Source organism: Paracoccus sp. FO-3, assembly GCF_006386455.1.
GTDB lineage: Bacteria > Pseudomonadota > Alphaproteobacteria > Rhodobacterales > Rhodobacteraceae > Paracoccus > Paracoccus versutus.
On the sequence record NZ_VCBQ01000040.1, the window covers coordinates 1 to 42670 of the forward strand.

43 protein-coding genes and 1 pseudogene are annotated in these 42670 nt (G+C 70.8%); 31 read left to right on the forward strand and 13 right to left on the reverse strand.

Annotation, left to right across the window (positions count from 1 at the left end; genetic code table 11):
* Positions 1 to 162 precede the first annotated feature (162 nt).
* From FE811_RS27460 to FE811_RS12760, 3 genes are all read left to right on the forward strand, one after another.
* Entirely contained in the window at positions 163 to 339 is a 177-nt protein-coding gene (locus FE811_RS27460) for a hypothetical protein (protein WP_166435372.1), read from the forward strand.
* A gap of 402 nt (positions 340 to 741) precedes the next feature.
* Positions 742 to 2580 carry a dihydroxy-acid dehydratase gene (gene ilvD, locus FE811_RS12755; RefSeq protein WP_140847832.1) on the forward strand — a complete coding sequence of 613 codons (1839 nt, stop codon included), beginning with the start codon at positions 742 to 744 and terminating at the stop codon, positions 2578 to 2580.
* 153 nt (positions 2581 to 2733) lie between these two features.
* The gene (locus tag FE811_RS12760) at positions 2734 to 4170 is read left to right on the forward strand and encodes a deoxyribodipyrimidine photo-lyase (protein WP_116220505.1); all 1437 of its coding nucleotides are present in this window, start codon (positions 2734 to 2736) and stop codon (positions 4168 to 4170) included.
* Positions 4171 to 4355: 185 nt separating this feature from the next.
* Here the strand turns inward: FE811_RS12760 and FE811_RS12765 are convergent, their stop codons facing one another.
* From FE811_RS12765 to FE811_RS12780, 4 genes are all read right to left on the reverse strand, one after another.
* The gene (locus tag FE811_RS12765; RefSeq protein ID WP_243700169.1) at positions 4356 to 4871 is read right to left on the reverse strand and encodes a gluconokinase; all 516 of its coding nucleotides are present in this window, start codon (positions 4869 to 4871) and stop codon (positions 4356 to 4358) included.
* Complete coding sequence (locus FE811_RS12770; protein WP_036759901.1) at positions 4868 to 6244, reverse strand: GntP family permease; 1377 nt, start codon at positions 6242 to 6244, stop codon at positions 4868 to 4870. The genes FE811_RS12765 and FE811_RS12770 overlap by 4 nt, the downstream gene beginning before the upstream one ends.
* 130 nt (positions 6245 to 6374) lie before the next feature.
* Positions 6375 to 6653 carry a hypothetical protein gene (locus FE811_RS12775; protein WP_036759899.1) on the reverse strand — a complete coding sequence of 93 codons (279 nt, stop codon included), beginning with the start codon at positions 6651 to 6653 and terminating at the stop codon, positions 6375 to 6377.
* A gap of 63 nt (positions 6654 to 6716) precedes the next feature.
* Positions 6717 to 7490, reverse strand: a complete 774-nt coding sequence (locus tag FE811_RS12780; RefSeq protein WP_114537699.1) for an FCD domain-containing protein — start codon at positions 7488 to 7490, stop codon at positions 6717 to 6719.
* Between the two features lie 215 nt (positions 7491 to 7705).
* Between FE811_RS12780 and dld the strand changes: the two genes are divergently transcribed.
* The 7 genes from dld to FE811_RS12815 all read left to right on the forward strand — a co-directional run bounded on the left by dld (position 7706) and on the right by FE811_RS12815 (position 15418).
* A complete protein-coding gene (gene dld / locus FE811_RS12785) occupies positions 7706 to 9391 on the forward strand; it encodes a D-lactate dehydrogenase (RefSeq protein WP_116220504.1) in 1686 nt (561 codons plus the stop codon).
* 79 nt (positions 9392 to 9470) lie between these two features.
* The gene (locus tag FE811_RS12790; RefSeq protein ID WP_036759893.1) at positions 9471 to 11237 is read left to right on the forward strand and encodes an L-lactate permease; all 1767 of its coding nucleotides are present in this window, start codon (positions 9471 to 9473) and stop codon (positions 11235 to 11237) included.
* Between the two features lie 9 nt (positions 11238 to 11246).
* A complete protein-coding gene (locus tag FE811_RS12795) occupies positions 11247 to 12017 on the forward strand; it encodes a (Fe-S)-binding protein (protein WP_116220503.1) in 771 nt (256 codons plus the stop codon).
* The gene (locus FE811_RS12800; RefSeq protein WP_072462117.1) at positions 12014 to 13441 is read left to right on the forward strand and encodes a lactate utilization protein B; all 1428 of its coding nucleotides are present in this window, start codon (positions 12014 to 12016) and stop codon (positions 13439 to 13441) included. The genes FE811_RS12795 and FE811_RS12800 overlap by 4 nt, the downstream gene beginning before the upstream one ends.
* On the forward strand, positions 13438 to 14076 hold the full coding sequence (locus tag FE811_RS12805; RefSeq protein ID WP_116220502.1) for an LUD domain-containing protein: 639 nt from the start codon (positions 13438 to 13440) through the stop codon (positions 14074 to 14076). Before FE811_RS12800 ends, FE811_RS12805 begins: the two co-directional genes overlap by 4 nt.
* Before the next feature lie 48 nt (positions 14077 to 14124).
* Positions 14125 to 14694 (forward strand): 2'-5' RNA ligase family protein, encoded by a 570-nt coding sequence (locus FE811_RS12810; RefSeq protein WP_072462115.1) that lies wholly within the window; start codon positions 14125 to 14127, stop codon positions 14692 to 14694.
* 58 nt (positions 14695 to 14752) lie between these two features.
* Positions 14753 to 15418, forward strand: coding sequence for a GntR family transcriptional regulator (locus tag FE811_RS12815; RefSeq protein ID WP_036759884.1), 666 nt, complete (start codon positions 14753 to 14755; stop codon positions 15416 to 15418).
* On the opposite strand, the gene FE811_RS12820 is transcribed toward FE811_RS12815, so the two are convergent.
* From FE811_RS12820 to FE811_RS12855, 8 genes are all read right to left on the reverse strand, one after another.
* The gene (locus FE811_RS12820) at positions 15415 to 16158 is read right to left on the reverse strand and encodes a methyltransferase domain-containing protein (protein WP_116220501.1); all 744 of its coding nucleotides are present in this window, start codon (positions 16156 to 16158) and stop codon (positions 15415 to 15417) included. The genes FE811_RS12815 and FE811_RS12820 overlap by 4 nt on opposite strands.
* Positions 16159 to 16261: 103 nt before the next feature.
* Positions 16262 to 16870: a pimeloyl-ACP methyl esterase BioG family protein gene (locus FE811_RS12825; RefSeq protein ID WP_116220500.1), complete on the reverse strand. Its 609-nt coding sequence runs from the start codon at positions 16868 to 16870 to the stop codon at positions 16262 to 16264.
* Positions 16867 to 18156: an adenosylmethionine--8-amino-7-oxononanoate transaminase gene (gene bioA, locus FE811_RS12830; RefSeq protein ID WP_116220499.1), complete on the reverse strand. Its 1290-nt coding sequence runs from the start codon at positions 18154 to 18156 to the stop codon at positions 16867 to 16869. The genes FE811_RS12825 and bioA overlap by 4 nt, the downstream gene beginning before the upstream one ends.
* Positions 18156 to 18776: a dethiobiotin synthase gene (gene bioD / locus FE811_RS12835; protein WP_072462111.1), complete on the reverse strand. Its 621-nt coding sequence runs from the start codon at positions 18774 to 18776 to the stop codon at positions 18156 to 18158. Before bioD ends, bioA begins: the two co-directional genes overlap by 1 nt.
* On the reverse strand, positions 18764 to 19879 hold the full coding sequence (locus FE811_RS12840; protein WP_116220498.1) for an aminotransferase class I/II-fold pyridoxal phosphate-dependent enzyme: 1116 nt from the start codon (positions 19877 to 19879) through the stop codon (positions 18764 to 18766). Before FE811_RS12840 ends, bioD begins: the two co-directional genes overlap by 13 nt.
* On the reverse strand, positions 19876 to 20838 hold the full coding sequence (gene bioB / locus FE811_RS12845) for a biotin synthase BioB (RefSeq protein WP_181180863.1): 963 nt from the start codon (positions 20836 to 20838) through the stop codon (positions 19876 to 19878). Before bioB ends, FE811_RS12840 begins: the two co-directional genes overlap by 4 nt.
* Before the next feature lie 147 nt (positions 20839 to 20985).
* Positions 20986 to 21243, reverse strand: coding sequence for a PepSY domain-containing protein (locus FE811_RS12850; RefSeq protein WP_072462108.1), 258 nt, complete (start codon positions 21241 to 21243; stop codon positions 20986 to 20988).
* An 81-nt stretch (positions 21244 to 21324) separates the two neighbouring features.
* Positions 21325 to 21999 carry a DnaA N-terminal domain-containing protein gene (locus FE811_RS12855; RefSeq protein WP_072462107.1) on the reverse strand — a complete coding sequence of 225 codons (675 nt, stop codon included), beginning with the start codon at positions 21997 to 21999 and terminating at the stop codon, positions 21325 to 21327.
* Between the two features lie 482 nt (positions 22000 to 22481).
* Between FE811_RS12855 and FE811_RS12860 the strand changes: the two genes are divergently transcribed.
* The 3 genes from FE811_RS12860 (at position 22482) to FE811_RS12870 (ending at position 26023) form a co-directional block, all read left to right on the forward strand.
* On the forward strand, positions 22482 to 23786 hold the full coding sequence (locus tag FE811_RS12860) for an AAA family ATPase (protein WP_036759868.1): 1305 nt from the start codon (positions 22482 to 22484) through the stop codon (positions 23784 to 23786).
* Positions 23783 to 24892 (forward strand): ParB N-terminal domain-containing protein, encoded by a 1110-nt coding sequence (locus FE811_RS12865; RefSeq protein ID WP_036759866.1) that lies wholly within the window; start codon positions 23783 to 23785, stop codon positions 24890 to 24892. The genes FE811_RS12860 and FE811_RS12865 overlap by 4 nt, the downstream gene beginning before the upstream one ends.
* A 147-nt stretch (positions 24893 to 25039) precedes the next feature.
* Complete coding sequence (locus FE811_RS12870) at positions 25040 to 26023, forward strand: DUF1403 family protein (protein WP_116220496.1); 984 nt, start codon at positions 25040 to 25042, stop codon at positions 26021 to 26023.
* Here FE811_RS12870 and FE811_RS12875 read toward each other — a convergent pair.
* Complete coding sequence (locus FE811_RS12875) at positions 25980 to 27002, reverse strand: AraC family transcriptional regulator (RefSeq protein ID WP_116220495.1); 1023 nt, start codon at positions 27000 to 27002, stop codon at positions 25980 to 25982. The genes FE811_RS12870 and FE811_RS12875 overlap by 44 nt on opposite strands.
* A gap of 128 nt (positions 27003 to 27130) precedes the next feature.
* Between FE811_RS12875 and FE811_RS12880 the strand changes: the two genes are divergently transcribed.
* The 18 genes and pseudogenes from FE811_RS12880 to FE811_RS12965 all read left to right on the forward strand — a co-directional run.
* Positions 27131 to 28789, forward strand: coding sequence for an acyl-CoA synthetase (locus FE811_RS12880; RefSeq protein WP_116220494.1), 1659 nt, complete (start codon positions 27131 to 27133; stop codon positions 28787 to 28789).
* 9 nt (positions 28790 to 28798) lie between these two features.
* The gene (locus FE811_RS12885) at positions 28799 to 29566 is read left to right on the forward strand and encodes an SDR family NAD(P)-dependent oxidoreductase (RefSeq protein ID WP_116220493.1); all 768 of its coding nucleotides are present in this window, start codon (positions 28799 to 28801) and stop codon (positions 29564 to 29566) included.
* Positions 29567 to 29592: 26 nt separating this feature from the next.
* A pseudogene (locus FE811_RS12890) lies at positions 29593 to 30749 on the forward strand (acetyl-CoA C-acyltransferase).
* Complete coding sequence (locus FE811_RS12895) at positions 30746 to 31873, forward strand: acyl-CoA dehydrogenase family protein (RefSeq protein ID WP_116220491.1); 1128 nt, start codon at positions 30746 to 30748, stop codon at positions 31871 to 31873. The pseudogene FE811_RS12890 and the gene FE811_RS12895 overlap by 4 nt, the downstream one beginning before the upstream one ends.
* A 9-nt stretch (positions 31874 to 31882) precedes the next feature.
* On the forward strand, positions 31883 to 32653 hold the full coding sequence (locus FE811_RS12900) for an enoyl-CoA hydratase-related protein (RefSeq protein WP_072462101.1): 771 nt from the start codon (positions 31883 to 31885) through the stop codon (positions 32651 to 32653).
* A gap of 107 nt (positions 32654 to 32760) precedes the next feature.
* Positions 32761 to 34023, forward strand: coding sequence for a beta-ketoacyl-ACP synthase II (gene fabF / locus FE811_RS12905; protein WP_114537680.1), 1263 nt, complete (start codon positions 32761 to 32763; stop codon positions 34021 to 34023).
* The gene (mltG, locus tag FE811_RS12910; protein ID WP_116220490.1) at positions 34020 to 35198 is read left to right on the forward strand and encodes an endolytic transglycosylase MltG; all 1179 of its coding nucleotides are present in this window, start codon (positions 34020 to 34022) and stop codon (positions 35196 to 35198) included. Before fabF ends, mltG begins: the two co-directional genes overlap by 4 nt.
* Positions 35199 to 35515: 317 nt before the next feature.
* Positions 35516 to 35875: a hypothetical protein gene (locus FE811_RS12915; RefSeq protein WP_052096250.1), complete on the forward strand. Its 360-nt coding sequence runs from the start codon at positions 35516 to 35518 to the stop codon at positions 35873 to 35875.
* Positions 35775 to 37166, forward strand: coding sequence for a DNA-packaging protein (locus FE811_RS12920; RefSeq protein ID WP_175562342.1), 1392 nt, complete (start codon positions 35775 to 35777; stop codon positions 37164 to 37166). The genes FE811_RS12915 and FE811_RS12920 overlap by 101 nt, the downstream gene beginning before the upstream one ends.
* A gap of 124 nt (positions 37167 to 37290) precedes the next feature.
* Complete coding sequence (locus FE811_RS12925) at positions 37291 to 38490, forward strand: phage portal protein (protein ID WP_116220489.1); 1200 nt, start codon at positions 37291 to 37293, stop codon at positions 38488 to 38490.
* A gap of 1 nt (position 38491) precedes the next feature.
* Complete coding sequence (locus tag FE811_RS12930; RefSeq protein ID WP_024843692.1) at positions 38492 to 38725, forward strand: hypothetical protein; 234 nt, start codon at positions 38492 to 38494, stop codon at positions 38723 to 38725.
* On the forward strand, positions 38706 to 39263 hold the full coding sequence (locus tag FE811_RS12935) for an HK97 family phage prohead protease (RefSeq protein WP_181180864.1): 558 nt from the start codon (positions 38706 to 38708) through the stop codon (positions 39261 to 39263). The genes FE811_RS12930 and FE811_RS12935 overlap by 20 nt, the downstream gene beginning before the upstream one ends.
* Before the next feature lie 23 nt (positions 39264 to 39286).
* Entirely contained in the window at positions 39287 to 40453 is a 1167-nt protein-coding gene (locus FE811_RS12940; protein ID WP_072462096.1) for a phage major capsid protein, read from the forward strand.
* A 127-nt stretch (positions 40454 to 40580) separates the two neighbouring features.
* Entirely contained in the window at positions 40581 to 41204 is a 624-nt protein-coding gene (locus FE811_RS12945; RefSeq protein ID WP_036760255.1) for a hypothetical protein, read from the forward strand.
* Positions 41201 to 41551 (forward strand): head-tail adaptor protein, encoded by a 351-nt coding sequence (locus tag FE811_RS12950; protein WP_036760254.1) that lies wholly within the window; start codon positions 41201 to 41203, stop codon positions 41549 to 41551. The genes FE811_RS12945 and FE811_RS12950 overlap by 4 nt, the downstream gene beginning before the upstream one ends.
* Positions 41548 to 41967 (forward strand): DUF3168 domain-containing protein, encoded by a 420-nt coding sequence (locus FE811_RS12955; protein WP_116220486.1) that lies wholly within the window; start codon positions 41548 to 41550, stop codon positions 41965 to 41967. Before FE811_RS12950 ends, FE811_RS12955 begins: the two co-directional genes overlap by 4 nt.
* Before the next feature lie 12 nt (positions 41968 to 41979).
* Positions 41980 to 42393 (forward strand): phage major tail protein, TP901-1 family, encoded by a 414-nt coding sequence (locus FE811_RS12960; RefSeq protein ID WP_024843686.1) that lies wholly within the window; start codon positions 41980 to 41982, stop codon positions 42391 to 42393.
* A gap of 1 nt (position 42394) precedes the next feature.
* Positions 42395 to 42670: gene transfer agent family protein (locus FE811_RS12965; protein ID WP_140847834.1), on the forward strand; the 276-nt coding region annotated here is incomplete at its 3' end.

The window sequence follows — 42670 nt, forward strand, 5'->3', positions numbered from 1 at the left end:
CCGTAACAGCACTCGAAAAAGGGTGAGATTCCCCCGTTTTGCGCCTTTGCCGCGACTGTTGCAGCAGGCACACAGTCGCGGCACCTGTCCCAAAGGCGAACTTCCCAGACTCGGCTTCCGCGCCCAAACTGCTGGTATGGAAGGAGGAAAGGAACAGGGACAATGAAAGGCACAGTCACTCTTACCGGGCGCAAGGGGGCGCTCGTCTCCGGCGAATACGAGGTCACGGGCGACACCATCCGGGTGTCCTATGCGGGCCACGAGCGATGCGTGCGGCTCGACGGCGGCTCGGTGGATCATCTGGCGCAATCGCTCCTGCGCGACCTGTGGCTGGAATGACGCGGCCCGCCCTGCGGCGGCACCGGCTGCGCGCCATCCCAGGCGCCTGAGGAAAGATGCGCCTTCCGCCCGATGGCGGCTTCATGCCGGAACCCGGCCGGAACCGCCCCAGGACGGGGCGCAGCGAAGGCAGGCGATGACGGCGACGATTCCGGCAAGGCGGACCCGCGCGGGGCTGGTTGCGGCGATGCGCAGCCCCCTCGGCCCCGGCCACCGTCCCGCCGCCGCGCCATGTCGGGACGCTTCTGCCCATGGGCCGGCTGGCCGGGCGGCTGATGCCCCGGGTCGCCCCGCGAAATCGGGGGTATCGCCCGGCGCAAAGCGTGATAAGGGATAACCTCGCCAATTTCTTCGTGATACTGGCCGCTCAGCACGGACAATCAGACGACAGAGAACCCAGCCATGCCCGCATATCGTTCCCGCACCACCACCCACGGCCGCAACATGGCGGGGGCCCGCGGCCTCTGGCGCGCGACCGGGGTGAAGAACAGCGATTTCGGCAAGCCGATCATCGCCATCGTGAACAGCTTCACCCAGTTCGTGCCGGGCCATGTGCATCTGAAGGACCTGGGCCAGATGGTCGCCCGCGAGGTCGAGGCGGCCGGCGGCATCGCCAAGGAATTCAACACCATCGCGGTCGACGACGGCATCGCCATGGGCCATGACGGCATGCTTTATTCCCTGCCCTCGCGCGAACTCATCGCCGATTCGGTGGAATACATGGTCAACGCCCATTGCGCCGACGCCATGGTCTGCATCTCGAACTGCGACAAGATCACCCCCGGCATGCTGATGGCGGCAATGCGGCTGAACATCCCGGCGATCTTCGTCTCCGGCGGGCCGATGGAGGCGGGCAAGGTCACGCTGGGCGACGGGCGCAAGGTCTCGCTGGACCTGGTGGACGCCATGGTCGCCGCCGCCGACGACAAGGTCTCGGACGCCGACCTCGCCGCCATCGAGGAAGCCGCCTGCCCGACCTGCGGCTCCTGCTCGGGCATGTTCACCGCCAATTCCATGAACTGCCTCAGCGAGGCGCTCGGCCTGTCGCTGCCCGGCAACGGCTCGACCCTGGCCACGCATGCCTTGCGCAAGACCCTGTTCCTGGAGGCCGGCCGCCGCATCGTCGAGGTGACGCGCCGCCATTACGAACAGGACGACGCCAGCGTCCTGCCCCGCGCCATCGCCAGCAAGGCCGCGTTCCTGAACGCCATGTCGCTCGACATCGCCATGGGCGGCTCGACCAATACCGTGCTGCACCTGCTGGCCATCGCCCAGGAAGGCGGGGTGGATTTCACCATGGACGACATCGACGCGCTGTCGCGCAAGGTGCCGTGCCTGTGCAAGGTCGCGCCGAACACCGCCAATGTCCATATGGAGGACGTGCATCGCGCCGGCGGCATCATGGCGATCCTTGGGGAACTCGACCGCGCCGGGCTGATCGACCGCGACTGCCCGACCGTCCACGCCCCCACGATCGGCGCCGCCATCGACCAATGGGACATCGCCCGCAGCAACGACCCGCAGACGCGCGAGCTGTTCCTGGCCGCGCCGGGCGGCGTGCCGACGCAGATGGCCTTCAGCCAGGCGACGCTCTGGCCGGACCTGGACCTCGACCGCGAAAAGGGCGTGATCCGCTCGGCCAAGGCGCCGTTCTCCAAGGACGGCGGGCTGGCGGTGCTCAAGGGCAATATCGCGCTGGACGGCTGCATCGTGAAGACCGCCGGCGTGGACGAATCCATCCTGGTGTTTTCCGGCCGGGCCAAGGTCTATGAAAGCCAGGACGCCGCCGTCTCCGGCATCCTGACCGGCAAGGTCGAGGCCGGCGACGTGGTCGTCATCCGCTACGAAGGCCCCAAGGGCGGGCCGGGCATGCAGGAAATGCTGTATCCGACCAGCTACCTGAAATCGAAAGGGCTGGGCAAGGCCTGCGCGCTGATCACCGACGGCCGCTTCTCGGGCGGCACCTCGGGGCTTTCCATCGGCCATGTCAGCCCCGAGGCGGCGGCCGGCGGCACCATCGGCCTGGTCCGCGACGGCGACCGGATCGAGATCGACATCCCCAACCGCTCGATCCGCCTGGCCGTGCCCGAGGACGAGCTGGCCGCCCGCCGCGCCGAACAGGACGCCAGGGGCTGGAAACCGGCGCAGCCGCGCCAGCGCCAGGTCTCGGCCGCGCTCAGGGTCTATGCGCAATTCGCCGCCTCGGCCGACAAGGGCGCGGTGCGCATCCTGCCGGAATAGTCCCGCCAAGCCCCCGGTCCTGCCGCAAGGCGGCGGGGCGGGGGCGGCCTTGCCCCGCCGAACCGGCCCCACCGACCGGTCTCGCCGGCGGGGCTTGCGCCGGCCTGCGAAACCCTGATGACTGGCCGGCGAGCATCCAGCCGGACCCCGCCCATGCCGCCCAGCATCCTGTGGCTTTGCCGCGACTTCCGTTTCCGGGACAATGCCGCCCTGGCCGCCGCCGCGGGCGCGGGGCCGGTGCTGCCGGTCTTCCTGATCGACGGCGCCTTGCGGGCGCAGGGCGCGGCCAGCCGCTGGCGGCTGCAGCGCGCCCTGCTGGCCTTCGATGCCGAACTGCGCCGCCGCCACGGCGCGACCGTGCTGGTGCTGGAAGGCGAGCCCTGGGACATCCTGCCCGCCCTGGCCGCCCGCATCGGCGCGGGGTCGCTGCACAGGAACGACTGGCCCGAACCCGCGACCATCGCCGCGCAGCAGCGGCTGGGCCGGGCGCTGGCCGGCACGCCCGTGCGGCTGGTGCTGCATCCGGGCCATCTGCTTGTGCATCCCCGCGCCCTGCGCACCGGCTCGGGCGGCGCCTATCGCGTCTTTACCCCCTTCGCCCGCGCCCTGCGCGCCATCGGCCCCGACCGGCCCGGCGGCGAAGCGGCGAGCCTTTCACCGCTGGCCGACCCGCCGCGGGGGCTGGCGCTCGACCGGCTGGACCTGGCCCCGGACCTGCATCGCGGCCGCGCGGTGCTGGAGCGCCACGCCCTGCCCGCGGGCGAGGCCGCGGCGCAGGCCCGGCTCGGCGATTTCCTGGACCGCGCCGCGGGTTACGCCGCGCAGCGCGACCGCCCCGACCTGCAGGCGACCTCGGGCCTGTCCGAGCATCTGGCCATGGGCGAGATCGGCCCGCGCGACCTCTGGGCCATCGCCTCGGCCCGCGCCAAGGCCGATCCCGCCGCCAGCCCCGGCATCGCGGCCTTCCTGACCGAGCTGATCTGGCGCGAATTCGCCTGGCACCTGCTGATCGAGTGTCCCCGGCTGGCACGCCAGCCCTGGCGGCCGGAATGGGCGGATTTCCCCTGGCGCGGCGACAGCGCCGCGCTGACCCGCTGGCGCCGGGCCGAAACCGGCATCGCGCTGGTCGATGCCGGGCTGCGCGAGATGCGCGTGACCGGGCGGATGCACAACCGGGTGCGCATGGTGGCGGCCAGCTGGCTGACCAAGCACCTGCTGACCGACTGGCGGCTGGGGCTGGCGCATTTCGCCGACAGCCTGACCGACTGGGATCCGGCCGCGAATGCGATGAACTGGCAATGGGTGGCGGGCTGCGGCCCGGATGCGGCGCCCTTCTTCCGCATCTTCAACCCCGAACGGCAGGCCGCGCAATTCGACCCGCAGGGCCGCTATCGCCGGCGCTGGCTGCTGGGCTGGCAGGGCGCCGAGGGCGAAAAGGCGCGGGCCTATTTCGACAGCCTGCCGCCCGGCTGGGACGTGCCCTGCACCTGGCAGGACCGCGCCACGCCCGAGAGGCTGGCCCAAGGCCGGGCCCGCGCGCTGGAGGCCCATGCCGCCTTCCGCCGCCAGGCCCCAGTCGATGACCGCTGACCGCCGCGCCAGCCCGGCGCGGCCCTGGCAGGCTGCTGAAAAAGGATTTCGAGAGGGCGGCGCAGCGGAAATCGTTCTGGATCCAGTTGATATCGGCCCGAAATGGGGTGTTTTCGGCAAGTTTGAGGCGGATTTCCCGGTTCCCGCCCGCGCTGTCCTGTCGCAAGGACTTTTTCAGCAGCCTGCTAGCCCTCCAGCCCCATTTGGCGCAGCGCCTGCCGGACCTGGTCCTCGACCGACAGGGCCATGTCGACCACCACGCCGTCCTCGTCCGCCGCCAGCGGCTCCAGCGTGGCCAGCTGCGAATCCAGCAGCTTGGCCGGGAAGAAATGCCCCTCGCGATGCGACAGCCGGCTTTCCAGAAGCGCGCGCGAGCCATGCACGTGCAGAAAGCGCACCCGCGGCGCGCCCTCGCGCAGGATGTCGCGATAGGCCCGCTTCAACGAGGAACAGCCGATGACCGAGGACTGCCCCAGCGCCTCGTTGCGGCCGATCTCGGCGGCCAGCGCCCGCAGCCAGGGCGCGCGGTCGTCGTCGTCCAGCGGGATGCCCGCGCGCATCTTGGCCACATTGGCCTCGGGGTGGAAGCTGTCGCCCTCGACGAAGGGCCAGCCCAGATGCGCGGCCAGCGCCTCGCCCGTGGTGCTCTTGCCGCAGCCCGAGACGCCCATGACCACGATATGCTGCACCGCGCCGCTCACAGCAGCCACCAGCCGATCAGGGCGAAGCCGAAGGCGATGGTGCCCAGCAGCGTCTCCATCACCGTCCAGGTCTTCAGCGTGGTCTTTTCGTCCATGTCGAGGAACCGCCCGACCAGCCAGAAGCCGGAATCGTTGAAATGGCTCAGCACGGTCGCGCCGCCGGCGATGGCCACCACCAGGAAGCAGCGGTCGAACTCGCTCAGCCCCGTGGTCGCCGCCACCGTCGGCGCGATCAGCCCGGCGGTGGTGGTCAGGGCCACCGTGGCCGAGCCCTGCGCCACCCGCAGCGCCATCGAGATGACGAAGGCCGCCACGATCAGCGGCATGCCCACCGCGTCGAGGCTGGAAGCCAGCGCCTCGCCGATGCCGCTGGCGCGCAGCACGCCGCCGAACATGCCGCCGGCGCCCGTGACCAGGATGATGGCGCAGATCGGCGCCAGCGCGCCGTCCATGATGCGCTCGATCTCGGTCGCGCTGCGGCCGCGGCCCAGCAGCGCCATGGCCACCAGCACGGTGATCAGCAGCGCGATGGGCGTCTGGCCGATCAGCCGCAGCACCGTGACCCAACCCGCGCCGGCATCGACGACGCCCATGGTCGCCAGCGTGCCCAGCCCGGTGTTCAGGAAGATCAGCGCCAGCGGCAGCAGCAGCACCAGCATCACCGTGCCGAAGCTGGGCGGGATGCGGTCATGGCCCTCGGCCTCGACCGCGCCCAGGATCTCGGGGATCGGCAGCACGAAGCGCCGCCCGGCCCAGAGCCCGAACAGGTAGCTGCCGAAGAACCAGGTCGGCAGCGCCACGACCAGCCCGACCACCACCAAAAGCCCGATGTCCGCGCCCAGCAGGTCGCCCGCCGCCACCGGCCCCGGATGCGGCGGCAGCAGCGCATGCATGGCCGCAAAGGCCCCGGCCGCCGGCAGCGCGTAAAGCAGCACCGAACCGCCAAAGCGGTAAGCCACGCTGAAGATGATCGGCAGCATCACCACCAGCCCGGCGTCGAAGAAGATCGGAAAGCCGAACAGCAGCGAGGCCACGCCCAGCGCAAAGGGCGCGCGCTCGGCGCCGAACTGGCCGATCAGCCGGTCCGCCAGCACCTGCGCGCCGCCGGTGATCTCCAGCAGGCGCCCGATCATGGCGCCGAAACCCACCAGCAGCGCCACCGTGGCCAGGGTCGAGCCGAAGCCCTGCATCAGCACCGCGATGACATCGGCCATGGGAACGCCCGCGACCATCGCGGTCATCAGGCTGACCAGGACCAGCGAGACAAAGGCATGCAGCCGGAACCGCATGATCAGGACCAGCAGCACTAGAACCGCCGCCAGGGCGATCAGCAACAGCACGACCGTGCTGTGAACGGGCTCGACAGGATTCATGAAAGGGGCTCCTCCAGCGAAAGGGTCGTGGGACGGCTAGGGCCTGGTCCTGCCGCCCGCAGATTCGGGGCGCGGCCAGGCATCCGTCGGTTTTCGTGGCCGTTAGCGATAACAGATGCCGGGTGAAAAGTTAAGACGTTTCGCGCCGGTGCCGCGCCGCGGTGGCAAGATCGTGCAGCAGCCGCATTTCGTCCGACAGTGCCAGCTCCAGCGCCGCCTCGGGGCCGGACACGACGCCGGGGTCTTCCTGGCCGTCCAGCATCACCTCGCGATCCTCCAGCCATTGCAGCATCTCGGCCTGCACGCTCTCGGGCGAAAGCTCCAGCAGCTTCTGAAAGGTGCGGCGATGCGCGATCACCCGGCCTTCGAGGCCGTCGATCCGCGCGGCCAGCCTGTCCATCCTGTCCATGCGCGATTTCCCTGAGTTTTCCGGGAATCATGATGGCACAGATGCCGGAACCGGCAAAGCCGTTCAGTTCCGCGAGGTCAGGCTGCCGCCCTCGATCCGCCGCAGCGAGATTTCCAGCCGCGCCTCGGCGGCGATGATCTCGGCGCGCACGCGCTTGGTATAGATCATGTGGTCCTGCGCCGCCCGCGCCGCCGCCGGCGCGTCGCGGGCCATGATCGCGTCATAGATGGCGCGGTGCTGGGCGCGCAGCACGTCGCGCACCTCGGGCCGGGCATACAGCTTTTCGCGGTTGTGGAACACGCCCTTGCGCAGCATCCCCGACAGCGCCCGCATGATCTGCAACAGCACGATGTTGTGGCTGGCCTCGTAGACGGCGACATGCAGGTCCACGTCCGCCTCGGCCTCCTCGCGGAAATCGGCCTCGGCATGGGCCTGGTGGATGCGCTCCATGCAGCGGGTCAGGGTCGCGCGGTCCACGTCGTTGGCCCGCGTGGCCGCCAGGCTGGCCGCCATGCCCTCCAGCGTGGCGCGCAGCTCCAGGTAATCGTCCACCACCTCGGGACGCGAGGCCATCAGCTCGACCAGCGGATCGGTGATCGAGGTGGCCAGCGGCGCCACCCGCCGCCCGCCGCCCGGATCGGCGACGATCAGCCCCTTGTCCTCCAGCATGCGGATGCCCTGGCGCAGCGTCGGGCGCGACACGTTCAGCCGCAGCGCCATCTCGCGCTCGGCCAGCAGCGGATCACCGGGGCGCAGCGAACCTTCGAGAATCAGATCCTCGATATGGCGCGCGGTGGTCTCCGCAGCGGGGGCGCCCTTGTTCACTTCGCTGGCCATCTCCGACTCCTCTGGGCAACCGCCGGAAATTCAGTGGGTTAGGCGGCGACATCCGGTCCTGCAGATTAGCCGCAGCGCCGGGTCGGGCGCAATGGATTTCCCACTTGACCCAAGCGGTAAAATTATTTTACCAAGAAAGGAGGGAAGGTAAAGCAATCTGATCAGCCGGTGCCGTGCAGCGCCGGGTCGATTGCATCAAGGGAGGGGGGAAAGCCATGACGGCAGACCGTGCGGACCTGCTGGACCGCCTGCGCGCCATCGTCGGGCGAGGGCATGTGCTGACCGCGCCCCGCACGACGCGCCGCTACACCCGCGGCTTCCGCTATGGCGAGGGGCCGGTGGCCGCGGTGGTCCGCCCCGGCTCTCTGGTGCAGATGTGGCGGGTGCTGAACGCCGCCGTCGCCTCGGGGCGCGCGGTGATCCTGCAGGCCGCGAATACCGGGCTGACCGGCGGCTCGACTCCCTGGGGCGATGACTACGACCGCGAGATCGTGCTGGTCTCGGTCATGCGCCTGCGCGGCATCCACCTGCTCGGCGCGGGCGAACAGGCGGTCTGCCTGCCCGGCGCGACGCTCGACAGCCTGGAAAAGCGCCTGCGCCCGCTGGGACGCGAGCCGCATTCCGTGATCGGCTCATCCTGCATCGGGGCCTCGGTCCTGGGCGGCATCTGCAACAATTCCGGCGGCGCGCTGATCCAGCGCGGCCCCGCCTATACCGAGATGAGCCTTTACGCCGAGATCCGCGCCGACGGCTCGGTCGCGCTGGTCAACCACCTGGGCCTCGACCTCGGCGACGACCCCGAGGAAATCCTCGCCCGCGTCGAGGCGGGCAAGCTGCCCGCGCCCGCGCCCACCGACGCCTGGGCCTCGGACCGCGAATATGCCGACCACGTCCGCGACATCGAGGCCCAGACCCCCGCCCGCTTCAACGCCGATCCGCGCCGGCTGCACGAGGCGTCGGGCTGCGCCGGCAAGCTCGCCGTCTTTGCCGTGCGGCTGGACACGTTCCAGGCCGAAAAGGACACGGCGGTCTTCTATGTCGGCAGCAACGATCCCGACGAGCTGACCGGGATCCGCCGCCATATCCTGGCGCATTTCCAGAGCCTGCCCATCGCCGGCGAATACATCCACCGCGAAGCCTATGACGTGGCGGCGAAATACGGCAAGGACACCTTCCTGTTCATCCGCCATGCCGGCACCGACCGCATGCCCGCCTTCTTCGCCGCCAAGGCGCGCATGGACGCGCTGACCGAGCGGCTGGGCCTGGGCGCGACGCTTTCGGACCGGCTGGCGCAGGGGGTGGCATCCCTCGCCCCCCAGCACCTGCCCAAGCGGATGAACGACTTCCGCGACCGCTACGAACACCACCTGCTTCTGCGCATGGGCGGGGCGGGCATCGCCGAGGCGCGCGACTACCTGACCGGCATCTTCCCCTCGGCCCAGGGCGACATGTTCGAATGCACCCCGGACGAGGGCAAGGCCGCCTTCCTGCACCGCTTCGCCGTGGCCGGCGCCGCCGTGCGCTACCGCGCCATCCACGCGCGCGAGGTGCAGGACATCGTGGCGCTGGACATCGCGCTGCGCCGCAACGACCGCGACTGGGTCGAGCGCCTGCCGCCCGACCTGGACGCGAAGATCGAGAAGAAGCTCTATTACGGCCATTTCTTCTGCCACGTCTTCCACCAGGACTATGTGGTGAAAAAGGGCCAGGACTGCCTGGCCGTGGAACATGAGATGTGGCGCCTGCTGGACCGGCGCGGCGCCGAATACCCGGCCGAGCATAACGTCGGCCATCTTTACCACGCCAAGCCGGAGCTGGCCGGCTTCTACCGGCAGCTGGACCCGACCAACAGCCTGAACCCCGGCATCGGCCAGACCTCGAAATGCGCGCATTGGCATTGACGCCGGCGCCATCCAAGACGACCGCGCAGGATTGCGCACCCGCAACGGCGGAACCGCCCGCCCCATCTGAGGAGGAAAGATGGCTGGACTAATCACATTCATCCTGGCCCTGCTGCCCATCGCCACGGTCTTCGTGCTGCTGGTGGTGCTGGCGAAATCGGCCAAGTTCTCGATGCTGGTGGCCTATCTCGTCACCGCCGCCACCGCCCTACTGATCTGGGGCACCGAGCTTAACAAGGTCCTGGGCGCCACCGTCAACGGCGCCGTGACCGCGGTCAGCCTGCTCTATATCGTCTTCGGCGCCATCCTGATGCTCTACACGCTCGAGGAAAGCGGCGGCATCCGCTCGATCCGGGCCGGCTTCACCTCGATCTCGCCCGACCGGAGGGTGCAGGCGATCATCATCGCCTGGCTCTTCGGCTCGCTGATCGAGGGCGCCTCGGGCTTCGGCACGCCGGCGGCCATCGCCGCGCCGCTGCTGGTCGCCATCGGCTTTCCCGCCATGGCCGCCGTCATGGTGACGCTGATCATCCAGAGCACGCCGGTCTCCTTCGGCGCGGTCGGGACGCCGATCCTGGTCGGCGTGCGCACCGGCCTTGCCGACCAGCAGATCGTCGAGGCGACCATCGCGCCCATGGCCTTCGGCGACTACCTGCTGGAGATCGCGGTCAAGGTCGCCACCATCCACGGGCTGATCGGCTTCCTGATCCCGCTGATCCTGGTCGGGATGCTCACGCGCTTCTTCGGCGCCAACCGCTCCTTTGCCGAAGGCTTCCGCATCTGGAAGTTCGCACTGTTCGCGGGCCTCGCCTTCACCGTGCCCTACTACCTCATCGCCGCGACGCTGGGACCGGAATTCCCCTCGCTCCTGGGCGGCATCGTCGGGCTCATGATCGTGGTGCCGGCGGCGAAACGCGGCTTCCTGATCCCCAGGGAAAGCTTCGACTTCCCGCCGCGCCGCGACTGGAACGACAACTGGGTCGGCAAGCTCGACGATCTCGAGGACCACAATGCCCACAAGCCGGTGATGCCGCTGGTCAAGGCCTGGGCGCCCTATGTCTTCGTCGTGGCCCTGCTGGTCATCACCCGCTCGATCGCGCCGATCAAGGCATGGCTCACCTCGCCCGAGATGACGATCGCCTTCCGCGACCTGTTCGGCTCGGGCATCAACGCCTCGGTGCAGGTGCTGTTCCTGCCCGGCACGATCCTGATCCTGGCCTCGCTCTTTACCTTCGTGCTGCACGGCATGTCAGGGCGCGACTACGGCCGGGCGCTCAAGGCTTCGGGCACGACCATGATCGCCGCCGCCCCGGCGCTGCTGCTGGCGGTGCCGATGGTGCAGGTGTTCCTGAACTCGGCCTCGGACAGCTATGCCAGCATGCCCATCGTCCTGGCGCAGGGCGTCTCGTCGGTGGTGGGGGATGCCTGGCCGATGTTCGCGCCGCTGATCGGGGCCATGGGCGCCTTCGTCGCCGGCTCGAACACGGTCAGCAACATGATGTTCTCGCTCTTCCAGTTCTCGACCGCCGAACAGATCGGCCTGGGGGCTGCGGGCGCGGGCACCGTGGTGGCGCTGCAAGCCATCGGCGGGGCCGCCGGCAACATGATCTGCGTCCATAACGTCGTCGCCGCCTCGGCCACCGTCGGGCTGACCGACCGCGAGGGCGCGATCATCCGCCAGACCCTGATCCCAATGGCCTATTACGTCGTGCAGGGCGGGCTGATCGGCTTTGCGCTGCTGACCGGCAACCCCATGTGGTGGGTCGCCGCCGCGATCTGGGCGGGTGCGGTGCTGTTCTTCATGTCGCGCAACCGCGGCCCCCGTCCCGACACCGTCGCCAACTAGGGGGAAACCATGACCGGAGAGCCAAAACCGACAGTCGGTCTGTTCGTGACCTGCCTTGTCGACGCCATCCGCCCGCAGATCGGCTTCGCGGCCCTCCAGCTTCTTGAGGAAGCGGGCTGCGTGGTCGAGGTGCCGCAGGCCCAGACCTGCTGCGGCCAGCCGGCGCTGAACAGCGGCGACGACCGCGACGCGGCGCATCTGGCCCGCCAGACCATCGCCGCCTTCGAGGGCTACGACCATGTCGTCCTGCCCTCGGGCTCCTGCGCGGCGACCATGGTGCATGGCTACCCGGAACTTCTGGCGGGCGACCCGGACTGGGCCGCCCGCGCCCGCGCCATGGCGGCGAAGACCCATGAGATCACCAGTTTCCTCCACGATGTCATGGGCTTCATGCCACGGGGGCGGAGGTGCGATGCCTCCGCCACCTATCACGACAGCTGCTCGGGCCTGCGCGAGCTGGGCGTCGCCGCGCAGCCGCGCGCACTGCTGGCCCAGGTCGAGGGGCTGGAGATGCGCGGCCTGCCCGGCAACGACGCCTGCTGCGGCTTCGGCGGCACCTTCTGCGTGAAATATTCCGCCATCTCGAACGCCATCGTCACCGAAAAGGCCGAGGCGGTCGAATCCACCGGCGCCGACCTCCTGCTGGCCGGCGACCTGGGCTGCCTGATGAACATGGCCGGCAAGCTGCATCGCCGCGGCGCCAAGACCCGCTGCTTCCACACCGTCGAGGTGCTGGCCGGCCGCGCCCAGGGCCCCGCCATCGGCGAGGACGCGCCATGAACGCGCCCTTCAAGGCCCCGTTCAAGGCCCCGTTCAAGGCTCGCGCCGCGGCGGCCCTGGCCGACCCGGTGCTGAAGACCGCCATCGACCGCACCACCGGCAATGCCGAGCGAAAGCGCGCCGCGGCCCTGGCCGCATTCCCCGAATTCGAGGCCGCCCGCGCCCGCGGCCAGGCGATCAAGGATCATGTCATCGCCCATCTGGGCCATTACCTGGAGATGTTCGAGCGGAACGCCACCGCCCGCGGCGCGCAGGTCCACTGGGCCGGCGACGATGCCGAGGCCCGCGCCATCGTCACCCGCATCTGCCTGGCCGCCGACGCCAGGCTGGTGACGCGCGCCAAATCCATGCTGGGCGAGGAGATCGGCCTGCCCCATGCCCTGGCCGATGCCGGCATCGAGCGGGTCGAGACCGACCTGGCCGAGCATATCATCCAGCTGGCGGGCGAGGCCCCCTCGCATATCATCTGGCCCGCCATGCACCGCACCCGCGAGCAGGTGGCGGAACTCTTCAAGACCGGCCACCAGCCGCCGCCCGCCGCCGAAGACCCGGCGACCATGGTGCAAAGCGCCCGCCGCGTCCTGCGCGAGAAATTCCTGTCGGCCGACATCGGCATATCCGGCGCGAATTTCCTGGTCGCCGACACCGGCGCCACCTGCACCGTCACCAACGAGGGCAATGCCGAGCTGACCACCACGCCCCCGCGCATCCATATCGTCACCGCGGGGATCGAGAAGCTGGTGCCCTCGACCGCGCACGCCCTTGCGCTGCTGCGCCTGCTGGTGCGGTCGGCGACGGGCGGCGAGATGACGCAATACACCACCTTCCACGCCGGCCCGAAGCGCCCCGGCGATGCCGACGGGCCCGAGGAGATGCATATCGTCCTGGTCGACAACGGCCGCACGAAGATGCTGGCCGACGAGTTCCGCGAGATGCTGCGCTGCATCCGCTGCGGCGCCTGCATGAACCATTGCGTGGTCTATCGCCAGATCGGCGGGCATGCCTATGGCGGCACCTATCCCGGCCCGATGGGCTCGGTGCTGACGCCGGTGCTGGACGGGCTGGCGGCGTCCCGCGACCTGCCCAATGCCTGCACCATGAACGGCCGCTGCGCCGAGGTCTGCCCGGTCGGCATCCCGATCCCCACGCTCTTGCGCGCCTGGCGCCGCCGCAGCTGGCGCGAGGGGCTGGAGCCCGGCCCGGTCCGCGCCGGCATCGGGCTTTGGGCGCAATTTGCCCGCCGGCCGCGGCTTTATCGCCTGGCGACCCGCATCGGGCTGCCCGCGCTGCGGCTGTTCGGCAAGGGCGGCTGGATTTCGCGCCTGCCGCTGGCCGGGGGCTGGACCGACCACCGCGACCTGCCGCGCCCGGCGGCCCGCAGCTTCATGGACCAATACCGCGCCCAGCAGAAGGCCCGCAAATGACCGCCCGCGACCGCATCCTTTCGGCCATCCGCGCCACCCTCGGCCCCGGCAAGCCGCCCGAGCGGATCGCGGCCGAGGCCGCCGCCCTGCTTGAGGATCCCTACGCCGCCCGCCCGCGCCTTGCCGCGCCGGAACTGCCCGAGGCCTTCGCGCTGAAGGCCGCCGCGCTCGGCACCACCATCGACCGCATCGCCACGCTGGCCGAGGTGCCGCGGGCCATGGCCCGCTATCTGGACGCGCATGGCCTGCCGCCCCGCTTCGCCATGCAGCCGGCGCCGGAACTGGCGGGGCTGGACTGGCAGGGCCTCGCCCCGCATCCGGGCGTCGCCGCGGACGAGCCCGCGGCGCTTGGCCTGGCGCTTTACGGCATCGCCGAAAGCGGCTCTCTGGTCATCCATTCGGGACCGCAGAACCCGATCCTGCTGTCCTTCCTGCCGCTGCACCATGTCGTGCTGCTGCGCGAGGCGACGCTCTTGCCCTACCTTGAGGACTATGCCGCCCGCCTTGCCGCCCAGGCGATCCCGCGCAACGCCATCCTGATCACCGGCCCCAGCGGCACCACCGACATCGAGGGCAGCTATGTCCGCGGCGCCCATGGCCCCGGCTTCCTGCATGTCATCCTGATCGCGGGCTGACCGCCGCGCCGATTTGTCCTAGCATTGCGGCACCGATGGGAGGCCGCGATGCCCGACGCCCCGCAAGCGCAGGAAATGCCGCAGGAAACGCCGCGCGAGCATTTCCTGCTTTTCGTCGCCATCCCGCCGCCCGAGGTGGTGGCGCGGATCGAGGCCGCCTGGCAGCTCGCCCAGCGCCGCGACCGCTTTCGCCGCGCGACGCTGCACATGACCATCCTGCCGGTGATCCGTACCCCGCAGCTCCAGCCATGGATGGCCGAGGCGCTCGGCCGCCCGCTGGAGGGGCTGGATTTTCCCGCCTTCGACCTGGTGCTGGACCAGCTGACCACCTTCGGGCCGCCGCGCCGCCGCGACCGGCCGCTGGTGCTGGTCGGCCGGCAGGAAAACCCCGCCCCCGACGCGCTGTGCCAGACGCTGTGGCAGCGGCTGGCCGGCGCCGGGCTGGGCGTCGCCCGCCACCGCGTCACCCCGCATGTGACGCTGGCCTATGGCAAGCCCCTGCCGCCGCAGGGCATCGCGGTCCCGCCGGTGCATTGGCGGGTGGACCAGCTTACGCTGATCGACAGCCTGCAGGGCCTGGGCCGGCACGTGCCGCTGGCGCGCTGGCCGCTGCGCTGAACCGCGGGGCGCCGAAGCCTTATCGACAATCCCCGCCGCCCGCCTTATCCATGGCGCCATGAGCGCGGGATCAGAAGAAACCCTGGCGGTCCGCATCAGCCGCGTGCTGGCCGACCGCATCGTGGCGGGCGAGATCGGCCCCGGCGAGCGCCTGCGCCAGGACCGCATCGCCGAGGAATTCGGCGCCAGCCACGTCCCCGTCCGCGAAGCCTTCCGCCGCCTCGAAGCCCAGGGCCTGGCGATCAGCGAGCCGCGCCGCGGCGTCCGCGTCGCCGCCTTCGACCTGCCCGAGGTCAAGGAGGTGGCCGAGATGCGCGCCGCGCTCGAGGAACTGGCGCTGCGCCATGCCGCGCCGCACCTGACCCCGGCCATCCTGCATGCGGCGGAAGAGGCGACCAAGGCCGGCGACGCCTCGCGCGACGTGCGCTCGTGGGAGGCGGCGAACCGCCGCTTCCACAAGCTGATCCTGACCCCCTGCGCCATGCCGCGGCTGCTGGCCGCCATCGACGACCTGCACGCCGCCAGCGCGCGCTTCCTCTTCGCCGCCTGGCAGTCGAACTGGGAGACGCGGACCGACCACGACCACCGCGCCATCCTGGCCGCGCTGCGCAAGGGCGACGTGGACGCCGCCTGCGCCACGCTGGCGCGCCATGTGCGCTGGATCGGCCGCCGCCCGGCGCCCCCGGCCAGCGACAAGCGCGACGCCTTCGCCATCCACGGCTAGCCGCGCCGCTCGGCCACCAGCCAGCTGGCGACATAGGTCAGCGCGACGCCCCGCGGGCCCCCGTGCAATGCCTCGTAGCGCGCCATGAAGTCGCGCAGCGCGCCCGGCGACCGGATATGCCCGGCGCAGCCGTTGACCCCGGTGGCGCGCAGGTGGCGCAAGACCTCCAGCGCGCCGGGGAAATGCAGCACGATCCGCCATTCCCCCGCACCCCGGACCCGCCAGCCCGCCGGCAGCAGCGCCGCCATCTGCGCCCCGCTCAGGTATGACGGCGCCGCCGCCCGGCTGCCCAGCGCCCGCAGCTCGGGAAAATGCCCCGGCGCGAACCCCGAAAGCGCCAGCCAGCCCCCCGGCGCCACCGTATCGCACAGCCGGCCCACGACCCGCGCCGGATCGGCGACCCATTGGATCATCGAGGCCGAGGCGGCCAGGTCCACCGCCCCCGGCAGCGCCACCTCGGCGATGTCGCCCGGCCGGTATTCCGCCGCCACCCCCGGCAGTTCCGGCGCGGCCAGGTCATTGAGCCACAGCCGCGCGGGCCGCAGCCCCAGCAGGTGCCGCGTCAGGTGGCCCGAGCCATGGCCCGCCTCCAGCACCCGCGCCGGCCGGTGCCCCGGCGCGGCCCGGCGATAGGCCGCGAACAGCCGCGCCGCGATCCGCCGCTGCGCCAGCGCCGCGCCGTCATAGGTCGCCATGCCGCGCGCGAATGACCGCGCCACCCGCCCGGCCAGCGCGGTCATGCCCCGACCCCCGGCGTGGGGCGACAGGGCAAGGGTTTCCCCCGGCCCGCGCCTTCCGGGCCGCACCCATGCCCCCCGGCCAGCGCGGATGCCAATGCGCCGCTCATGCCAGCACCTCGGCCCAGTCGCGCCATTGCGCAAAGGGATTGTGCCCGCACTCCAGCACCCGCGTCTCGACCGGCCAGCCCTGCCAGGCGCGGATCAGGTTCTTCAGCGGAAAGATGCGGTCGGCCGCGCCCAGCCAGATGCGGTCGAAACCCGGCACCTGCCCGGCGTCCCAGCCCATCACCGCCTGCAACTCGTCGCGCAGCGCGGCGGGATCGGCGCCCGCGGCGACGGCGCAGCCCGCCCGCCGGCCGAATTGCCGCAGCGAGACCTCGGACAGGTTCGCCGCCGTGGCCCGCACCGTCTCGCGCGGGATGCCCAGGTCGTCGTCGCAGGGCGCCCAGGAACCGCAGGCCGCGACTTTGCGGCGAAAGCCGGCCAGGCCCGGCAGCCGGCAGGCCGCCGCCACGCCAAAGGACCAGGCGACCAGGTCCATCGCCGCGTATCCCCGCGGCCAGTCCGGCAGGGCCAGGTCGCGGTAATCCGACAGCACCAGCACATCCGCCGCCCCGGCCAGGTGCCGGAACGGCGCCGCCCCGGCCGCCCAGCCGGTCAGCACCACGATCAGCTCGGACGCGCCCTCGCGGCGCAGCCATTCCGCCCTCATGGCCGGTCCGCGGGCCAGCCCGCGATCTCGACCATGGCGGCGCAGATGCGCGCCACCTCCTCGGGCCGGGCGACAAAGGGCGGCATGCAGTAAAGCAGCCGCCCGAAGGGCCGCAGCCAGACCCCGCTTTCGCGGCAAAAGCCATGCACGCGCGCCATGTCCAGGGCCTCGCGCAGCTCGATCACGCCGATGGCGCCCAGCACCCGCACGTCGCGCACGCCGGGCAGGCCGCGCGCCGGGGCAAGGCCCTGCGCCAACCCCGCCTCGATCCCCGCGACCTGCCCCTGCCAGGCGCCCTCGGCCAGCAGGTCCAGGCTTGCGCAGGCCACGGCGCAGGCCAGCGGATTGCCCATGAAGGTCGGCCCGTGCATCAGGACCGGCGCCGGCCCGTCCGAGATCGCCTCGGCCACCCGGCCGGAGGCGACGGTGGCGGCAAAGCTCATCATGCCGCCGGTCAGCGCCTTGCCCAGGCACAGGATGTCCGGCACCACCCCGGCGCGCTCCATGGCGAAAAGCGTGCCGGTGCGGCCGAAGCCGGTGGCGATCTCGTCCAGGATCAGCAGCACGCCATGCCGGTCGCACAGCGCCCGAACCCCGGCCAGCCAGCGCGGGTGATAGAACCACATGCCCCCCGCGCCCTGCACCACCGGCTCGATGATGAACCCCGCGATTTCACGCGCTTTTTCCGCAAGCAGCGCCTCGACCGCCCCCAGCCCGTTCCGCGCCGGATCGTCCGTCCATTCCGCGCCGAAGGGGATGGGCGGGCGCGGCACGAAATGCTGCACCTGCAAGGCGGCGCCGAAATGGCTGTGCATCCCGGTCTCGGGATCGCACAGGCTCATCGCCTTCCAGGTATCGCCGTAATAGCCGCCGCGGGCCGAGGCGAAAGCCACCCGCCCCGCCTGCCCCAGCCCAAGCTGCGCCTGCACCGCCATCTTCAGCGCCACCTCGACCGCGACCGAGCCGCTGTCGGAATAGAAGATGCGGTCCAGCCCCGCGGGCAGCATCCCGACCAGCCGCCGCGCCAGCCCGACGGCCGGCCCATGCGTCAGCCCGCCGAACATGACATGCGGCAGCCGGGCCAGCTGCGCCTGCATCGCCGCGACCAGCCGCGGATGGCGATGCCCATGCGCCGCCGCCCACCAGGAGGACATGGCGTCGATCATCCGCGCCCCGTCCGCCAGCGTGAGCCACACCCCCTCGGCCGCCGCGACCTCATGCACCGGCCCCGGCTCGCGCATCGAGCCATAGGGATGCCACAGGTGCCGCCGGTCGAAATCCCGCATCACAGCACCTCGCGGATCGCATCGACGTCGATGCCGGCGAAACCCGCCTCCAGCGTCCCGGCCGTCACCGTCTCCAGCAGCGGCAGCCGGCCCAGGTCGCGCACCGCGCCGATCTCGCGGATCACCCGGCGGCTGTCCTCGGCCTCCTCGCCGATGAAGGCCACGCCCGCCACCCGGCAGCCCGCGGCCCGCAGCGCCACCAGCGACAGCAGCGCATGGTTGATCGTGCCCAAGGCGGTGCGGCAGCACAGCACCACCGGCGCGCCCCAGCCGGCGATGACCTGCAGGTAAAGCAGCCGCCGGGTCAGCGGCACCATCAGCCCGCCCGCGCCCTCGACCACCAGCGGGCCGGCCACCTGCGGCAGCGCCAGCCGCGCCGGATCGATCTCGACCCCCTCGCGCTCGGCCGCCAGATGCGGCGAGGCCGGCAGCCGCAGCCGATAGACCTCGGCCAGCACCGGCCGGCCGGACAGCCGCGCGACGGTCTCGCTGTCGGTCTCCTCCTCCAGCCCGGCCTGCACCGGCTTCCAATAGCTCGCCCCCAGCGCACGGGTCAGCCCGGCGCTGAAGACCGTCTTGCCGATGCCGGTATCGGTGCCCGCCACGATCACCGCACCCATGCCGCCTCCAGCGCCGCAAACAGCGCCGCGATCTCGGCCGCCCCGACATTGCCGGTGACGGACAGGCGCAGCCGCGCCGTCCCCCTGGGCACCGTCGGCGGCCGCACCGCGCGGACGTCGAAGCCCTGCGCCTGCAAGGCCGCGGCCAGCGCCAGGGCCCGATGGTCGTCGCCGACGATCACCGGAACGATCTGGCTCTGCGCCGCGATGCCGCAGCCCCGCGCCGCATCGCGCGCCTGCGCCATGCGCGCCCGCGCGCCCGCGACCAGCGCCGGATCATCCGCCAGCGCCCGCAAAGCCGCGCGCAGCACCGCCGCCGACAAGGGCGAGGGCGCGGTGGCATAGACGAAGGGCCGCGCCCGGTTCACCAGCACCTCGACCAGCACCCGGTCGGCGCAGACCAGCGCGCCCGAGGCGCCCAGCCCCTTGCCCCCGGTATGCAGCGTCACCAGCGCGCAGCCCAACCCATGCGCCAGCCCCCTGCCCTGCGGGCCAAAGACGCCGGTCGCATGTGCCTCGTCCACCACCAGCACCGCATCCTCGCGCGCGGCCAGCGCCGCCAGCGCCGGCAAGGGCGCCAGGTCGCCCTCCATCGAATAGACGCTCTCGACCGCGATCCAGACCCGGCCGCGCCCGCCAGCCGCGCGCCATTCCGCGACGACCCGCGCCGCATCCGCGGCATCGTTATGGGCAAAGCCGCGGCATTCCGCCCGGCCCAGCCGCATCCCCTCATGCGCGCTGGCATGGACCAGCGCATCGTGCAGCACCAGGTCGCCCTGCATCGGCAGCGCCGAAAAGATCGCCTGGTTGGCCTGGAAGCCGCCGCCCATGTAAAGGCACGCCTCGGCGCCAAAGAAAGCCGCCGCCTCGGCCTCCAGCGCCTCATGCTCGCCGTGGTTGCCGCGCAAAAGCCGCGACCCCCCTGCCCCCAGCGCCACGCCGCGCGCCAGCGCATCCCGCGCCGCCCCGGCCAGCAGTTCCGACCCTGCCAGCCCCAGGTAGTCGTTCGAGGCGAAATCCAGCCCCGCGGCCGGCGCCACCCGCCGCAGCCGCCCGCGCCGCGCCAGCGCGTCCAGCGCCGCCCGATGCCGCACAAAGCTCATGCCGCGCAGCCCTCCTGCGACGCGTCCAGCACCTCGGCCCGCAGCCCGAGCCTGGCGAACAGCCGCGCATCCTTGTCCTCGCCGGGATTGCCGGCGGTCAGCAGCGTGTCGCCGACGAAGATCGAATTGGCCCCGGCAAAGAAGCACATCGCCTGCATCTCGTCGCTCATCTCGGACCGCCCGGCCGACAGCCGCACATGGGATGTCGGCATCAGGATGCGCGCCGTGGCGATGGTGCGCACCATCTCGATCGGGTCGAGCTTGGGCACATCCGCCAGCGGCGTGCCCGCCATCGGCATCAGCATGTTGATCGGCACCGATTGCGGCGGCACCTCCAGCCCGGCCAGCGTCTCCAGCATGGAGATGCGGTCCTCCTCGGTCTCGCCCATGCCGACGATGCCGCCGGCGCAGACGTTGATGCCGGCCGCCTGCACCCGCTCCAGCGTCTCGATCCGGTCCTGGAAGGTCCGCGTGGTGATGATCTCGGAATAATAGCGCTCCGAGGTGTCGATATTGTGGTTGTAATAGTCCAGCCCCGCGTCCTTCAGCCACAGCGCCTGGTCCGCGTCCAGCATGCCCAGCGTCATGCAGGTCTCCATCCCCAGCGCCTTGACGCCGCGGATCATCGCCAGCACCGCCGGCATGTCGCGTTCCTTGGGCGAACGCCAGGCCGCGCCCATGCAATAGCGCGTGGCCCCGGCCTCCTTGGCGCGCCGGGCCTCGGCCAGCACCCGCTGCACCTCCATCAGCTTCGAGGCCGGCAGGTCCGAGCCGTTGCGCGCCGATTGCGAGCAATAGGCGCAATCCTCGGGGCAGCCGCCGGTCTTGATCGACAAGAGCTTGGAGCATTGCACGACATTCGGGTCGAAATGCGCCCGATGCACGGTCTGGGCCTGGAACAGCAGTTCCATCAGCGGCAGGCGATAGATCTCGGCGGCGCGGCGCGATTGCTGGGGCATGGATACCTCCCTGAGCCTCATGTGGAGATATCTATAAAACCGGCAAGGCCGCTTTGTTAATCCGTATATATTATCTATTATTTCAGGAACAATCGCCGACTGGCTGGGCGGGCACCCTTTCGCCAGGCAAAAGGGCGCCCTGCCCGCTCAATCGTCCCGTCCCCTTTCCTGGAAACTGGCCGGATCGAACAGGACTTCGACCGACAGGCCGCTGCGGTCCTGGCCGTGGACCTCGTAGCAGCCGTCCTCCATCTCGATCTTGCGGACGGTCCAGCCCTTGGCGGCCAGGTCGGCCCGCAATTCGTTGGCCGGACGCCGCTGATCGTGCGGCACATGGCAGCGGTCATGGGCGACGGCCGGGGTCGCCAAGGCCAGAATGGCCGGGATCAAGGCAACAAGACGCATGATTCTTTCTCCTGCATTTGCGTTTCGTGCCACCGCAATAGCAGGACCGGGCTGACAGCCCGCTTACAGCGCCCGCGGCGCTCAGGGGCCCAGGATGCGCAGCTTGCCGACGCGCCCGTCGCAGCGCTGCACGGCGATGCGCAGCCGCTCCAGCAGATGGGTCTGGACGTAATTGGCATGAAAGCGGCTGGGCGCGAACAGCGTCAGGCAGGTCTCGTTGCGCTCGGCCTCCATCAGCCCGGCGAACCAGGCGTCGAACAGCGCCGGATCCTCCTCGGCCAGCCGGGCGCGCGCCTCGGCCCACAGCCCCTCGGCCGGCATCGGCTCGGGCCGGTGCAGCGGCACGACATTATTGGCCGGCTCGGCCCGGCGGCCGCCGACACGCTCGACGAAATCCGGGCCGATGTTCGGCCATTCCGCCTTTGTATCCAACAGGATACGCTCCAGGTTCAGGCCCAGGACCGACACCCGGCCGCGCGCGCCCTGCTGCTTGATCTCGATCCAGCCAAGGGCGCGCAGCTTGGCCATCTCGCGCTTGACGGTGCGCTCGTCCACGCACCACAGCCGCGCGATCTCGCGCTGGCCGATGGTCAGTTCGTCGCGCTGCCAGTTATAGCGGGTGGTGATCAGCGCCATCAGCCGCAGCACCAGGCGCTGGCGATGCTTGTCGCCGGCCAGCCCATGCGCCATCATGGCCGAGAGCAAGTCGTATTTCTTCGCCGCCGCCTCTCGGCCGACGGCACGGATCACCTGCATGTCTGCTCCTGCGCCCCGGTATTCCCGGCTGCCTTCCATCTGCCCGCCTTGTCCTGCCCGCCGGGCAAGACCGGGATGACGGCGTCGGTTTGCCACCGTTTGAAACGCTTTTCGTCATCCCTTCCGTATTTGCGTCCTGAAATCCGATTCTGTCAAGCGATTCCCCGCCGGCCCGGTTTCCCGGTCCAAATCATCAAAGAAAATCGGTATCAAATGGTATAGGGGGTCATCCAGGCCGTCCCCCAATAGCGACGTTTTGTCCCCCAATCCGGGATGCAACGCGCCAACCCGTCCCCCATTTCCGCGTTAGCGTTCCGGGTTTTGCGGCCCAGGGATTCGCCGGCCGATTCGCCGGGCGATGCAGGAAAACCCCGCAATCTCCGCATCCTGGCCATTCCATTAAAACGCCTTTTGCCAAATGTGCAAATCCGGCGTAAAAGCGAAACGGAAGAAAATCTGCGTCCTAGAAATACAGGCATCCTATGTATACGCACGAAGACCTCGCCAAGCTGCAGGCGCAATCCTTGAAGATGCAGGGCTGGATCCGGCGCCAGACCTTCAGCCCGGCCAATGAAAAGACGCTGCGCCGCTTCTCCAGCTGGGAGGTGGCCGAGCTGATCTTCCGCATCAACCAGTCCACCTTCCGCGGCAAGCTCGCCGCCGAGCCGAACCTTCCCCTCGGGGAAGTCGAGGAGGACGGCCGCCAGCGCTGGTTCTCGCTCGACGAGATCAACGAGCTGCGCCGCCGCATCCGCATCAACCGCAAGACGCTGATGCCCTGGCGGGCCGAGGGCAAGCGCGCCTTCCGCGCCGCCATCGCCAACTTCAAGGGCGGCGCCGGCAAGTCGACCGTGGCGCTGCACTTCGCCCATGCCGCGGCGCTGGACGGCTACCGGGTGCTGGTCGTCGACTTCGACCCGCAGGCCACGCTGTCGCATTCCATGGGCCTGACCGACGTGGGCGAGGACCATACCGTCTGGGGCATCATGGCCCGCGACCTGGAGCGCGAGACCGACCGCATGAACGCCGCCGCCCGCGGCGCCGAGAGCGGCACTGCCCTGCCCCAGCGCAAGCTGCCGGCCTCGATCCGCGACATGGGTCTGGGCATGCTGCGCCCGGCGGACTTCATCAAGCCGACCGCCTGGCCGACCATCGACATCATCCCGAGCTGCGCCAACGCCGCCTTCGTCGAGTTCGCCAGCGCCCAATACCGGCACCTGAACCCGGAATGGACCTTCTTCGGTGCGGTGTCGCGCTTTCTCGACAGCCTGGCGGACGATGCCTATGACCTGATCCTCTTCGACTGCCCGCCGGCCATCGGCTATCAGTCGATGAACGCGGTCTTTGCCGCCGACATGCTCTATATCCCCTCGGGCCCCGGCTATTGGGAATACGACTCGACCACCAGCTTCATCGGCCAGCTGTCCGAGGCGCTGGAAGACCTGTCGCATGGCTTCGAAAACTTCCCCACGGGGAAGATCAAGCTGCCCAAGGCCTTTGCCGACATCCGCTTCCTGATGACGCGCTACGAGCCGTCGAACGAGCTGCACCAGGCGATGTACGGCGCCTTCCAGCAGGTCTTCGGCCAGCACATGGCCCAGCATCCGATCGAGCTGACCCGCGCGGTCGAGCAATCCGGCCGGTTCCTGTCCTCGATCTACGAGATCGACTATCGCGAGATGACGCGCGGCACCTGGCGGCGGGCGCGGGCGACCTTCGACCAGGCCTATGAGGAGTTCAAGTCCCATGTCGTCGCCGCCTGGGACAAGCTGGAGGGCGAGGCATGAGCCGCAAGCGCCGCATGTTCGAGATCGAGATGCCGGACGAGCCCGCCGCGGCCGTGCCGGAAACCTTCCCCGCGGGGAAGGAGGAAAAGGAGCATCGCCGCGGCCCGATGGCCACCGCCATCACCGAGACCGCCGAATCCACCCGCGACCGCGCGCGGCTGGAGGCGCAGATCCGGGCCGAGAACGATGCGCTGGCGCAGGAACATGTGCGGTTGAAGCGCGCCGGGCTGATCACCGACCTGATCCCGCTGGACGCCATCGACGCGCAGAAGCTGATCCGCGACCGCGCCGCCGGGCCGGATTACGAGCTGACCGAGCTGGTCGAGTCGATCCGCGACATCGGCCTGTCGAACCCGATCCGGGTCGAGCCGGCCGAGGACGGCCGCTATGAGCTGATCCAGGGCTGGCGCCGGCTGTCGGCCTATCGCCAGCTGCTGGAAGAGACGGGCGACGTCGAGAAATGGGGCCGCATCCCGGCCGGTATCGCGGCGCGCGGCGACGAGCTGGAGCGGCTATACCGGCGCATGGTCGACGAGAACATGGTGCGCAAGGACATCTCGTTTGCCGAGATGGCGCAGCTGGCGCTGCATTACGCCATGGACCCCGTGACCGAGGAGAACGACCCCGAGAAGGCGGTGGCGATCCTGTTCAAATCCGCCGGCTACCAGAAGCGCAGCTATATCCGCAGCTTCATCCGGCTGGTCGAGGCCCTGGGCGATGCCTTGCTTTACGCGCCCGACATCCCGCGCGCGCTGGGGCTGGCGCTGGCGCAACGGCTGGACGAGGTGCCGGGCACGGCGGCCGCGATCCGGGCCGAGCTGAAGAACTGGGATTCGCGCTCGGTCAAGGACGAGCTGGAGCTGCTGCGCCGCTATGCCGGGCTGGCGGGCGACGAGGAATCGCCGGCCGCCGCGCCGCGCAGCACCACGCCGACCGTCCCCGCGGGGAAGGCCCGCATCAGCTTCCAGATCCAGCGGCCGCAGGGCAGCGCCAAATGCACCGCCTCGAACGGGCGGCTGGAGATCCGGCTGCCGCGCGACTTCTCGGCCGTGGACCGGCGCAAGCTGGAGGCGGCGGTGCGGGTGATGCTGGAGAGCCTGGATTGACCTTCCCCGCGGGGAAGGTCCGGCCCCCGCCGCGGGCCTTTCGGGGCCGGCCAGGGGCATCGGGGCAGGGGGGGTGAACGCCCCCTCTTCCAGTGATCCGCAAAATGGGGTTATTCTGCGGATAAGGCTGCTTGCAGGTCGGGAAACATGCCATCCGCTTCGGACATAGAATATCACGGAAAATCGGTCGCGCACCAGTTTTTTGATGCCTCGGCGTGGTTTTCCGCCGAGGCCGGGCAGGCCGCGGAACTGGCCCGCGCCGCATTCGCGCTGGGGCGGCTGGAGGGCGTGGTCGCGGCGCTGGAGCCCGAGGCGCGGGCCGGCGCCAACCGCCGGCTGGCGCTGATCGAGGTCGAGGCGATGCTATGGGCGCAGGGCACGCCCTTGCGCCGCGAGGAGATCGGCCGCGACCTGATGGAGGCGCGGGCCGGCGCCGACCTGGAGGCGATGCGGCTGGCGCGCTGGGGCATCCGCCGGCTGGAGGGGCAGGGCGATGCGCGCGACCTGCGCGGCTTCCTGGGGCTGCACCGGGCCGCGGTTTCCGGGCTGGACGAGCTGCTGGCGACGCGGCCGACGGGCCGGGATTTCGACGCGGCGGTGGCCGAGTTCCGCGACCTGGCCGGGCAGGTCGCGGGGCTGTCGCCGCTGGTCAGGGCGGCGGCGCTGCGGGTGCTGTGGCGGCTCTGCGGGCTCTCGGCGCCCGAGATGCTGGCCGAGCCCGCGACCTGGACCGCGCGCGACATGGCCGAGGGCTGCGAGGCGCTGCGCTTCGTGCCGCTGGGCCGGCATGGCCGCGGGGTCTGGGTCGATGGCGGCAGCCCGGCCGAGCGCATGGCGCGGCATCTTGCCGCAGTCACCGCCGGGATCCAGGATGCGCGGCACGAGCTGGCGCGGGTGGCCGACTGGCAGGCCCGCGCGCTGGAGGCGATGGCCGGGGTCAAGGGCGAGAACGCCGGCCGGGTGATCCGGGCGCTGGCGGCGCATCCCTTGCTGAACGCGGCGATGCTGGAGGAAAGCGCCGGCATCAGCCGCGACACCGCCGAGCGGATGCTGTCGCGGATGAAGGCGCTGGGTCTGGCGCGCGAGATCACCGGCGGGCGGCGGTTCCGGCTGTGGATGCTGGCGGGCTGAGCGCGTCGCGGCGGAAGGCGGCCGGCGTGGTGCCGGCGATCTTCAGGAAGGCGCGGTGGAAGGCGCTGGGTTCGCCATAGCCCAGGCGGGCGGCGATCTCGGCCACGCTGAGGTCGGTGTCGCGCAGAAGCTGGCGGGCGCGCATCAGCCGGATCTCGGCGCGGATGGCGGCGAAGCCCTGGCCCTCGGCCCGCAATCGGCGGCGCAGGGTGGCGGGGGACAGGCGCAGCTCGGCGGCGAGGCGGTCGAAATCCGGCCAGTCCTCGGGCGCGGCGGCGCGCAGCCGGGCGCGGATGCGCGCGGAAAGCCCCTGGTCGTGGCGATAGCGCAGAAGGATGTTGGCGGGCGCGCCGCGCAGGAAGCCTTCCAGCGCCTTTTCGCTGCGGATGGTGGGCAGGGCGAGGTAGCTGGCGGCAAAGGTCAGCCGGCTGGCGGGCTGGCCGAAATGCACCGGCGCGCCGAAGAACTGGTGGTAGTCGCGGCGGTTCTCCGGCGCGGGGCAGGCGAAATCCACCTGCATCAGCGGGATGCGGCGGCCGATCAGCCAGCACATGACGCCCAGCAGGATCAGCCAGTAGGTGCGATAGGCGAAGGCGCGGCGCGGCGGGCCGGCGTCGCGCAGCACGATCTCGGCCTGGCCGTCGCGCAGGCGCAGGGTGCCGGTGGGGTCGTCGAGCGTGACCGACAGGAACAGCAGCGCCCGGCGCAGGGCGCGCTCCAGCGTGCCGGCATGCAGCGCCGCCTGGCAGAGCAGCTGGAAGCTGCCGGGGCGCATGGGGCGGGCGGCCTCGTCGAAGAACTCGTCGCGGATGCGGTCGGCGATGGCGAGCCAGAGCTTGCCGTATTGCAGGTTCGAGACCGGCTCGCCCAGGGCCGGGATGCCGGATTGCGCCAGGAGCGGCGCGGGGTCGATGCCGCGGCGGTGAAGGCAGTCCAGCGCGTCCTCGACGAAGCCGGGGGTGATGGTGCGGCGTTCCATGGCGCCCCTTGTTGCAAAACCGATCAGATATTCTGGCCGCCAATGGCATTGTTTGCAATGTCGCCGGCGCTAAGCTGCCGCCGAACTCGGGGAAACCGCGTCATGCGGGAGAGTTGAGGAGGAGAGACATGTCTGCGACCACCCTGTCCCGGACGCGCTATGACGAGGCCGTGGCGCGGTTCCGTATCGAGGACGCCATCGCCGGGCTGCGCGGCGACCTGGAGACCGGGCTGAACGCCTGCGTCGAATGCTGCGACCGCCATTGCGGCGCGAACCGGGTGGCGCTGCGCTGCCTGTCGCCGGACGAGGCGCTGACGGAATACACCTTCGAGGACCTGCGCGGCATGGCGGCGCGGGCGGCGAACCTGATGCGCGACAAGGGCATCCGGCCGGGCGACGTGGTCGCCGGGCTGTTGCCGCGCACGGTCGAGCTGGTCGCCACGGTGCTGGGCGCCTGGCGGCTGGGCGCGGTCTACCAGCCGCTGTTCACCGCCTTCGGCCCCAAGGCGATCGAGCATCGGCTGAGGACCAGCGGCGCCAAGCTGGTGGTGACGAATGCCGCCCAGCGGCCCAAGCTGGACGAGGTCGAGGACTGCCCGCTGGTCGCCGTGCTGCGCGGCGACGGGCCGCTGGCGCCGGGCGACGTGGATTTCCGCGAGGCGCTGGCCATGGCCTCGGACGCGTTCGAGCCGGTGATGCGGCGCGGCGAGGATCTGTTCATGATGATGTCCACCTCGGGCACCACCGGCCTGCCCAAGGGGGTGCCGGTGCCCTTGCGGGCGCTCTTGGCCTTTGGCGCCTATATGCGCGATGCGGTGGACCTGCGCGAAAGCGACGTGTTCTGGAACATCGCCGATCCGGGCTGGGCCTATGGGCTGTATTACGCGCTGACCGGGCCCTTGCTGCTGGGGCAGGCGACGATCTTCTACGAGGGCGGCTTTACTGCCGAGACCACCTATCGCATCATCCAGCGCATGGGGGTGACGAGCCTTGCCGGCTCGCCCACCGCCTATCGGCTGCTGATCGCGGCGGGGCCGGAGGCGGCCGCGGCGGTCAAGGGGCAGCTGCGGGTGGTCAGTTCCGCCGGCGAGCCGCTGAACCCCGAGATCATCCGCTGGTTCGCCGAGCATCTGGCGGTGCCGATCCATGACCATTACGGCCAGACCGAGATGGGCATGTGCGTGAACAACCATCACGGGCTGGAGCATCCGGTGCGTCCGGGCTCGGCCGGCCTCGCCATGCCGGGCTATCGCGTGGTGGTGCTGGACGATGCGGGCTGCGAACTGGGGCCGAACCAGCCGGGCGTGCTGGCCATCGACATGAAGCGTTCGCCGCTGATGTGGTTTTCGGGCTACCTGAACCAGGCGACGCCGGCGCTGGCGGGGGGCTATTACCGCACCGGCGATTCGGTGGAGTTCGAGCCGGACGGGTCGATCAGCTTCATCGGCCGGTCGGACGATGTGATCACATCCTCGGGCTATCGCATCGGCCCCTTCGACGTGGAAAGCGCGCTGATCGAGCATCCTGCCGTGGTCGAGGCGGCGGTGGTCGGCGTGCCCGACCCCGAGCGGACCGAGGTGGTGAAAGCCTTCGTGGTGCTGGCCAAGGGCGTCGAGGGGACCGAGGCGCTGCGCGAGGAACTGGCGCAGCACGTGAAGAAACGCTTGTCGGCCCATGCCTATCCCCGGATGATCGAGTTTGTCGCCGACCTGCCGAAGACGCCGAGCGGCAAGATCCAGCGCTTCATCCTGCGCAAGGCGGAAGTCGAGAAACTGGCGCAGAGGTAGGGGGATACCATGCAGATCGAGAACAGGGTTTTTGTGATCACAGGCGCCGGCTCCGGCCTGGGCGCGGCGGTGGCGCGCATGGCGGTCGGCGCGGGTGCGCGGGCGGTGCTGCTGGACGTCAATGCCGAGGCCGGTGCGGCGATGGCGGCGGAACTGGGCGCGGCGGCGCGTTTCGTCAGGACCGACGTGACCAGCGGCCCGGAGGGCGAGGCGGCCATCGCCGCGGCGCTGGAGGCTTTCGGCCGGATCGACGTGGCGGTGAACTGCGCCGGCGTGGCTCCGGGCGAGAAGATCGTCGGGCGCGAGGGACCGCATGGGCTGGAGAGCTTTGCCCGCGCCATCCAGATCAACCTGGTGGGCACGTTCAACATGCTGCGGCTGGCCGCCGATGCCATGGCGAAGAACGCGCCGGGCGAGGGCGGCGAGCGCGGGGTGATCGTCAACACCGCCTCGATCGCGGCCTATGACGGGCAGATCGGGCAGGCGGCCTATGCGGCCTCGAAGGGCGGCGTCGCGGCGCTGACCCTGCCGTCGGCGCGGGAACTGGCGCGGCACGGCATAAGGGTGATGACCATCGCGCCGGGCATCTTTGCCACGCCGATGATGGCCGGGCTGCCGCAGGAGGTGCAGGACAGCCTGGGCGCCAACGTGCCTTTCCCGCCGCGGCTGGGCAATCCTGCGGAATATGCGGCGCTGGTGCGCCATATCGTCGAGAACCAGATGCTGAACGGCGAGGTCATCCGGCTGGACGGCGCGCTGCGCATGGCGCCGAAATAAGGCCGCCGAAATAGGGGAGAGTCATCATGAGCACCGATCCGATTGTCATCACGGGCGCGGCCCGCACGCCGATGGGCGGCTTCCAGGGCGATTTCGCCGGGGTCGAGGCCGCGGCGCTGGGCGCGACCGNGACCCGCAGGCGGTGGACGAGATCATCATGGGCTGCGTGCTGCCCGCCGGCCAGGGCCAGGCCCCGGCGCGGCAGGCGGCGCTGGGCGCGGGCCTGCCCCTGGGCGCGGGGGCCACGACCGTCAACAAGATGTGCGGCTCGGGCATGAAGGCGGCGATGCTGGGCCATGACCTGATCCTGGCCGGCTCGGCCGATGTCGTGGTCGCGGGCGGCATGGAAAGCATGTCGAACGCGCCCTATCTGCTGCCGAAGGCGCGCTCGGGCTATCGCATGGGCCATGGGCAGGTCATGGACCACATGTTCCTGGACGGGCTGGAGGATGCCTATGACAAGGGCCGGCTGATGGGCACATTCGCCGAGGATTGCGCCGAAGCCTATCAGTTCACACGGCAAGCGCAGGACGAGTTCGCGATTTCCTCGCTGACCCGCGCGCAGAAGGCGATTGCCGCCGGGCATTTCGCGGGCGAGATCGCGCCGGTGACGGTCAAGGGCCGCGGCGGCGAGGTGGTGGTCGATACCGACGAGCAGCCGGGCAAGGCACGGCTGGACAAGATCCCGACGCTGAAGCCGGCCTTCCGGCCGGGGGGCACGGTGACGGCGGCGAACAGTTCCTCGATCTCGGACGGGGCGGCGGCGCTGGTCTTGATGCGGGCCTCCGAGGCCGAGCGGCGCGGGCTGGTGCCGCGGGCGCGGATCGTCGGGCACGCGACCTTTGCCGACAAGCCGGGGCTGTTTCCGACCGCGCCCATCGGTGCGGTCCGGCGGTTGCTGGAGCGGACCGGGACGGCGCTTTCAGACTATGATCTGTTCGAGGTGAACGAGGCTTTCGCGGTGGTCGCCATGGCGGCGATGCGCGATCTGGGCCTGTCGCATGAGGCGGTGAATATCCATGGCGGCGCCTGCGCGCTGGGCCATCCCATCGGCGCGTCGGGTGCGCGGGTGCTGGTCACGCTGCTGGCGGCGCTGGAGACGCATGGCGGCCAGCGCGGCATCGCCACGCTTTGCATCGGCGGGGGCGAGGCGACGGCGGTCGCCATCGAGAGGATGCAATGATGCTGACCGAGGAACAGGAGCAGATCCGCGACGCCGTGCGCGACTTTGCGCAAGAGCGGCTGGCGCCGGGGGCGGCGGCGCGCGACCGGGCGCATGAATTTCCGCGCGCCGAGCTGACCGAAATGGGCGAACTGGGGTTCCTGGGCATGCTGGTGCCCGAGGAGCATGGCGGGTCGGAGACCGGCACGGTCGCCTATGCGCTGGCGCTGGAGGAGATCGCGGCGGCGGACGGGGCGTGCTCGACCATCATGTCGGTGCATAGCTCGGTCGGCTGCGTGCCGATCCTGCGCTTCGGCACCGAGGAGCAGAAGGCGCGCTTCCTGCCCAGGATGGCGAGCGGCGAATGGATCGGCGGCTTTGCGCTGACCGAGCCGCATGCCGGCTCGGACGCGTCGAACCTGCGCACGCGGGCGCGGCGCGAGGGCGGGTATTATGTCATCGACGGCAGCAAGCAGTTCATCACCAGCGGCAAGAACGGCTCGGTGGTGATCGTCTTTGCCGTGACCGATGCGGCGGCGGGGAAGAAGGGGATTTCCGCCTTCATCGTGCCGACGGATACGCCGGGCTACGAGGTCGTCTCGGTCGAGCACAAGCTGGGGCAGCATTCGTCGGACACCTGCGCGCTGGCGTTCAGCGGGATGCGGGTGCCGGTCGAGAACCGGCTGGGCGAAGAGGGCGAGGGCTACCGGATCGCGCTGTCGAACCTGGAGGGCGGGCGCATCGGCATCGCCGCGCAGGCGGTCGGCATGGCGCGCGGCGCCTATGAGGCGGCGCTGGCCTATGCGCGCGAACGCATCACCTTCGGCCGGCCGATCATCGAGCATCAGGCGGTGGCCTTCAAGCTGGCCGACATGGCGGTGCAGATCGACGCGGCGCGGCTGATGGTGCTGCGCGCGGCGCAGTTGCGCGAGGCGGGCAAGCCCTGCCTGACCGAAGCCAGCATGGCCAAGCTCTTCGCCTCGGAAATGGCGGAGAAGGTCTGTTCGGCGGCGATCCAGATCCATGGCGGCTACGGCTACCTGGCCGACTATCCGGTCGAGCGCATCTATCGCGACGTGCGCGTGACCCAGATCTACGAAGGGACGAGCGAGGTGCAGCGCCTCGTCATCGCCCGCAACCTGTGAGGGGGGAGCATGGCTGAGCTGATCGAGATCACGCGGGAGGGTCGGGTGGCGCTGATCCGCCTGAACCGGCCCGAGGCGCTGAACGCGCTGAACTCGGCCCTGGCCGAGGAATTGACGGCGGCGGCCGAGGCGCTGGACGCGGACCGGGGGGTGGGGGCCATCGTCGTCACCGGCTCGGACCGCGCCTTCGCCGCGGGGGCGGATATTTCGGAAATGGCCGAGAAGAGCGCCGAGGCAATGGTCGAGGCGGATTTCTTTGCCATCTGGGACCGCTTCGCCGCGACGCGCACGCCGAAGATCGCGGCGGTGAACGGCTATGCCCTGGGCGGCGGCTGCGAGCTGATGATGATGTGCGATTTCGCCATCGCCGGCGAGGGGGCGAAATTCGGCCAGCCCGAGGTCAAGCTGGGCGTGATCGCCGGCATGGGCGGCACGCAGCGGATGACGAAGCTGATCGGGCGGGCGCTGTCGATGGACCTGCACCTGACCGGGCGGATGATGGACGCGGCCGAGGCGCTGCGCGCCGGGCTGGTGGCGCGGGTGGTGCCCGACGATCAGGTCGTGCCCGAGGCGATGGCGGCGGCGCGGCAGATCGCCGGCTATTCGCGGCCGGCGACGCGGCTGGCGCGCGAGGCGGTGATGCGGGCCGAGGAGCTGTCGCTGGCCGAGGGCGTGGCCTGGGAACGGCGGCTGTTCCACCGGCTGTTCGGCACCGAGGGCCAGCGCGAGGGCATGCGGGCCTTTCTGGAAAAGCGCAAGCCGGAGTTTCACCGCGACTGACCGGAACCGGGGGCGGCAGCCCGCCGGCCGGGCGGCGCTTTGCGTTGCGCGGCGGGCGGGCGGCGTGTAGAACCTGCCCGATTGAGCGTTGCGAAGGGAGCCCGTGCATGCGCAGAGTTGTCGTCACCGGACTGGGGATGGTCACGCCGCTGGCCTCGGGGGTCGAGGAGACCTGGTCGAGGCTTCTGGCCGGGGAATCCGGCGCCGGACCGATCACCCGGTTCGACACCAAGGACGTGGCGACGAAATATGCCTGCGAGCTCCCCTTTGGCGACGGCTCGGGCGGGACGTTCAACCCCGACGACTGGATGGAGCCCAAGGACCGGCGCAAGGTCGACGACTTCATCCTTTACGGCATGGCCGCCGCGACGCAGGCGGTGAAGGATTCCGGCTGGGAGCCGGCGAACGAGGACGAGCGCGAGCGCACCGGGGTCATGATCGGCTCGGGCATCGGCGGGCTTTCCTCGATCGCCGATACCGCGGTGCTGATCAAGGAACGCGGGCCGAAGCGGGTCTCGCCCTTCTTCATTCCGGGGGCGCTGATCAACCTGGTCTCGGGCCAGGTCTCGATCCGCTTCGGCTTCAAGGGGCCGAACCATGCGGTGGTCACGGCCTGCTCGACCGGGGCGCATGCCATCGGCGACGCGGCGCGGCTGATCATGCTGGGCGACGCGGACGTGATGATCGCGGGCGGCGCCGAGAGCCCGATCTGCGAGATCGGCATCGCCGGCTTCAACGCCTGCAAGGCGCTGTCCACCAAGCGCGAGGACGACCCCAAGGCGGCCAGCCGGCCCTGGGACGTGGACCGCGACGGCTTCGTCATGGGCGAGGGCGCCGGCGTCGTCGTGCTGGAGGAATACGAGCATGCCAAGGCGCGCGGCGCCAGGATCTATGCCGAGATCCTGGGCTATGGCCTGTCGGGCGACGCCTATCACATCACCGCCCCCAGCGAGGACGGCGACGGCGGCTTCCGCAGCATGACCAACGCGCTGAAGCGGGCGAACCTGACGCCGGGCGAGCTGGACTATATCAACGCGCATGGCACCTCGACCATGGCCGACGTGATCGAGCTGGGCGCGGTCGAGCGGCTGATGGGCGATGCGGCGGGCAATGTGGTGATGTCCTCGACCAAGTCGAGCATCGGGCACCTGCTGGGCGCGGCGGGCGCGGTCGAGGCGATCTTCTGCATCCTGGCGATCCGCGACCAGATCTGCCCGCCGACCATCAACCTGGACGACCAGGCGCGCGAGACGCCGATCGACCTGGCCGCCAATGCCGCGGTGCGGCGCAAGGTGGACCATGTGCTGTCCAACAGCTTCGGCTTCGGCGGCACCAATGCCAGCCTGGTGATGGGACGGGTCAAGGAATGATCTGGCGCCACATCGCGTCGAATTTCCTGACGCTGCTGATCGTGATCCTGATCGCGGTCGCGGCGGCCATCGCCTGGGGCAAGCACGAATACACCCGGCCCGGCCCCAGCGCCGTGGCCGCCTGCGTGCGCGTGGCCCCCGGCGCCAGCCTGAACGCGGTCAGCCAGCAGCTGGCCGAGCAGGGCGTGGTGTCCAATGCCTATATCTTCCGGGCGGGCGCCGATTATGCCGGGAAATCGCGCGATCTGAAATACGGCTCCTACCTGATGCCGCCGCAGTCCAGCATGGAGGAGATCGTCCGGGTCATCACCGCCGGCGGTCCCAGCACCTGCGGCACCGAGGTGGTGTTCCGCATCGGCGTGCGCGAGAACTCGGTGATCCTGCGCGACATGGATGCCGAGACCGGGGTCTTTGCCGAGCAGGCGAAATACAACCCCGCCAGCGAGCCCGTGCCCGAGGTCATCGCGGCCGCGGAGGCCAAGCCGGATGCGCGGCTGCGCATCTCGGTCGCCGAGGGGGTGACGAGCTGGCAGGTGGCCGAGGGGCTGAAGCAGGCCGGCTTCCTGGGCGGCGAGGTCGCGGACCTGCCCGAGGAGGGCAGCCTCGCCCCCGACACCTACGACGTCGAGAAGGGCGCCGACCGCGCCGCGCTGCTGGCCGAGATGGAGCGGCGGCAGGCGGCGATCCTGGCCGCGGCCTGGGAGGCGCGCGAGCCCGACCTGCCCTATGCCACGCCCGAGGAGGCGCTGGTCATGGCCTCGATCATCGAGAAGGAGACCGGGCAGCCGAACGAGCGCCGGATGGTGGCCAGCGTCTTTGTCAACCGGATGCGGCAGGGGATGCGGCTGGAGACCGACCCGACGGTGATCTACGGCATCACCGGCGGCAAGGGGGTCCTGGACCGCGGCATCCGCGCCTCGGAACTGCGGCGGCGCACGCCCTACAACACCTATCAGATCGACGGGCTGCCGCCGACGCCCATCGCCAATCCCGGCCGGGCCGCCATCGCCGCGGCGATGGACCCGGAAGATACCGATTACGTGTTCTTCGTGGCCGACGGCTCGGGCGGGCACGCCTTTGCCCGCACGCTGGAGGAGCACAACCGCAACGTCGCCCGCTGGCGCGAGATCGAGCGCCAGCGCGGCCAGCCGCTGTCGCCGGTGCAGGGCGACTGATCGGCCTTGCCGGAGGGCCGGTCGGTTTTTTGGGTATTTGGGGAACGGAGAAGGCGCATGCCTGCGCCCCGGACCCGGCGGCGGCGGGTGTTGCGCCGGGCGTGCGCTGCGGTGTTGCATTCGGCAAGGGATTGTTCTTGCGGGGGAAATCGGCGCCGCGGCGATCAACCGGGGGTTTTGCGTTGACTCGGCGCACGCCCTGAAGTAGAAATTATCCATGCTGGGAGAGATGGGCAAGCGGCCGGGGGGCGACCCCGAGGCCGCTTTTTTCATGTCTCGCTCGTGCGGACAGGCACACGAGGGCAGGGCGATCAAGAATGACCAAGAGTTTCGATCCGGGGCCGCAGGCGCCGGAAGGGCCTTTCGTGCCCGGCGCCGAGGCGGCGGACACAAACGTGCTGGAGATCGCGGATGGGCTGTTCCGGTCCTATGCGGCCGAGCTGAACCGGCTGCGGGAAAGGATCGAGGCCGGCGAGACCGGCGAGTTGAAGGAATCCGGCAAGCTGGTGCGCGAACTGCGGGCCGCGACCCAGATGGTGCTGGAGGAAAGGAGCAAGGTTGACAAGCTTCGCAAGGATGCTGCCGGGCGGGTCGGTGCAGGCGCACTCGACCTTGACGCGGCACGAGACGAGATCGGGCGCCGCCTGGCTTGCCTGCGCCGGGCCCGAGGAGGTTGACGCGTTCCTGGGGGGGCTGGGCGACAATGCGCTGGCGGCGCTGCCCTGGCTTTTCGAGTTCTGGGCGCTGCCGCACCAGCTGCCGCCCGAGGGCGACTGGAAGAGCTGGGTGATCATGGGCGGGCGCGGCGCGGGCAAGACCCGTGCCGGCGCCGAATGGGTGCGCGCCCAGGTCGAGGGCGCGACCCCCGAGGCGCCGGGCCGCGCGCGCCGGGTGGCGCTGGTCAGCGAGACGCTGGACCAGGCGCGCGACGTGATGGTGTTCGGGGAATCGGGGATCCTGGCCTCGTCCCCGCCGGACCGGCGGCCGGAATGGGAGGCGGGGCGGCGGCGGCTGGTCTGGCCGAACGGGGCCACGGCGCAGCTATACTCGGCCCATGAGCCCGAGGCGCTGCGCGGGCCGCAGTTCGACGCGGCCTGGGTCGACGAGCTGGCCAAGTGGAAGAAGGCCGAGGAATGCTGGGACATGCTGCAATTCGCGCTGCGGCTGGGGCCGCATCCGCAGCAGGTCGTCACCACCACGCCGCGCAACGTGGCGGTGCTGAAGCGGCTGTTGCGGCAGTCCTCGACCGTGACCACCCATGCGCCGACCGACGCGAACCGGGCCTATCTGGCCGAGAGCTTCCTGGCCGAGGTGCAGGCGCGCTATGGCGGCACCCGGCTGGGGCGGCAGGAGCTGGAGGGGCTGCTGCTGGAGGATGTCGAGGGGGCGCTGTGGAGCGCGGGCCTGCTGGAGCGCTGCCGCGCCGAGGCGGCGCCGGCGCTGTCGCGCATCGTCGTCGCGGTCGATCCGGCGGTGACGGCGGGGGCGGCTTCGGACGAATGCGGCATCGTGGTCGCCGGGGTGGTGGCCGAGGGGCCGGTGACGGATTGGCGGGCCTATGTGCTGGAGGATGCCTCGGTCCGGGGCGGGCCCCTGGACTGGGCGCGGGCGGCGATCGCGGCGATGCGGCGGCACGGGGCCGAGCGGCTGGTGGCCGAGGTCAACCAGGGCGGCGACCTGGTCGAGAGCGTGATCCGCCAGGTCGATCCGCTGGTGCCGTTCCGCGCCCTGCGGGCGGGGCGCGGCAAGGGCTTGCGCGCCGAGCCGGTGGCGGCGCTTTACGAGCAGGGGCGGGTCAGCCACCTGCGCGGGCTGGGGCTGCTGGAGGAGCAGATGTGCCGCATGACGGTCGCGGGCTATGACGGCAGGGGGTCGCCCGACCGGCTGGATGCGCTGGTCTGGGCGATCCACGAGCTGATGATCGAGCCGGGGGCGCATCACCTGCGCCCGGCGGTGCGGGGGCTTTAGGGGGCTTTGCCCCCCNGGCCGCAGGCGCTCCCCCCAGGGTATTTTCGAAACGGAGAAGGGCCTTTCGGGGTCCGGGAGGGGTCGCGGGCGCGGCCCCTTTTTCATTGGGATTCAGGAGGAACCGATGGCATTTCCCTGGTTCGGGCGGGGGGCTGCGCCCGCGAGGCCGCCCGTCGCGGTCGAGAAGAAGGCCAGCGCCGCCGGCAAGCTGGTGGCGCTGGCGGCGGGTTCGGGCCGCGTGGTCTGGTCGCCGCGCGACACGGTCAGCCTGATGCGCCTGGGCTTCGTCGGCAATCCGGTCGGGTTCCGCGCCGTGCGGCTGATCGCCGAGGCGGCCGCCGCCGTGCCGCTGATCTGCCAGGACCGCGAGCGCCGCTATGAGGTGCATCCGGTGCTGGACCTCTTGCGCCGGCCCAATCCGGGCCAGGGCCGGGCCGAGCTGTTCGAGGCGCTCTACGGCCAGATCCTGCTGAGCGGCGACGGCTATCTGGAGGCGGTGGGCGAGGGCGCGAAGGGGCTGCCGGCCGAGCTGCACGTGCTGCGCGCGGACCGGATGGCGGTGGTGCCGGGGCCGGACGGCTGGCCGGTCGCCTATGAATATGGCGTGGGCGGGCGCAAGGTCCGCTTCGACATGGCCGGCAGTCCCGATCCGATCTGCCATATCCGCAGCTTTCATCCGCTGGACGACCATCACGGGCTGTCGCCCATGCAGGCGGCCGCGGTGGCGGTGGATGTCCACAACAGCGCCTCGAGCTGGTCCAAGGCGCTTCTGGACAATGCGGCGCGGCCCAGTGGCGCCATCGTCTACCGGGGCGCCGACGGCCAGGGCAGCCTGTCGCCGGACCAGTACGAGCGCCTTGTGACCGAGATGGAGATGCATCACCAGGGCGCGAGGAACGCCGGGCGGCCGATGTTGCTGGAGGGCGGGCTCGACTGGAAGCCGATGGGGTTTTCGCCGAGCGACATGGAGTTCCACCAGACCAAGCTGGCCGCCGCGCGCGAGATCGCGCAGGCCTTCGGCGTGCCGCCGATGCTGATCGGCATTCCCGGCGAGGCGACCTATGCCAATTACGCCGAGGCGCACCGGGCCTTCTACCGGCTGACGGTGCTGCCGCTGGTCTCGCGCGTGGCCGGCGCCCTGGCCTGGTGGCTGTCCGAGCACCTGGGGGCCGAGATCGACCTGCGCGCCGATCCCGACCAGGTGCCGGCCCTGGCCGAGGAGCGCGACCAGCAATGGAAGCGCGTCGGCGAGGCCGGCTTCCTGACCCCGGCCGAGAAGCGGGCGGCGCTGGGGCTGCCGCCCCTGCCGGAGGGGGAGGGGTGAGATGGAGGGCTCGCGTTTCGTCAAGGAGCCCTTCGACTGGCACGACCAGCGCCTGGAGACGCAGGAGCGGATCATGGCGCTGCAATTTTCCCAGGTGGAGCGCCGGCTGGAGCGCATCGAGGCGCTGATCGAGGGGCTGGAACGGCGGTTGTGGATGACCGTCTATGGCGTCGTCGCGGTCATCCTGACCCAGGCGGTGCAGTCCATCCTGGAATATGCGCCGAAAGGAGGGTGAGGTGGATCGGAAGAATGACGGGCTGGAGCTGAAATATGCCGCCGGCGGGCCGGTGGTGGCCGAGGGCACGCGGATCGAGGGCTATGCGAGCCTGTTCGGCCTGACCGACCAGGGCGGCGACGTCGTGGTCCGGGGCGCCTATGCCGCCAGCCTGAAGCGGCTGGAGGCGCGGGGCGACCGGGTGCGGATGCTGTGGCAGCACGATCCCGCCCGGCCCATCGGCGTCTGGGAGGAGATCCGCGAGGACGAGAAGGGGCTTTGGGTCAAGGGGCGGCTTCTGCCCGAGATCGCCCAGGCCCGCGAGGCGGCGGCGCTGGTCGCGGCGGGGGCCATCGACGGGCTGTCGATCGGCTATCGCACCGTTTCCGCCGAGCGCGACGGCAAGGGCCGGCGCCTGCTTTCCGAGGTCGAGCTGTGGGAGGTGTCGCTGGTGACGTTCCCGATGCTGGCCGAGGCCAAGGTCGGGGCCAAGTCGGACCGGCTGCACGAGATGGCGGCGGCCTTCCGGGCCGCGACGCTGGCGCTGCGCGCCAAGTGAGTTTCACCGAAACGGAGGGGATCATGACCGAGGTGAAAGCCGCGGCCGGGGCGGATGTGCCCGGCGACCTGGGGGCCGAGATGCTGGGCTTTGTCCAGGAGTTGAAGGCATTCCGCAGCGAGATTCAGAACCGATTGGAAGCACAGGAAGAACGCATGACCATGCTGGACCGCAAGACGATTTCCCGCGCCCGCGCCCCCCTGTCGGCCGAGGCCGACCAGGGCGCGCCGCACCAGAAGGCCTTCGACGCCTATATCCGCCATGGCGACGACGGCGCGCTGCGTGGCCTGCCGCTGGAGGGCAAGGCGATGACCACCGGCTCGGACGGGGGCTTCCTGGCGGCGCCGACGGTGGCCATGCAGGTGCAGGAGGCGCTGAACGTCACCGCTTCGCTGCGCCGGGTCGCCAATGTGGTGGCGGTGGAATCGGCCAGCTACGAGGTGCTGGTGGACATGGGCGACATCGCCCATGGCTGGGCCACCGAGGCCACGGCCCAGGCCGAGACCGGCACCCCCACCGTGCAGCGGGTGGTGATCCCGGTGCATGAGCTTTCCGCCATGCCCAAGGCCAGCCAGCGCCTGCTGGACGATGCCGCCTTCGACGTCGAGACCTGGCTGGCCGGGCGCATCGCCGAGAAATTCGCCCGCGCCGAGGCCATGGCCTTCATCGGCGGCGACGGCGTGAACAAGCCGCGCGGCATCCTGACCCATGCCAAGGCGCCGAACGGCACCGCGACCAATGTGCAGATCGGCACCATCCCGTCGGGCGGGAACGGCGATTTCGCCGCGACCAACCCGGCGAATGCGCTGATCGACCTGGTCTATGCGCTGGGCGCGCAATACCGCGCCAATGCGAGCTTCGTGATGAATTCCAAGACCGCCGCCGCGGTGCGCAAGATGCGCGACGCGGACGGCCGCTTCCTGTGGGCGGACAGCCTGGCCATGGGCCAGCCGGCGCAGCTTCTGGGTTATCCGGTGCTGGTCTGCGAGGACATGCCCGACATCGCGCAGGGCTCGCATTCCATCGCCTTCGGCGACTTCCGCTCGGCCTATACCATCGTCGAGCGGCCGGACCTGCGGGTGCTGCGCGATCCCTTCTCGGCCAAGCCGCATGTGCTGTTCTACGCCACCAAGCGGGTGGGCGGCGGCGTCACCGACGCCCGTGCCGTCAAGCTGATGGTCTTCGGCTGATCCGGGGCCGAAGCGGGGGCCGCGCCGGGGATCTGCGCCCTGCTGGCAAGTGCAACTGTCCGCGCGCGCGAGGGTGCAGCGGCGCGGCCCCCTTTTGCCCGAAGCCCTGCGAGTGGGAGAGACGAGGATGATGCTTGTGGAAGTGACGGCGCCCGCAGCCGGGGCGCTGCCCGTCGCGGTGTTGCGGGACCATCTGCGGCTGGGGACGGGGTTCGACCTGGGCGGCGCCGATGATGGGGCCGAGACCGCGGCGCTGGCGGGTTTCCTGCGCGCGGCCGTCGCCACCGTCGAGGCGCGCACCGGCAAGGTGCTGCTGGCCCGGCGGTTCCGGCTGCGGCTGGAGGAATGGCGCGACCCCGAGGGGCAGCCCTTGCCGCTGGCCCCGGTCGAGGCGGTCGAGGCGGTCGGGATCGCCGATGCGGCGGGCGCGGCGGTGCCGGTCGATCCGGCGGCCTGGCGGCTGGTGCCGGACATGCAGCGGCCGGTGCTGGCGCCGGTGGGGACGTTCCTGCCGGCGGTGCCCTCGGGCGGGTTCGCCGAGATCACCTTTCGCGCCGGGTTCGCGGCGGAATGGGCGGGGCTGCCGGCCGACCTGGCGCAGGCGGTGCTGCTGCTGGCCGCGCGCTATCACGAGGATCGCAGCTTCGAGGGCTCGGCGGGGGCGCTGCCCTTTGGCGTCAGCGCGCTGATCGAGCGCTGGCGCTCGGTCCGGGTGCTGGGGGGGCGCGGCCAGTCGCGCGGCCGGGCATGAGGGCGCCGCGACCGACGGTGCCGCTGGTGGTGGAATCCCCGGTCCGGGTGCCCGACGGGATGGGCGGGTTCCGCCTGACCTGGCAGGAGGTCGGGCGCCTCTGGGCCGAGATGCGGTCGGGCGCGGGGGCGGAGCGCATCGCCGAGGTGGGGGCGCAGAGCGTCGTGACCTGGCGGATCACCGTCAGGGCGGCGCCTGCCGGCGATGCCCGCCGCCCGCGCCCCGAGCAGCGGCTCCGGCTGGGCGAGGGCGCGGCCGCCCGGCGCTTTCGCATCGAGGCGGTGGCCGAGAGCGATGCCGGCGGCCGCTGGCTGGTCTGCATCGCGAAAGAGGAGTCCCTGGCATGAGCTATCTTGCAACGGCCGCCCTGCAGGCCGCGGCCTATCGCCGCCTGCGCGAGGACGGCGCGCTGGCGGCGCTGGTGGGCGACGCGATCTATGACGCCATGCCGGTGGCGGCGCCGGCGGGGCTTTATGTCTCGCTGGGGCCCGAGGAGGTGCGCGACGCGGGCGACATGACGGCCGGCGGCGCGGTGCATGATTTCGTCGTCTCGGTCCTGTCGGGGGCCGAGGCGGCGGGCGGCTTCGGCGCGGTCAAGGCGGCGGCGGTCGCGGTCAGCGAGGCGCTGGAGGCGGCCGACATGGCGCTGGATCGCGGGCACCTGGCGGGGCTGTGGTTCCTGCGTGCCCGCGCGCGGCGGGCGGAAAACGGCGCGGGGCGGCGGGTCGACCTGACCTTTCGCGCGCGCATCGACCTGGGTTGAGGAGAGACGGTGATGGCGGTGCAGAACGGACGCGACCTGCTGATCAAGATGGACATGACCGGCGACGGCCATTTCGAGACCGTGGCGGGGCTGCGGGCGACCCGGCTGGGCTTCAATGCCGAGACGGTGGACGTGACGAGCCTGGAAAGCGAGGGGCGCTGGCGCGAGCTGCTGGCGGGCGCGGGGGTGCGCTCGGCCAGCATCTCGGGCTCGGGGGTGTTCCGGGACGGGACCACGGACGAGCGCGCGCGGCAGGTGTTCTTCGACGGCGAGGTGCCGCGCTTCCAGGTGGTGATCCCGGATTTCGGCACGGTCGAAGGGCCGTTCCAGATCACGGCGCTGGAATATGCGGGCAGTTACAATGGCGAGGCGACCTATGAGATTTCCATGGCAAGCGCGGGCGCGATCAGCTTCGTCGCGTTCTGAGATGGCCAATCCGCTGGCGGGCGAGGTCGAGATCTGGCTGGACGGGCGGCGCCATGTCGCCCGGCTGACGCTGGGCGCGCTGGCCGGGCTTGAGGCCGAGCTGGGCGCGGAAAGCATGATCGCGCTGGTCGAGCGCTTCGAGGGCGGGCGGTTTTCCAGCCGCGACGTGATGGCGGTGCTGGTCGCGGGCCTGCGGGCGGGCGGCTGGCCGGGCGGCATGGACGCGCTGGCCTCGGCGGACCTGCGCGGTGGGCCGGTCGCCGCGGCCCATGCGGCG

Excerpts from the sequence above, each read along its gene's own strand:
- FE811_RS27460 (WP_166435372.1), top strand. The coding sequence starts at position 163 with ATGAAAGGCACAGTCACTCTTACCGGGCGCAAGGGGGCGCTCGTCTCC.
- ilvD (WP_140847832.1), top strand. The coding sequence starts at position 742 with ATGCCCGCATATCGTTCCCGCACCACCACCCACGGCCGCAACATGGCG.
- FE811_RS12760 (WP_116220505.1), top strand. The coding sequence starts at position 2,734 with ATGCCGCCCAGCATCCTGTGGCTTTGCCGCGACTTCCGTTTCCGGGAC.
- FE811_RS12770 (WP_036759901.1), bottom strand. The coding sequence starts at position 6,244 with ATGAATCCTGTCGAGCCCGTTCACAGCACGGTCGTGCTGTTGCTGATC.
- FE811_RS12775 (WP_036759899.1), bottom strand. The coding sequence starts at position 6,653 with ATGGACAGGATGGACAGGCTGGCCGCGCGGATCGACGGCCTCGAAGGC.
- FE811_RS12780 (WP_114537699.1), bottom strand. The coding sequence starts at position 7,490 with ATGGCCAGCGAAGTGAACAAGGGCGCCCCCGCTGCGGAGACCACCGCG.
- dld (WP_116220504.1), top strand. The coding sequence starts at position 7,706 with ATGACGGCAGACCGTGCGGACCTGCTGGACCGCCTGCGCGCCATCGTC.
- FE811_RS12790 (WP_036759893.1), top strand. The coding sequence starts at position 9,471 with ATGGCTGGACTAATCACATTCATCCTGGCCCTGCTGCCCATCGCCACG.
- FE811_RS12795 (WP_116220503.1), top strand. The coding sequence starts at position 11,247 with ATGACCGGAGAGCCAAAACCGACAGTCGGTCTGTTCGTGACCTGCCTT.
- FE811_RS12800 (WP_072462117.1), top strand. The coding sequence starts at position 12,014 with ATGAACGCGCCCTTCAAGGCCCCGTTCAAGGCCCCGTTCAAGGCTCGC.
- FE811_RS12805 (WP_116220502.1), top strand. The coding sequence starts at position 13,438 with ATGACCGCCCGCGACCGCATCCTTTCGGCCATCCGCGCCACCCTCGGC.
- FE811_RS12810 (WP_072462115.1), top strand. The coding sequence starts at position 14,125 with ATGCCCGACGCCCCGCAAGCGCAGGAAATGCCGCAGGAAACGCCGCGC.
- FE811_RS12815 (WP_036759884.1), top strand. The coding sequence starts at position 14,753 with ATGAGCGCGGGATCAGAAGAAACCCTGGCGGTCCGCATCAGCCGCGTG.
- FE811_RS12820 (WP_116220501.1), bottom strand. The coding sequence starts at position 16,158 with ATGACCGCGCTGGCCGGGCGGGTGGCGCGGTCATTCGCGCGCGGCATG.
- FE811_RS12825 (WP_116220500.1), bottom strand. The coding sequence starts at position 16,870 with ATGAGGGCGGAATGGCTGCGCCGCGAGGGCGCGTCCGAGCTGATCGTG.
- bioA (WP_116220499.1), bottom strand. The coding sequence starts at position 18,156 with ATGCGGGATTTCGACCGGCGGCACCTGTGGCATCCCTATGGCTCGATG.
- bioD (WP_072462111.1), bottom strand. The coding sequence starts at position 18,776 with ATGGGTGCGGTGATCGTGGCGGGCACCGATACCGGCATCGGCAAGACG.
- FE811_RS12840 (WP_116220498.1), bottom strand. The coding sequence starts at position 19,879 with ATGAGCTTTGTGCGGCATCGGGCGGCGCTGGACGCGCTGGCGCGGCGC.
- bioB (WP_181180863.1), bottom strand. The coding sequence starts at position 20,838 with ATGCCCCAGCAATCGCGCCGCGCCGCCGAGATCTATCGCCTGCCGCTG.
- FE811_RS12850 (WP_072462108.1), bottom strand. The coding sequence starts at position 21,243 with ATGCGTCTTGTTGCCTTGATCCCGGCCATTCTGGCCTTGGCGACCCCG.
- FE811_RS12855 (WP_072462107.1), bottom strand. The coding sequence starts at position 21,999 with ATGCAGGTGATCCGTGCCGTCGGCCGAGAGGCGGCGGCGAAGAAATAC.
- FE811_RS12860 (WP_036759868.1), top strand. The coding sequence starts at position 22,482 with ATGTATACGCACGAAGACCTCGCCAAGCTGCAGGCGCAATCCTTGAAG.
- FE811_RS12865 (WP_036759866.1), top strand. The coding sequence starts at position 23,783 with ATGAGCCGCAAGCGCCGCATGTTCGAGATCGAGATGCCGGACGAGCCC.
- FE811_RS12870 (WP_116220496.1), top strand. The coding sequence starts at position 25,040 with ATGCCATCCGCTTCGGACATAGAATATCACGGAAAATCGGTCGCGCAC.
- FE811_RS12875 (WP_116220495.1), bottom strand. The coding sequence starts at position 27,002 with ATGGAACGCCGCACCATCACCCCCGGCTTCGTCGAGGACGCGCTGGAC.
- FE811_RS12880 (WP_116220494.1), top strand. The coding sequence starts at position 27,131 with ATGTCTGCGACCACCCTGTCCCGGACGCGCTATGACGAGGCCGTGGCG.
- FE811_RS12885 (WP_116220493.1), top strand. The coding sequence starts at position 28,799 with ATGCAGATCGAGAACAGGGTTTTTGTGATCACAGGCGCCGGCTCCGGC.
- FE811_RS12895 (WP_116220491.1), top strand. The coding sequence starts at position 30,746 with ATGATGCTGACCGAGGAACAGGAGCAGATCCGCGACGCCGTGCGCGAC.
- FE811_RS12900 (WP_072462101.1), top strand. The coding sequence starts at position 31,883 with ATGGCTGAGCTGATCGAGATCACGCGGGAGGGTCGGGTGGCGCTGATC.
- fabF (WP_114537680.1), top strand. The coding sequence starts at position 32,761 with ATGCGCAGAGTTGTCGTCACCGGACTGGGGATGGTCACGCCGCTGGCC.
- mltG (WP_116220490.1), top strand. The coding sequence starts at position 34,020 with ATGATCTGGCGCCACATCGCGTCGAATTTCCTGACGCTGCTGATCGTG.
- FE811_RS12915 (WP_052096250.1), top strand. The coding sequence starts at position 35,516 with ATGACCAAGAGTTTCGATCCGGGGCCGCAGGCGCCGGAAGGGCCTTTC.
- FE811_RS12920 (WP_175562342.1), top strand. The coding sequence starts at position 35,775 with ATGCTGCCGGGCGGGTCGGTGCAGGCGCACTCGACCTTGACGCGGCAC.
- FE811_RS12925 (WP_116220489.1), top strand. The coding sequence starts at position 37,291 with ATGGCATTTCCCTGGTTCGGGCGGGGGGCTGCGCCCGCGAGGCCGCCC.
- FE811_RS12930 (WP_024843692.1), top strand. The coding sequence starts at position 38,492 with ATGGAGGGCTCGCGTTTCGTCAAGGAGCCCTTCGACTGGCACGACCAG.
- FE811_RS12935 (WP_181180864.1), top strand. The coding sequence starts at position 38,706 with ATGCGCCGAAAGGAGGGTGAGGTGGATCGGAAGAATGACGGGCTGGAG.
- FE811_RS12940 (WP_072462096.1), top strand. The coding sequence starts at position 39,287 with ATGACCGAGGTGAAAGCCGCGGCCGGGGCGGATGTGCCCGGCGACCTG.
- FE811_RS12945 (WP_036760255.1), top strand. The coding sequence starts at position 40,581 with ATGATGCTTGTGGAAGTGACGGCGCCCGCAGCCGGGGCGCTGCCCGTC.
- FE811_RS12950 (WP_036760254.1), top strand. The coding sequence starts at position 41,201 with ATGAGGGCGCCGCGACCGACGGTGCCGCTGGTGGTGGAATCCCCGGTC.
- FE811_RS12955 (WP_116220486.1), top strand. The coding sequence starts at position 41,548 with ATGAGCTATCTTGCAACGGCCGCCCTGCAGGCCGCGGCCTATCGCCGC.
- FE811_RS12960 (WP_024843686.1), top strand. The coding sequence starts at position 41,980 with ATGGCGGTGCAGAACGGACGCGACCTGCTGATCAAGATGGACATGACC.